The sequence below is a fragment of the uncultured Microscilla sp. genome, assembly GCF_947493425.1.
GTDB lineage: Bacteria > Bacteroidota > Bacteroidia > Cytophagales > Microscillaceae > Microscilla.
Map to the genome: position 1 here is coordinate 1 of NZ_CANLRP010000057.1, position 44255 is coordinate 44255.

Annotated in this window: 26 protein-coding genes; 16 read left to right on the forward strand and 10 right to left on the reverse strand. The window is 40.8% G+C overall.

Going from position 1 to position 44255, the window contains the following annotated elements; all coding sequences use genetic code 11:
- Positions 1-76: 76 nt before the first annotated feature.
- The 3 genes from Q0954_RS15845 to Q0954_RS15855 form a co-directional block, all read right to left on the reverse strand.
- Positions 77-637, reverse strand: coding sequence for a peroxiredoxin (locus Q0954_RS15845; protein WP_299458471.1), 561 nt, complete (start codon positions 635-637; stop codon positions 77-79).
- A gap of 1072 nt (positions 638-1709) precedes the next feature.
- Positions 1710-4313, reverse strand: a complete 2604-nt coding sequence (locus Q0954_RS15850; protein ID WP_299458472.1) for a PspC domain-containing protein — start codon at positions 4311-4313, stop codon at positions 1710-1712.
- Between the two features lie 62 nt (positions 4314-4375).
- Positions 4376-4756 carry a PadR family transcriptional regulator gene (locus Q0954_RS15855; protein WP_002700986.1) on the reverse strand — a complete coding sequence of 127 codons (381 nt, stop codon included), beginning with the start codon at positions 4754-4756 and terminating at the stop codon, positions 4376-4378.
- Positions 4757-5679: 923 nt separating this feature from the next.
- Here Q0954_RS15855 and dnaB point away from each other — a divergent pair.
- Positions 5680-7221, forward strand: a complete 1542-nt coding sequence (dnaB, locus tag Q0954_RS15860; protein WP_299458494.1) for a replicative DNA helicase — start codon at positions 5680-5682, stop codon at positions 7219-7221.
- A 236-nt stretch (positions 7222-7457) separates the two neighbouring features.
- Entirely contained in the window at positions 7458-8147 is a 690-nt protein-coding gene (locus tag Q0954_RS15865; protein WP_299458473.1) for an SDR family oxidoreductase, read from the forward strand.
- Between the two features lie 141 nt (positions 8148-8288).
- Here the strand turns inward: Q0954_RS15865 and Q0954_RS15870 are convergent, their stop codons facing one another.
- Both Q0954_RS15870 and tnpA read right to left on the reverse strand, forming a co-directional pair.
- Positions 8289-10370: an acylase gene (locus tag Q0954_RS15870; protein ID WP_299458474.1), complete on the reverse strand. Its 2082-nt coding sequence runs from the start codon at positions 10368-10370 to the stop codon at positions 8289-8291.
- Between the two features lie 127 nt (positions 10371-10497).
- A complete protein-coding gene (gene tnpA, locus Q0954_RS15875) occupies positions 10498-10896 on the reverse strand; it encodes an IS200/IS605 family transposase (protein WP_299458475.1) in 399 nt (132 codons plus the stop codon).
- Positions 10897-10965: 69 nt separating this feature from the next.
- Between tnpA and Q0954_RS15880 the strand changes: the two genes are divergently transcribed.
- On the forward strand, positions 10966-12090 hold the full coding sequence (locus Q0954_RS15880) for an RNA-guided endonuclease TnpB family protein (protein WP_299458477.1): 1125 nt from the start codon (positions 10966-10968) through the stop codon (positions 12088-12090).
- A 1448-nt stretch (positions 12091-13538) separates the two neighbouring features.
- Entirely contained in the window at positions 13539-16364 is a 2826-nt protein-coding gene (locus Q0954_RS15885; protein WP_299458478.1) for a hypothetical protein, read from the forward strand.
- A 350-nt stretch (positions 16365-16714) separates the two neighbouring features.
- On the opposite strand, the gene Q0954_RS15890 is transcribed toward Q0954_RS15885, so the two are convergent.
- The gene (locus tag Q0954_RS15890; protein WP_299458480.1) at positions 16715-16909 is read right to left on the reverse strand and encodes a hypothetical protein; all 195 of its coding nucleotides are present in this window, start codon (positions 16907-16909) and stop codon (positions 16715-16717) included.
- Positions 16910-17651: 742 nt separating this feature from the next.
- Here Q0954_RS15890 and Q0954_RS15895 point away from each other — a divergent pair.
- The 6 genes from Q0954_RS15895 to Q0954_RS15920 all read left to right on the forward strand — a co-directional run bounded on the left by Q0954_RS15895 (position 17652) and on the right by Q0954_RS15920 (position 27506).
- Positions 17652-18890: a peptidase U32 family protein gene (locus tag Q0954_RS15895; protein ID WP_299458481.1), complete on the forward strand. Its 1239-nt coding sequence runs from the start codon at positions 17652-17654 to the stop codon at positions 18888-18890.
- 16 nt (positions 18891-18906) lie between these two features.
- Entirely contained in the window at positions 18907-19134 is a 228-nt protein-coding gene (locus tag Q0954_RS15900) for a ferredoxin (RefSeq protein ID WP_002700996.1), read from the forward strand.
- Between the two features lie 612 nt (positions 19135-19746).
- Positions 19747-21981, forward strand: a complete 2235-nt coding sequence (locus Q0954_RS15905; RefSeq protein WP_299458482.1) for a GEVED domain-containing protein — start codon at positions 19747-19749, stop codon at positions 21979-21981.
- A gap of 360 nt (positions 21982-22341) precedes the next feature.
- Entirely contained in the window at positions 22342-24045 is a 1704-nt protein-coding gene (locus Q0954_RS15910; protein ID WP_299458483.1) for a hypothetical protein, read from the forward strand.
- 350 nt (positions 24046-24395) lie between these two features.
- A complete protein-coding gene (locus tag Q0954_RS15915) occupies positions 24396-25820 on the forward strand; it encodes a DUF1501 domain-containing protein (RefSeq protein WP_299458484.1) in 1425 nt (474 codons plus the stop codon).
- Between the two features lie 54 nt (positions 25821-25874).
- Positions 25875-27506: a DUF1800 family protein gene (locus Q0954_RS15920; RefSeq protein WP_299458485.1), complete on the forward strand. Its 1632-nt coding sequence runs from the start codon at positions 25875-25877 to the stop codon at positions 27504-27506.
- 119 nt (positions 27507-27625) lie between these two features.
- On the opposite strand, the gene Q0954_RS15925 is transcribed toward Q0954_RS15920, so the two are convergent.
- Both Q0954_RS15925 and Q0954_RS15930 read right to left on the reverse strand, forming a co-directional pair.
- Positions 27626-28294: a DUF4159 domain-containing protein gene (locus Q0954_RS15925; RefSeq protein WP_299458486.1), complete on the reverse strand. Its 669-nt coding sequence runs from the start codon at positions 28292-28294 to the stop codon at positions 27626-27628.
- A 77-nt stretch (positions 28295-28371) separates the two neighbouring features.
- Entirely contained in the window at positions 28372-29088 is a 717-nt protein-coding gene (locus Q0954_RS15930; protein ID WP_299458487.1) for a 16S rRNA (uracil(1498)-N(3))-methyltransferase, read from the reverse strand.
- A gap of 653 nt (positions 29089-29741) precedes the next feature.
- On the opposite strand from Q0954_RS15930, the gene Q0954_RS15935 reads away from it, so the two are divergent.
- The 3 genes from Q0954_RS15935 (at position 29742) to Q0954_RS15945 (ending at position 38006) form a co-directional block, all read left to right on the forward strand.
- Positions 29742-33410 (forward strand): PKD domain-containing protein, encoded by a 3669-nt coding sequence (locus Q0954_RS15935; RefSeq protein WP_299458488.1) that lies wholly within the window; start codon positions 29742-29744, stop codon positions 33408-33410.
- A 1097-nt stretch (positions 33411-34507) separates the two neighbouring features.
- Positions 34508-36139: a S41 family peptidase gene (locus tag Q0954_RS15940; RefSeq protein ID WP_366916747.1), complete on the forward strand. Its 1632-nt coding sequence runs from the start codon at positions 34508-34510 to the stop codon at positions 36137-36139.
- A gap of 706 nt (positions 36140-36845) precedes the next feature.
- A complete protein-coding gene (locus Q0954_RS15945) occupies positions 36846-38006 on the forward strand; it encodes a homogentisate 1,2-dioxygenase (RefSeq protein ID WP_299458489.1) in 1161 nt (386 codons plus the stop codon).
- A gap of 89 nt (positions 38007-38095) precedes the next feature.
- Here Q0954_RS15945 and Q0954_RS15950 read toward each other — a convergent pair whose 3' ends face one another.
- Together Q0954_RS15950 and Q0954_RS15955 are read right to left on the reverse strand one after the other, a co-directional pair.
- A complete protein-coding gene (locus tag Q0954_RS15950; protein WP_299458490.1) occupies positions 38096-38590 on the reverse strand; it encodes a thioesterase family protein in 495 nt (164 codons plus the stop codon).
- 110 nt (positions 38591-38700) lie between these two features.
- The gene (locus Q0954_RS15955) at positions 38701-39090 is read right to left on the reverse strand and encodes a DUF1987 domain-containing protein (protein ID WP_002701024.1); all 390 of its coding nucleotides are present in this window, start codon (positions 39088-39090) and stop codon (positions 38701-38703) included.
- A gap of 586 nt (positions 39091-39676) precedes the next feature.
- Here Q0954_RS15955 and Q0954_RS15960 point away from each other — a divergent pair.
- From Q0954_RS15960 to Q0954_RS15970, 3 genes are all read left to right on the forward strand, one after another.
- Positions 39677-40141 (forward strand): (2Fe-2S)-binding protein, encoded by a 465-nt coding sequence (locus Q0954_RS15960; RefSeq protein WP_299458491.1) that lies wholly within the window; start codon positions 39677-39679, stop codon positions 40139-40141.
- 79 nt (positions 40142-40220) lie between these two features.
- Entirely contained in the window at positions 40221-42419 is a 2199-nt protein-coding gene (locus Q0954_RS15965) for a molybdopterin cofactor-binding domain-containing protein (protein ID WP_299458492.1), read from the forward strand.
- A gap of 222 nt (positions 42420-42641) precedes the next feature.
- Positions 42642-43763 carry a serine hydrolase gene (locus tag Q0954_RS15970; protein ID WP_299458493.1) on the forward strand — a complete coding sequence of 374 codons (1122 nt, stop codon included), beginning with the start codon at positions 42642-42644 and terminating at the stop codon, positions 43761-43763.
- The last annotated feature ends 492 nt before the right edge of the window (positions 43764-44255 follow it).

The window sequence follows — 44255 nt, forward strand, 5'->3', positions numbered from 1 at the left end:
TTAAAAATGTTTGGTCACAATTTTAACTTGTTTTTACCGTAGTGGGTTTCTTTTTTGCAAATGGCTAAAGTCGAGCTTAGCTTTGGTCTATTGGTACGTTATTTAAAACAAACTCAAAGAAGGTGTTTCCATTGATTTTTTGTACCAACTCGTGGTGACGGTTATAGATAAACACACTGGGAGTCATGACATGACCAAAGTAATCAAATATTTTTTTCTCTTCAATTTGCATTACCCTATAGTTGTCATACTTATTCATCTCATAAGCCTCATCAAACGTTTTCAGCGCTTTGATTGGCTCGCTGGAAAACAGAATCACTTGAGTACCCTCTAACTGGTTGGCATGTTTGACCAAATTCTTGGCGTTGTCTTGACAATGATGACACAAAGAATTGAACAAGAAAAACAAAGTAGTTTTTTTATCAAGGTCTTTGCGTGTAAAGGGTTTCCCGTCAAGGGTAGTCAATTGTATATCGGGTATTTTTTGAGCTTGAGGGTTGGGCTTGTTATTGGTAATTATTTTTCTGGCGTTAGCCCCACTGTTTACTCCTCCTTTAGAGTTTTGGCAGCTCCACATGCTTAACAAAAGCACTAAAATGAGCAGCAACCCTCCTAATCCAACAATTCTTCCTTTCATTTTGTATGTACGTTTAAACTGTTTGTGTAATATATAATAATTGCTCATTACAGCCTGTTGCAGGCAAACTACTGAGAGCAGTTGCACAAAAATAATAATTTTACGCAAAATCGGGTGAGAAAATAATTGTTTGATAATATACTCATCGCCTTGGCTCGTGTCTCCATGAGCTGATCGGAACCTTCAAAAATAATGTTCCCAGGCGTTGTGATGAGGCGATCTACCTCGTGTCTTTGAAAAAAAAGAAAGGTATTTTAAAGCGGAAGAACGACACGGTGTATGATTCGAAATATGAAGAAAAACGGCAGTACACTAATAAAAAAGGGGCAACTCGTAGCCCCTTTTAATTTCTTAAAAAAATTATATCAAAATACTTGACCTTGTACCTCGCTGAGCAACGATATACATTGGTATCCAAGGAGACACAAACCGAGGTGAAGGATAAAAAAAACACCTGCCACTGACAGGTGTTTTTAAGTTAGGTTTTTATATGGAGTGCATAATAGTTATATGGTTTATAGATTTAATTCCCTTGACTAAGTATTAGTGCATTGGGTACTAAGTTACTCACATATTAGCTATGCTGAGCTCGGCACAGTAGAACTGTAGCCTCGGTTCTTTGGCGACTTTTGCCCCCTGACTTCCTCGTAAAAAAATTAGATAGCTAAGGTCCTGATATGCATCGCATGCGTCAAAGCTTAATTTTACGAACACTTAAAATACCGTCAAAATCATCAAAAACGACTCTTTTAGGCGCAACTCCTACGGAGCCGTGTCTCGTTTCGTTTATTTTTTCTACCAAGGTTTCGCCCCACTGGGGCTAATATTCGTAAAAAGTGGCATAAAAACGAGCAAAGAGTTTTGAACGATTCCATAAAAATTGTGATTCAACACAACTTGAAGCTGGTTTTTACAGGCGGAATTTTAAGCCCTGACCAATGTGATATGCATCGGAATTCAGAAAGCGAACTATCCACCATTTTCACGACTCGTCAGAAAACAAAATTCATCCAAATTAATAGGCAACTTATTTAATCCCCAATGCACTAGCATCAACTTTTGTCCACCTGGCTTAGTCCGCTTTTCTTACAGAGCTTACGCCAGAGCTATTGCTTTGCAAGGTAGGATTGCCTTTGTAACGTACTTTTGAAGCACCACTGGCTTCAACTGAAAGTTTGTTAGCTACCTGTACATATACCTTACTGGCACCCGAAAGCTCCAGTTCAGCATTTTTTACAGCAAAGTCATACGCCATAATTTTGGAAGCACCACTTATGTTTAGCTTTACATTGTCAGCGTTTCCGTCCTTTAGTTCAACTTTAGAGGCTCCCGATATGTCCAGATTCATTTGTCCTTCGCTAAAACCTCTGGCAGTAAGCTTGCAAGCTCCCGACAGGTTCAAAGCTTCAAGACTTGGGGTGCTTATTTCCAACACAATATTACGGTAACTGCCTCTTTTAAAGCTCAGTTTTACTTGCTCACCATTTTGGGTCAGCTTTAGCTTGTCCAAATCTGCTTCACGTCCCTTGGCTACTACCTTTGTTTCGTTGCTTTTTACCAGTTTTACCTTGAATACGCCACCAATGGTTAATTTTTTGAAATTATTTACCTTAAATGCCCTTGTTCCATCACCATGGTTTTGTTCTTCGTGGCTCACACGATTGTCATTATCATTGTAATATCCACGTCTGTTTTCATAACGGGCAATTTTTTCTTCATCGGGGCTATGCTTACAACTTATACATACCAAACGACCACTCTTTTTAAACTTCCACACGTTTTTTCCATCCATATCGCGGGCACTATACCCATTTTTGTTAATCGTGTTATAAATAATGTGACGCAGGCTATTGGTCATTATAAACTCCTTTTCGTAAGGAATGTATAGTCTCATTTTGTTACTTTGTGCCCTAAACTTGGCCTTGGGCTTAAAGGTGAAGTTTCTGTCGAAAAGTAATGTGTTATCTTCCTTGGCTACCCCATATTCAATCATTTGTGCATTATTGGCAGCGTCCTGGTAACTTTCTCCGGCAGCGCCAAAGCTATGCTCTAGTTTAAAAGCGGCTTCGCCATAACCCTGCAAAGTTAACCTGCTGCGTCGGTAGTCTTTCATTCCATTATTTTGGTTCAGGTCCAACATTACAGGAGCTTTTCCTTCAAAAGTATAATACTCTACTTTGCCCGATGTGTTGGTGTAGCCAAAGTTGTTAATGTTGGGAGGTAATGCCACACCTAAGCCAATCAGACTAACTACCCAAAGCCCAGCCATTGTCCAACCAAAACGAGCCCGAATGACCCAACGGCGTAACAATAACGAAATGCCTAAACCTATGATAAACAAACTTGGTATGAGCAGGGTAAAGTACATGCTAGTAGCAAGCAGGGCGGGTAGTTCCATACTATTATAGTAAAACCTTGCGGGTACTGGTCCTAAGTACATTCCTTCAAAGTGAAAATTACCCAAGGTAAAAATAACGGCAATGGTTAAGCCTACCGTCATACTCAAGCCCATAATAAAAGCCAAAAAACCCCCACCAATACGAATACTTTCGGAAGCAAGTACAAAAAACGGACGAATCAAAGGACTTAGGCTATTGATGAGCACACCAGCCATTTTGAAAGGAAACATCACAACTTGTCCGGCTTTGGTAGTACTATAGTTTCCTTGCTTGGGTACTCCCATTGTTTTACGTAGGGTAGAATCAATATTTTTGAGGGTAATGGGCTCACCTTCCATTTTCATACGGTCGGTAATGGTTTTTGCTTCAGGCGAAATGATCCAGAGAATAATGTATAGTAAAATACTGGCACCACCCAATGCAATACCCAATACAAATAATAAACGCAATAGGGCAAGCTCTATACCTACATAATGCGATAGTCCAGCAACTACTCCACCAATGGTAGAATGGTTGCGGTCCCGGTAAAATCTTTTGATTTGAGGGTTTTCTTCCAGCTCTTTGTTCAAAGGTACCACTGCCCAAAGGGTAATATAACTGATCAGCGTAAAAGCAGGAATTGCCGGGGCAAAGAATAGCCCAAAGGTAAGTACAATCAGAATAAGACGCACCCACATAGCATCCATGTTAAAGTAATGGGCAAGCCCTGAAGCCACCCCACCCAAAATCTTGTGGTTGCCATCACGGTACAAGCGCTTGCCACGGGTTCGGCGTGGTACCTGACTAGCCACAGCTTGTGGCACATGTTCGGCAGTATGGCGGTGGTTGTCTTCTACATCGAAGTTCAAGTCTTCTGTGTATGCTTTTTCGGTTTGGATGGTTTTTTTAACCGGAGGGTTCTTTGTCGGTTGTGCTTGAAGCGACGCCTGGTACTCGGCTTCGGTTTGTAGCTCAAGCCCACCATCGTTAAACACCGGATTAGAAGCAATGGGTTGGTAAGCAGGGTCGTCTTCCATTGCCTGAAAGTCAGCAACACTCCCCATGGTAGTGATCAGATGGTTTACATCCTCTTGGGTAATCACTTGCTTGCCACTATTGAGGGTTGACATAAAAATTTCAGCCATACGGTTTTCTATGTCTTCTATAATCTCCTTACTGTCTTCAAATGAGGCAAAATACTGCTCTACCGAAGAGAGGTAGGTTTTGAGTTGCTCGTAGGTATCTTCTTCTATGTAGAAGATGATCCCACTAATGTTGATGCTAATATTTTTTTTCATGGTTATATGTGCTGAGTTTATTAAGTGCTTGTCTAAAGTCGATTGATGGTTTTAATTAGGTATTATTTCTTTTTGAGTTTTATCTCTTCCAGTGTTGGTATCTCAATGCTTTCCCGCTTATTTTGAATAATCTTATTGGTGGACAATACCAGTTCGTTCCACGTAATATTTAGTTTTTGTAAAAACTCGTTGCCTTTTTCGGTCAATGTGTAGTGCTTTTGTGGAGGACCAAGTTTTGACTCTTTCCAGCTATAGGCCAGTAAGTCGGCTTTGCGTAAGCGAGTCAATAAGGGGTAAAGTGTGCCTTCTACCACAATGATTTTTGCATCTTTGAGCTCCTTAAGAATATCAGATGCGTAAATCTCGCCACGCGAAATGATATGAAGAATGCAAAATTCCAGAATGCCCTTACGCATCTGTACTTGTGTGTTTTCTATGTTCATAATATTATGATAAATGTTAACATTGAGTAAACTATTTACTTTGATTAAACATATACACGTCTATCAAAGGTTCTATGTAATACCAAGTATTGGAATAAAAAAATATTTTTTCTCTTAGTTACGACAAAAATAATAGAAAGTTCTATGTAATGCAAGGTATCTTATAAAAACCTGAACCCACAGGCTAAATTACATTTCATTTGCAGTGTACCCAAAACACTAACCAGAGGGAAAGGGGTGTTAAATACTTTTTGCATATTAAAGTATTGATAATGAGGTGAATATGAGCTGTGTGTAGATAAGCTTAGGAGCAGTAGCATCGAAAAAAATGAGCGAACAGGCAAGTAAACTTCCATAAAAATACTGCAATGATTTAATCAACTCATAGCCAAAACCTTAGGCTTTTTTAGTAAATATTTTTGATTTGACCCTTCTGTTATTAGTAAATTAATATGTATTTTTGTTTAGTAATCCCTATACAAATCATACTTAAGATGTATGCCTGAACTTAATCATACATCTATCCATTAATTAAAAAATAAGTTGCAAAAGATAATATATTAACTAAGTTATATGCCAAGCTTCATTGGCAGTAGGTAGGTGCAGGTCTTGAAAAACTTGTACACTCATCACCAAAAATCTGTAAGAGTTTGAGCGTTATTTTAGCTAATTCAGAATTAAAAAATCGCAACTACTTATCTACTGCAAAAAAAGGGTATACAAATGTTCCGTAGGGGAGAATTATTACAAGTGTTGGGCTGTGTTTGGTAAGCAATGGGTAAGTATCACCTGTTGATTATTATATTCAAACAAAGCGTTTTTTGAACAACCCTAAAAACTTTACAAAATTGACAGACAATAGCAAAAGTAATAATAAACCTGCCAAGAGTCGAAATTCCCAAAGTGCTTATTTAGCCAACCAATTGGGCAAAGTACCCCCTCAGGTGATAGAGATAGAAGAAGCTGTGTTGGGGGCGTTGATGATAGAAAAAGATGCGCTAACCGATATTATAGATGTATTAAAACCAAATAGTTTTTATAAACCTGCCCATCAGGAAATTTACCAGGCAATTTTTGAACTTTTTTCAGAGTCGCAGCCAGTAGACATGCTCACTGTGACCCAACAATTGCGTAAAATGGCCAAGCTCGAAATGGTTGGAGGACCTTCTTATATCATGAAGCTGACCTCTATGGTAAACTCAGCGGCCAACATTGAATACCACGCCCGTATTATTACCGAGCAAGCCATCAAACGTGATTTAATTGCCATATCTTCCGAAATTCAAAAAGAAGCTTTCGAAGACAGTTCCGACGTATTTACCCTGCTTGACAAAGCTGAACAAGCCTTGTTTGATATTTCTGAAAATAACATCAGAAAAAATTACGCAGACATGCGCTCTATTATGCAAGATGCCATCAAAGAGCTGGAAGAACGCCGTGACCAAAAAGATGGACTTACTGGTATACCTACTGGGCTTACCGCGCTCGACAGGGTAACGGCAGGTTGGCAAAAGTCCGATTTAGTAATATTGGCAGCAAGACCTGCGATGGGTAAAACAGCTTTCTCACTGACGGTTTTGCGTAATGCAGCGGTAGACTTTGGCAAACCTGTGGCCTTCTTTTCACTTGAGATGTCGGCAGTACAGCTCACCAACCGTCTTATATCGTCGGAAGCCCAAATAGAAAGTGAAAAAATTAAGAAAGGGCAGATGGAACCCCATGAGTGGGAAATCTTATATCAAAAAATTGCCACTATTTCTGAAGCCCCCATATTTATTGATGACACCCCTGCCTTGTCTATCCTGGAACTAAGGGCAAAGTGTCGTCGTTTGAAAGCCCAACACGATATTCAACTAGTAATTATTGATTACCTACAGTTAATGACTGGTAACACGGGTAAAGGGGGAGCGGGTAATCGTGAACAAGAAATTGCCTCTATTTCGAGGGCATTGAAACAACTCGCCAAAGAACTGGATGTGCCCGTCATAGCCCTGTCGCAGTTGAGTCGTGCGGTAGAAACCCGTGGAGGAGACAAAAGACCCCAACTGTCAGATTTGCGTGAATCGGGTTCGATAGAGCAAGACGCCGATATGGTAGCTTTCCTGTATCGTGCTGAGTATTATGGTATTACCGAAGATGCCACCGGAAACTCTACAGCTGGAGTAGGGGAGGTGATGATAGCCAAACACCGTAACGGTTCGCTGGCTGATATTCCTTTACGTTTTATTGGGAAATATACCAAATTTGAAGACCTCGAAACCGATACTTTTGGTATGGACATGGGAGGAGGGTTTCCTTCTGGAGGTTCGTCTGAGTTCGATATGTCCGGCGCCATTACGTTGGGTAGCAAGGTAAATGAATCCAAACCAAATACCCCACCACCTGCCGATGACTTGCCTCGCCCTGAGGAAAGCACGGGCAGTATCTTTCCTCCCAGCAATTTAGACGATGATCCACCTTTTTAATGGGCTTTATGGTTGCATTCCTCACGTGCTGGAATGTGAATTTACTTTGGGAGCATTGTTTGATGGTTTGCGAAACTACCTTGTTTTGTGGACGGTCAAACTCCAGATATAAGTTTGGAGTTTGAGTGTGTTTAAACATCTGGTACTAAATTATCGACCTCATTGGATTATGCAAGTTTTTGCCGTAGATTCGCCCTTCTTCAAAATTGTTTGTTTCAACTTTTAGGCTCAAATTTATGACACCTGGCAAAATTATACTAGTTACTGGTGGCAACCGGGGCATAGGCTTTGAAATATGCCGCCAGCTTGCTACAATGGGACACAAAGTCATATTGACCGCACGTACTCCAGAAAAGGTGCAAGAGGCAGTAGTTCGTCTTGCCAACACGGGATTAAAAGTGCAAGGTGAGGTGTTAGATGTAAGCAAAACCGACTCTTTTAAGGTGTTTGTGCAGCACATTGAAGCAAAGTATACCCACTTAGACGTGTTAATTAATAATGCAGGCATTTTTTTGAAACAAAACCTACAAGCACTTACCGAGCAGGTTTTGGATGAAACCCTCAAGACTAATTTGTATGGGGCTGTATTTTTAAGCCGTGAACTTATCTCATTGCTCCATAACAGCAAAGGAGGACGCATTGTGAATGTGTCTAGTTTTTTGGGAGCCATGAGCGACATGAACCGTAATTACACTGCCTATCGTTTGTCTAAAGCTGCCCTCAATGCCTTTACTTTACACCTTTCGGTAGAATACCCCTTGCTTAAAATAAATGCTTGCCACCCAGGGCATGTACAAACCGATATGGGAGGGGTAAACGCCCAACGTACCGTAGAAAAAGGTGCTGAGACCCCAGTATGGCTTGCTGTCCACACTGAAATACCCACTGGTAAGTTTTTCTTTGACAAGCAGGTGGTGGGGTGGTAGTTGCTACAGGAGCAAGCTTTAAGCGACAAGTGCTTAGTTGCTGATTCAAACCTTGGTTTTAAACTACAAGGTTTGCTTACGCAAAAAACATGTTGGATTAAAACAACATTTTTTGCGCAAGCAAAATACCTATATACAGTGTTAATCAAATACTTCCTCCCTCACCTTGTGTTTAAATACATCCTGAGGGTAAAACCAAGCATTGCGGAGCTTTTTCTTAGAAAACAAAGGTAGTTGATCGCCATAATGCTTAGATGTTTTTTGGGTAGAGTTGCCATAACTTAACAATACCTTGGCTTTGACAGTTTTGCCAAACTCAATCACCCCCACCCAAGAGTCACCACCACCCACATAATTGATTCCTTGTTTGTCGGTGTAGCCCTCCCAAGCCACTCTAAATACCCCAATGCCTCCCGCAGAACCATTGGCAGGTAAGTTATACTTGCCGTATTTCAAGCGGTGCATCTTACCCCAGGCAATGGTTAGCTTGCCGTGTTTTTTCTTAAGGTAAGTCGCTACTGCATTCAGCATTTTTACTGCTTTTTGGGGCTGAGCCAAGCCATCAGGCGTGGTACGGGGCTTGGCCGCATTCCAGGGGGTTTTGTACATTTTACTGCGCCAAAACCCCATTTTAGATGCCCAGGCATAGAACAAATAAGCACCTTTGCTATCATTGTCCAAGTGTCGATTCCAATTTTGTAATACCTTTTTGGCTTCTTGGCTCAACGCATTGCCGTATTGATCTACTGCAGCAAACAAATCGTCTAAGATTCGGTCAGCCAGTTCAGAGCGGGTAGAGTGTTTGTAGGCAACCAGTTCGTCAAAAGTAATCGAAGTATCTTCGGCCAGCATTCGGGCAGAGCGTTGTGGACGGAACCCCATTCTGATAGGTGCCATATAGGGTGGGTAGTTTTTGGGTATAAGTAATGGCGGAAAAGTAACCGACCAAGGCGGATCATTGGCATTTTGGAGCCAACCTTGTGGTGGGTTTTTTAATTGAGGCATCTCTTTGTAAGCATGTATTTTGTGCCACAGGGTAGCCGTTGTATTGCCTGGTACTACATTGTTCCAAAACCCCCAATCGCCTTTAGAACGCACTGGTACTCGTCCGTTAAACATATAAAAAATATTCCCTTTTTTGTCGGCATACATCACATTCCAAAACGGAATTTGCTGCATTTTAAGGGCTTTTTCAAACTGTCGAAGGTTTTTGGCGGTAGCCATTTTCCACCATTGTAAAGCCATATTAGGTGCATTGGTACCTGCCATTTTTATTGCCAAAGCCCTGTGTTTGCCCATTTTTACTACAGGACCGTGTTCTGACACAAGCAAGTCAATGGTTTTGTTCTGAAACTTGCCCTCTTTGGTTTTTACTTGGATGGTAGTGCGGGTTTTTACAAATGGTTTGACTGCTCCATCCATTACATATCCCTCATCTTTGAGTTCCAGCTCATAAGTATCAGCATTGTCTATGGTATTATCTGTATGGCTCCAGCCCAGGTGTTGATTAAAACCAATGGCTATGCCTGGCAAGCCTACCAGGTTTACCCCATAAGTATTGTGGCGGGGGCTTATAAGATGCATTTCATGAAACAAAAATTCGTTGCTCCATGGCAGGTGAGGGTTTTGCACCAACATGGCGTTTTTGCTTGCCGACCGAGAAGGGGCTATGGCATAAGCATTAGAGCCTTTGTCGGCCCATTTTTGCACCCTGCCTAGTTCACTGCCTCCTACAAACCGGGTAAATACTACATACATCAAATGTAGGTGAATGTCGTCAGTAGTCACCGGAAGGACTACTTTATATTTTTTGTCAAAATGATTGGGGTGTGCCTGAGCATATTTGTTCATTCCCTTGACAAAGGCCTCAATGTATTTTTTTTGGGTAGGATGTTGTTTTTTTTGCCATTTTTTTGCCAACTGCGGAAATTGCAGTGAGCGAATAAGCTTGTCGTTGTGCAGGTAACGCACCCCCCAATATTCGGCGGCCTTGCCTCGCGACTTGCCATACATCTTTAGTATGAGGTTGCCGTGGTTGTGCATGTGTGCCCAGCCCATCGCCATAAACAAGTCTTGGTCGTTTTTAGCGTAGATATGAGGCACCCCCCAGGTATCCCATACAATGCGGGTTTGTTTGAAGTTGACTGATTGATTGTTTTGTGCCTGGCACGACAAGCCCAGCCAACTGATAAAAAGCAGGGTAAATAAGTTTCGTATGGTCATATAGAATGATTTTGATGGTAATAATTGGGTAAATGGTTACAGAAAAAAGAATTACGATAAATATTATTTGAAAGCCCACTGTTTTTAGTAGTGGGATGAAAAATAGTTGCCGAATGGCAAATGATGTTCAAACCTTTTTTTGGTTTTCAATATATTTTTTGATGGTTTTTTCTGAAATATGCCCTACTGATTCAATATAGTATGACCTTGTCCAAAGTGTTGGAAGTCTACTTTTTAGTTGGGGAAATTCTTGCCTCAAATGGCGACTAGTGTAGCCCTTAAGTTGCCCAATGATGAAATGAGGAGCATCTATAGGCTTCGCTTTGATGACAAGATGTACATGGTCTTTCATAACCTCCATTGTTTCTATTTCAATGCCCAAATCTTTAGCCTTTGAAAGCAAAAGTTCTTTGAGCCTTGTTTGTATTTCCTGAGTCAGGACTTTCCTGCGGTATTTTGGACACCAAATGATATGATAGCCTAGGTTGTAGACACTATTTTTAGAGCTTTTCCAGCGTTTTTCCATAGCTTAAATATAGTATTTATTTGTCAGATAAATAATATTTCCTTCGTATATTGCATTATGCTCCAAGTAGTGAAGACATACAAATACAAGCTCCGAAATTTGTCGGCTACCCAAACTCAAAAACTGAGTAGTTGGGTAGGTGCTTGTCGGTTTGTGTACAACCTTGCTTTGGAGACAAAACAATACGCCTACAAAGCCTACGGGGTTAACTTGTCTCGCTTTGATTTGGATAAGGAGCTCAAAACCCTCAAGGATGTAGAGTGGATTAAAGATGTCCCTTCTCAAAGCCTCCAGGATGTGCTTCAAAGGCTTGAGAAAGCCTATCAATCTTTCTTTAAAGGTGGTGGCTTTCCCAAATGGGCGAAAAAAGGCAAATACAACTCCATCACTCTGAAGTCAGTCACCCGTGACAACTGTGAGGCTGGTCGTTTTGTTCTTCCAAAGCTGGGTGAGGTCAAAACCTTCTACTCACGAGAAATCCCTAAAAAAGCCAAACTTAAGCGAGCAACCATCATCAAAGAATCGGATGGTTTCTACATTTCTATTATGTTCTCAACGACCACCCAACCACTTCCCAGTAATAACCAAACTGTGGGATTGGATTGGGGGATAGAACATTTTCTAACCACTTCAGGTGGCGAACACATTGCCAATCCGCGTCTTTTTCAGCACTACCAAAACAAGCTTAGGATTGAACAACGAAGCCTTTCCCGCAAAAAGAAAGGCGGGAGCAACTTCAAGAAGCAAGCCCGAAAACTTGCCAAACTTCAGGCTAAAATTGCCCGTATTCGCAACGATTTTCAACACAAAGTCAGCACAGGCTTAATTCTCAAATATGGCTCTATTGCGGTTGAAAACCTCAAAGTTCGCAATATGACTGGTAGCGCCAAAGGAACCACCGAAGCACCTGGAAAGAATGTCAAATCCAAATCAGGTCTTAATCGCTCTATTCTGGACACGGCGCCTTCTATGTTTTTGGATAAGCTAGAATACAAATCGAAATGGCACGGACGAACTTTTGTCAAGGTAAACCCAAAGTATACTTCCCAGGTATGCTCTGAATGTGGGCACAAAGACAAAGAAAGCAGGAAAACACAAGCTAAATTTGTGTGTACATCTTGTGGCACAAAATTAAACGCAGATGTCAATGCTGCAAAAAATATTGAGGCAAGGGCTTTTGCCTCTATCCGTTAACGTGAACCATTAGGTTGTGCGTTGGGTGAGAATCCCCTCTGCTTTAGCTTGGGGAGCAGTCAATAATCAATTTAGAAAGTAAAGTTAAAAAGAGGATAGCATCAAGCTCTTTTTTTGTTTTTTAAACTGTTACTTGTTGTAAATGATTGATTAATAGGTTGTTAATGGTGCTGAGGGAGAGGTTTGAAAATTATTGTATTTTTTGACACAAGCATTTGTTTTTTGCTAACATTGTTTTATATTTGCCAAACAAATGAGCAAGAAAGCGTTTGTAAAAAGTTATAAACAGCTCAAAATATTGAAAATATTTGTTAGCATTTCGTGCGATGTTTCGTCGCAGTAGAAGTTAAGCTCTCCATACATCACCATACGGCAATGTCATTCAGCGTATTCTAATTTACTATACCCCATAGTAGAATCGAATTTAGCTGGACGGGCGAAGCCCTCAATGGTCAATTTTACTATGGGGTATAGTAAATCCCATACGCCTACAGTGATTTCCGCTGGTCTCAGGCAAGAAGTAACAAATAATCATCATTTTTTTATTACTTATTTATAGTATAGTCTCAAATCGAGTTAGCATTTCGTGCGATGTTTCGTCGCAGTAGAAGTCAAGCTTTCCATACATCACTATACGGCAATGTCATTCAGCGTATTTTTAGGCTAGGGGGTACACCTCTTAGTCAAGAACAGCTGAACGGGCAAAGCCCTATTCGGTCGACTAAGAGGTGTACCCCCTAGCCTCCCATACGCCTACAGTGATTTCCGCTAGTCCATAGCGAGTAGTAATGACATTTGAGTAGTAGTAGATAAAAAATATTCAAGCCAAATTGAGTGTGCGCTTTAATCTCAGATGTGATGTTTCGTCATTACTCAAAGTAAGGCTACCCCAAACATCATTTATAGTAATTTCATTTGGTGTGTTGAAGATTCAAAAAACAGCGTCGGTTCAATGCCTGCCTGTTTGTCTCTTGTTATGCTGGCAATGATTATTATAAATACCAGTGGGTAGTCGCAATATTTGGTAAAAGCACTTATTTTAAGTGAGTTATAAGTTGAGTTAGCATTTCGTGCGATGTTTCGTCGCAGCAGAAGTCAAGCTTTCCATACATCACTATACGGCAATGTCATTCAGCGTATTTTAGCGGGATACCGTCAATTCTTTCATTAAGAATAGCTGAATGAGCAAGCTCAATTCGATTAATAATAGAATTGACGGTATCCCGCACCATACGCCTACAGTGATTTCCGCTAGTCCATAGCGAGTAGTAACAAGACTTATCAATAAAATCAAAAAAGTGACATACCACACATAATGGTGGTTTTGTCTACCACATCAAACACCAATGCCAAGGTATTGATCAGATAAGCTGTCACTTTTTAGCAAAACCAGTAATATATAAAATTAAAAGCTTAAAAATCAATTATTTCTAAGAAGGAGGTGTCCCATGTTAAATGAATCATTATTGCAAAACTTTCCCCCTGCCAATGATAAAGATGTATTTGATATTATTCAATTCATCAAAAAATCTCCTTTGGAAAAAAACTATTGGCGCATACTCAAAACACTTTATAAAAAAACGGAGACTTATTTTTTGGGTTTGTCTTCGCAGGAAAGCCATACTATAGACGCTGAGGCGACCAATAACCAATTGTTGATGTTGACCCACTTGATTTTTAAGATTGACCGTGTCAACCCCCAAGATGTAAAGAGCCCTTACCCCACCCACGCCACTTTGCGTTATATGAAACGCCGTGCCCGTAGATTTTTGCGCACCCTGGCGGTTCAACAGCCTCAATACTATTTCCAAATAGCCTCTAAATTGCTTGTTTTTCAGGCCGATAAGCCTACATTCAACTTAAGTTATCAATGGGTAATCGCCGATATTTTGTTGGGTAACTCTCATCGTGCTCACCAAAAAGGACATGGACAAGGCAAGTTTGTTTTTGATGGCAATCGTTACCATTTACACCATCGAGAAGAAGGGCAACCTGAGGTTTGGGATGGTCAACTCAACTTTTTGCAAGAGTTATTGATGAAAAACCTACCTTGGGAAATTTATGAATTTGTGGTGAAGATATTAGATCATCACCAAGCCACTCCTACCCAAGTAAGCGAAGAAGTACTGGAGAAGTTTTTCAATACTCCTTCACATTGGCTTAAGCGTACTGCTGCTGTTATGGCATACCAAACATTTTTGTTTCAGGGGGTAAAGCCCGCATTGTTTGCCGGCATGTGGTTGTATAGCGGTGCTACTATTCGCAAAAAAATAGATGAAACCGATGCCAATCGCCCCAATAAAGGCGCCAAGTGGTACAAAGACTATGGCAAACACTTGTTTAAATACAGTTTTAACGAATTGCGTGTGGGTAACAATGGCAAACGTATTGTAAAAGCGCTGGAGTTGGTACAGCAAAAGTACGCTCAAGAGATTCAGCCCGATAGCATTTTGCCTATAGCCCCAGCTTTGCTTCAGTCTAACCACAAAGCACTGAATGATTTGGCATTGCAAGGAGCCGATTTTGCTCAGAGAAGCGATGCCCTCGAATGGCTGAAAGCTTTGGGTACCAATGCCAATGAACAGTTATATAAGCAGCTTGCCAAAAAACTGATTACCAAGTTTACCCAACGCTACATGTATGCCCGAGACATTGAACCTTATGTATACAATACGTCGCCTTACGTAGCAGACTTTGGCTGGCGATTGTCTGATAAATTGTCTTGGGGTATTTATTCAATATGGAATAAACTCACTAACTATCAGCACAATAACCGCATCAAACGCGAATACTTTATCCATGCCATTACTACTACAGCAGGAATCAATGCTTTTATGAATTATTATAGTGGCAATGGTTACTTAAACAATCTGCCTGAGTATATTCTGACCGACATTATCTCAGATGGAGATAAAAGAGTCTACGATTTTCTGGTAAATCGTTTAAAGCTTGACTTTACTAAACAACCTATGTATCATTTTCAAAGGTTGGCAGCTTTTCCGGGAGATGTAAAGGAAGACATTTTAGCTGAAGCTTTGCAAAAGCTTAAAAATAAAGACTTGTTTAAAGACTATTGGATGGTTACGCAGGGCTTTTCGCAAATTGCCCGTAATGATTGGGCAATGGATGCTTTCTTTCGGCTTTTAGATGTTGCCAAAGTGTCTGATGCTGGGGCAAGCAACCTTTGTGGGCACGTGTTTAATTATGATATTAAATTGGTGGATCGTTTGATGACATACATCAATGATTTACCCAAGAATAGCAATCGTAAAAGCTTGTTTGTAAAGCACTTGGCTGACAAGCTCAGCCGTGATGTAAACATTGGGGCACGTATACCTGCTGGGTTGATGGATGAAATCATGCAACAAATGGGTTTTGAGATGTTACTTACTCTAACTGCTACTGCCAACGATCAGGCTTGGAAAAGCCTTAGCAAAGCAGTATACCAGCAATTATTGTATAAGCAGAACGAAATAGGTTTTTGGAAAAATATTTTGGAGCGGGTGCTCGACGCTGAAAGCGAAACTTTGAGCAATCGCTTAATAGAGGATAAGGAGTTTTTTGAGCTTTTTCAACAACAAAAAGATGCCTCGGTACTCGAAATTAACCATCCTTCTTTTGAGCAAGCATTATTGGGTTGGGTAAAAAACAACAAAGACCTGTTTGCTGTAGGTACAGCGCCTTTGCGAAGCTTGTGTTACCACAAATTGCCTTCATTGCGTCAGTGGGGGCTTGCCAAAGCTGCTGAGCTGGGTATGAGCATTATGTTTGGATTGCAACTGTTAGAGTCGGGCATTCCTGATACAATGGCTGCCGGACGTGCTTATTTCAATGGATTGGCAGCTGGTTCTGACGATGAAAGAGAAGCAGCCTTGGCTTTATGCGATAGCCCCAGCAAAGAGGTGCGCACATTTGGAATGGAATTTCTTGCGCAGCGCAAAGATCAACTCAAAGACCAACCCCAGGTACTGGCGTTTTTGTCTGAACACGCTGATGCTTTTGTACAAGCGTTTGTATCGCGTGAAATAAGCCAACAAGCACTTAACGAACCTTTTGTGACACGTTTTGACAAAGAAATTTTGCGGATGAAAAATCGTAGCCGTGAAGCAAAAGAACATACTAAAAAGAGGGTAGAAGAAACCTTGGCTGTAGATGCTCAAGTATTGAAGGAAGTGGCACGTTCGGGAGGCAAAACAGATGCAGAGTGGGCTATTGTACAATTGACCAAAAAGGCATTGGCAGGCGAAGAAATAGATGGTTTTGTTCTGGATTAATTAAATGCTTGAAATTTAACTGCAATAGTCCATAGCTGATTCGAGTAAATATTCACCTTGTTAAATCCTGTAAACCAGTATCTTATATTAAGATTATTTACTCACTTTATTTTCAAAAGTGTGTCGGTTTTACGCCTAAATACCCAATTAAATAGCTTTTAAATTCATAAATAACTGATAACCAACTTTGACTAAAATCACTGCGGAGTATTGTTAACAGTTGCCCTAAATAAAAAATCCCCTCGTTTGAAAATATTCAAGTGAGGGGATTTGTATTATATTTAGATATGAGTTGTGTCGAATACAATGTGTTCTGTAGGTTATCAAAAATTAACTTTTGTAACACTGGCTTAATTTTCTACATCTACCCAAATGTTGGTAGTAAATTTGGCGGTTTGAGTTTTGCCACAGCGGGTACAGGTTCTTTTCAAACTATTTCCTTCCCAGTCATGTCCCCAAATTCGGCAGGCAAAATGCTTTGATTTTATCTTGTCTGCCTGAAACTCCTTTAAGTTCTCGTTCTCAGGTGTTTGATGCTCTGTCATAATTGTTTAATTAACGTGTTCGTGTGTCATTACTGCTTTTTTAAGAAGTACGGTTATTTTCTAAAAAAAGTTAGATGATTCACCCAATACACAAAATATTATTTTCGTCTATGTTTCCTCGTAAATCACTCATGTTAAATTTACTTTCGTGCGCTGGGTCAATCTTTAAATTTAATAAAAAAATCAAATACTTAAGCAGCGGGTGTAAGACATTTTTTAATAATGCATATTTTAATTTGCTGTTACTGACCACCAGTTACTTGTATTATTTCTGGTTTTGCTCATAAATATCCTGCCAGACAAATGTCAATGGATAAGCGGAAAATACTGCGGGTAAAGTAAAAACTTTGAGTTTGACGCGTATTTGCTATGGTGGCTAAGTAAGTTTTGGGCAGGTTTGTCACACAACACCCTAAGCTAAGGAACGATGCAAAAATAAAGTTCTATAGTTTAAGGAAATATTTTTTGGTCAGGCGAGGTCAAAAAACGCGGCATAGCCATGGCAAGTTTTTTTAACGAAGCATGTCCAAAAAAGATGAGGTTAAGAATGTAAATTTATTTTGACACCGTTCCTAAGCATAATTACAGACGAAGTGTGAATCCCTTTTTCAAACTTAAAGCCTCTGTTATATCAAAAAGTTCAAGTGAATTGTTTGAAAAAAAATGACTATGTGCTATGATAAAAATCATTTTACACCCCGATTTTTGACTTCATATTTGTGGCTTTCTAAATTTGTAATTGATGATAGAGCAGCAAATAGAACTCATGGCTCCGGCAGGGTCATTTGAAGCGTTGATGGCCGCCATTCAGGCAGGTGCCAATTCGGTATATTTTGGGGTAGATCAGCTCAATATGCGCGCCCGTGCCACTATGAATTTTACCTTGGATGATTTGGGTAAAATTGCTGAAATATGCCAACAATACAACGTCAAAACCTACCTTACCCTCAATACCATTATCTATGATCATGACTTGTCGTTGTTTAAACGCATTGTACAAGAGGTAAAAAAACATAATATTACAGCCATCATTGCCAGCGATCAGGCGGTAATTAGTTATGCCCACTCTCAGGGGGTAGAGGTACACATCTCTACCCAAACCAATATTACAAACATAGAGTCTGTAAAGTTTTTTGCCCACTTTGCCGATGTGATGGTGTTGGCACGTGAGCTAAGCCTCAAGCAAGTAAAAGCGATAGCAGACGCAGTGAAAAAAGAACAAATCACCGGACCTTCAGGTAAGTTGGTCGCGCTCGAAGTATTTGCACATGGAGCTTTGTGTATGGCGGTGTCGGGCAAGTGTTATTTGAGCTTGCATACCCACAACTCATCGGCAAACCGAGGGGCTTGTATTCAAAACTGTCGCCGTACTTATACTGTTATCGACAAAGAGGAAGGATTTGAATTTGATATTGACAATGAGTTTATTATGTCGCCCAAAGACTTGTGTACTATAGATTTTTTAGATCAATTATTGGGTACAGGGATCAATGTACTGAAAATAGAAGGCAGAGGGCGGGCACCCGAATATGTAAAAACCGTGATTGCTTGTTATCGCGAAGCCATAGACGCTTACCAGGCAGGTACTTATACTTCTGCCAGGATAGAAGGCTGGATGAAGCGTTTGCACAATGTGTACAACCGAGGCTTTTGGGGAGGGTATTACCTGGGGCAAAAATTAGGGGAGTGGACAGATACGAGTGGCTCGAAGGCACGCCAAAAAAAGGTGTACTTAGGTAAAGGCGTGCATTATTTTTCTAACCTACAAGTGGGAGAGTTTAAGATAGAGGCTCAATCATTGAAAAAAGGTGACCAAATACTCATTACCGGACAAACTACCGGAGTGATTGAGACAAGTGTATATGAAATAAGGGTAAACAATGCCATAGTAGACGAAGCCAAACGAGGTGAAGCTTGCTCGTTTAAGGTCGCAGCCAAAATTCGTCCATCAGATAAGTTATATAAGGTAGTAGAGGTGTAAACAAACTTGAAAGGTCATGGTTACAATTACCCAACAACGACACAAATGCATTGGTTGCCATTATTGCGTAGAGCTGGCCTATGACCGCTGGCGTATGTCGAAAAAAGATGGTAAGAGTGTGTTGTTAGGTGCGACCGAAAAAAAAGGGTTTTATACGGTGAGGGTAGGAGACGAAGAACTAGACGACAACCTAAAAGCAGCGGAGGCTTGCCCAGTAAAAATCATTCAGGTGCGGCAACGATAAATATGATTGCCGCACCTATAGTTAGATGTAATGCTCCGAGAATATTTATTAGTTTTGCTTTCGTTTTGTTATATGAATACTCAAAACTTACACCTTTTTTTATGAAAAATGCTTTTACCAGATAAATTTTCAAACAAAAAAATGAGTTATTTGTTTACTCCCTGTAAACAGTATATTATTTTGTAAAACAACTTTTATAGTATACTATATTTGGTTGTTCAAAGGCCGTCAAATCTGCTTTAACCCCATTAAAAACCTCTCTTTATTTTACTACTAACCAATTAGTTATACTTTTTGCAACTGATTGCCAGAGTGATACTTAGGCTTTGGCAAAGACTTGTTTTTTGTTCATTCTACCCTGTATGAGTTCACTCATGATATTGCCAGTACTAAGCGACACTCCATAAAACGCATTCCTTTTAAAATATTGGGATTTATTCGATTTTTTGCGTATAAATCAAAATAATATATGGATTTGTTATGTATGTACTTGTTTATGTTCTGGATAGGTGTATTAAAAAACAAGTGCATAAATTTGCTTCATCCCGATAAGTTACTACTTTCGCATCATTCAATTATATTACGCACAATACTTAAATACACTTATTTACGATGAAAGTTAATCAATTTTGGGCAAAATCGATCAGTTCGGTTTTGTCCACCATTTTGCTTGTCTTATTTGCAAATCTTCAAGCATGGTCGCAAACCCCCCTAAACGATTTGGTAGAAAAAGTAAACTTCAAGTTTGATAGTAAATCCCGTACTATGGGCAACTCATGGAAAGACGTGCAGTTGCCCACAAATGCGATTTATGGGCGTTTTATTATTTCTAAGGCTAACCTTGGGAAGTATAGCAAAGTTATTTTCACCTCTTACAAAGATGGACAACAGCAAGTTTTGACTGGTGGACAGCTAAGAGAGTGGGGCAACTCTAGTGCTTATTTTAATGGTAACCAATTAAGCGTACAGGTTATTCAAGACTCACGTGATAAAGGGCATGTTTTTCTTGAAATGGAGCAAATGATTGTGGGTTATCCTACCCGTGGCATCAAGTCGCAATGTGGTAGTACCGACGATCGCATACCTTCAAACGATGCTGCAGTTGGTCGTATTGTACCAGTAGGATGTACAGGGTGGTTAATTACCAATGGTAAAATGGTAACAGCGGGTCACTGTACAGGTTCAAGCGCCCAAATACTGGAGTTCAATGTGCCTGCGTCTAACTCTAACGGCTCTATTGTACACCCTCCAGTAAAAGATCAATACCCTCTTTTGGCTTCTTCACTGCAAACTGGTTATCCGTCTGAAGACTGGGCGGTATACAACTTAGGTACCAACTCTGAAACTGGTTTAACAGCATTGGCAGCTCAAAACAAGTCTTTCAACGTGGTACAAACTAATGCTGCAAACACGATCAGAATTACTGGTTTTGGAGTAGAAAAAAGCAGTAACAACCCTTATAACCCTACAAGAAACCAAACCCAACAAACCCATACCGGACCTTTTTCGAGCGCTACTGGTACTAAATTGTACTATGCCACGGATACTGAGGGTGGTAACTCTGGTTCGCCTGTAATTGATGAGGCTACTGGTAACGCGATTGGTGTACACACCCACGGAGGTTGCTCTACAGGTTCCAATAGCGGAACAAATGCGCAGTTACAAAGCTTTTGGAATGCAATGGGGCTTGGTGACGGCAACCCTGACCCTGGTACTTACTGTGTATCTAAAGGAAACAACGTAAGCGACGAATATATTAGTAAAGTAGTATTTGGCAGCATCAACAAAAGCTCAGATGGTGGCAATGGCTATTCTAATTTCACGACTACAAGTACCGATGTAGCGCTTAACTCTACCACTACGATTTCTATTACCCCTACCTGGACAGGTACAAAGTACAATGAAGCCTACAGTGTATGGATTGATTTTAACCAAGATGGCGATTTTGGTGATGCTGGTGAGCAAGTATTTACCAAGGCAGCAAGCCAAGTTACTCCTGTAACTGGTAATATTACTATTCCGGCGAATGCCAAAAAGGGAACTACCCGTATGCGTGTATCAATGAAATACAATGCAATACCCACTTCTTGCGAAACTTTTACTTATGGCGAAGTAGAAGACTACACCGTAAATATTACTACTGGGACTCCCCCTGCACCTACTTACTGTGCTTCTAAAGGTAATAATGTGAGCGACGAATATATTAGTAAGGTAGTATTTGGTAGTATCAACAATAGCTCTGATGGAAGCAATGGTTACACCGATTTTACTTCTACGTCTACCTCGATAGCTCCTGGCAGCAGTGCTACAATTACTATTACCCCTACCTGGACAGGTACTGTATACAGCGAAGGTTACAGCGTATGGATTGATTTTAACCGTGATGGTGACTTTACTGATGCTGGCGAGCAAGTATTTACCCAGTCGGCTACCCAAAGTACGTCTGTATCTGGCACAATTAGTATTCCTGCTTCGGCTACTACTGGCGCTACTCGTATGCGTGTATCAATGAAATACAATGCAGTGCCTACTTCTTGCGAAAACTTTACTTATGGCGAGGTAGAAGACTATACGGTAAACATTGGTGGAGCTTCGGTAGAAAGTGTGGCTAAAAATTTACCTGCCGAAACTGTAGTATTGTATCCAAGTCCTGCCAAATCGGGGCAAAACATCAATATGAGAAGCAACCAGGCTGGGCAAGTATATACTGTAATGTCTGCCTTGGGGCGTGTAGTGTTGAGCGGCAAAGTATCAGATAGCAACTTCCAGATCAATACTTCTAAACTGGGTAAAGGTTTGTACATCTTACGTGTGGGCAAGTCTACCAGAAAATTCTTGATTGACTAGTTTCAAGTCATTAGCTGCAAGCTACAAGTGGCTTAAAACACTTAAAGTACAAGGTTGCTTCTACAACAGAGGCAACCTTGTATTGCTTTAGGAGCAGGAAGTCGCACACTTTCTAACATCTAAGGACATAAGCTACACCGCGTTAAACTTGCGTTAGAGTGGACTTCGGAGTACCTCAGCAGGATTGAATATTTAAATAAACAGATGCGTGAGCCATCTGCGACAGGCTAAAGCTAATGGCTACAAGCTTTGTTAAGGAAACAGCATTGATATAACCACAAAGTAATAAAACTATCAAACCATTTTTTCCGCCTATTTTTATAAATTAGCCCCCTTTCTCAGGAATGAAAAAAACGATATATGAAACAGTTCACAAAGTTTTCATTGATTTATAGTGTTTGCTTGGGTTTGTTTTGGGGTATATTGCCTTCGTTGGCGCAAGCCCAAAGCGTGTATGCTCCCATTAACAACGACTACGCCCATCTCATTAAGCGGTATGAGATTAAAAATGGTAAATTTCTCAACAGTTTGCCTACCCAATTACAACCCTATTCACGCAAGGGCATTGCTCAACTTGCCGATAGTGTACAAAAAAACAGTACGAGGCTTTCGCCACAAGATGAGTTTAACCTTGCTTATTTGCGTAATGATAACTGGGAGTGGAGCAAAACCGCAAACAATGATACAAAGCGTCCTTTTCTGAAGTATTTTTTGGAAAAAAAATCTGATTTTTACCACTACCAAAGCGATGACTTTGAAGTACACGTAAACCCCGTGATTGGGGTAGGAGGTGGGCTAGAGCGGGGCGACATTAGCCAAACTCCCTACTTTAGCAGTAGAGGGGTAGAGCTACGGGGAATGATTAGTAAAAAAATAGGCTTTTATACCTTTTTTACTGATAATCAAGCGCTTTTTCCTACCTATGTCACCAACGAAATTACGCGACTCAATGCAGTGCCCAACGAGGGGTTTTATAAAAGGCCGTTGAACGAAGACAAGGTCGATTTTTTGACCGCATGTGGGTATATTACCTTTGATGTAGTCAAGAACATCAGCTTGCAGTTTGGGCATGACAAAAACATTGTAGGGCACGGTTATCGGTCATTGGCATTGTCCGACTACTCCAGCAATTATTTGTTTATGAAGCTCAATACCAACGTCTGGAAACTCAACTACCAAAATATTTTTGGGCAACTAACCGCCGAAGTGCTCAATGCCGATGGCTTACGACCCAAAAAATACTTTGCTATGCACCACTTGAGCGTAAACATTACCAAAAACTTTAACATTGGCTTGTTCGAGACTGTCATGTTTGCCCGTAATGATACCACTAACTTGAATGGGGGCAGTGGCACTTTTGACTTTAACTACCTCAACCCCATCATTTTTTATCGCTCGGCAGAGCAACAGTTGGGTAGCCCCGATAATGCCATGTTGGGAATGGACTTTAAATGGAACTTTTTGAAGCGGTTCTCTTTGTATGGACAGTTGGTCATTGATGAATTTGTGATTTCTGAAGTACGCAATGGCAATGGTTGGTGGGGCAACAAGCAAGCCGGGCAGTTGGGTTTATTGTACATAGATGCCTTGGGGGTAAATAACCTCGATCTGCGAGGCGAAGTAAACATTGTGCGCCCGTATATGTATCGCCACAATTTTAAGTACCGAAATTTCACCAATTACAACCAAGCCTTGGCGCATCCTATAGGAGCCAACTTTTATGAATTTATTGGTATAGCCCGTTACCAACCTGTCAAACGCCTCCAACTGGCCGCCAAAGTGTTGTATACCCGCTATGGAGCAGATAGCACAGGTACCAACTGGGGACGAGACATTTTTACGTCGCAAACTTTTCAGCAAGAGTATGGCAACCGAATTGCCCAAGGCATTGAAACTAACTTGGTATTTGCTGACTTTAACGCCAGCTACCAGTTGCTTCATAATATGTTCATCGACTTGCAGGCTACCCTAAGGCAGCAAACCAGTGTTTTGGGCACCCAACGCAACCTGATGGGTACGGTACGTTTTCGTTGGAACATTGCCCGGCGTTTGTATGAGTTTTAATTAACTCAGCGTAAAGTGATGTTGTCAGAAATGAGCCACTTAAGCTTATTTTTGACAACATTTCTCAAAAAGTAGTAAAAGCAAACATGAGAATGTGGGCACTCCATACGCAACGCTTTTTCTCTGAGCTCTGGCAGATTGTTATGAATGGCAGAATCTTTTCAACTGTTGTCCACGCACATCTATAGACATTAGATAACTTCAGCTCAAAAAAACTTAAGCCAAGTAAAAATAATTAAACACGAACGCTTTAAACCAGGTTCTAACATCTACTTTTTTCATTATACATACTTTTTTAAAAAAATGCCGTATAACAGGCAATACAATTATCAAAGTAAGAAAGATAAAATATGAAAAAGAGTAAGGCTGCTAGAGATCAGAGTAAAAATACCATGAATCGGCGCAAATTTTTAGGCACGGCAAGTTGTGCTGCTATAGGTACTACAACCTTCTTTTCCTCCCTTTTTAACTTAGGAATGACCAATGAAGCAGCGGCTCGCTCATTGGTGGCAAACAAAGATTACAAAGCACTGGTGTGTATACTGTTAGCCGGAGGCAATGACTCGTTTAATATGTTGATTCCTAACGACGTAGATACCTATGCCGAGTATGCCACTACCAGGGCTAACCTTGCCATTAAAAAAGACCGTATACTTGGGCTGCAACCCTTAGTAACCGGACAGCCTATGTTAGGGCTGCACCCGTCAATGCCCGAAGTCCAGGAGTTATTTAACAAAGGTGATATGGCTTTTTTGGCAAACGTAGGCACATTGGTACAGCCTACCACCAAAGCTCAATACATCAATCAATCAGTATCATTGCCTTTGGGATTGTTTTCGCACGCCGACCAAATACAGCAATGGCAAACCTCTGTCCCTCAAAGCCGTGCTGCCTATGGTTGGGGAGGGCGTATGGCGGATATTTTGCAGAGTATGAACACCAACCAAAACATCTCTATGAATATATCTTTATCAGGACGCAATGTGTTTCAGTCTGGCAATAAGATAGCAGAGTACTCAATAGAGCCACGGGGATTGGGCAGTGTAGGTATTAGAGATTATGGCGGTGATGATATGTTGGATCAAATTCGTACTACTGCAGTAAAAAGTTTGATGGAGCAGCAGTATGCTGATGTTTTTACCAAGACTTACGCGGATGTAGTGAGTGGTTCACAAGCCACTCATGAAATATTTAGCAAAGCCATTCAAAAAGTAAATGTCAAGACAGCGTTTTCTAAAAACGAAATTTCACAAAGTTTGCAAATGGTTGCCAAAACCATTGCAGCGCGTAAGTCGCTCAATGTAAATAGACAAACTTTCTTTATTACATTTGGTGGTTGGGATCACCACGATGGGGTATTGAAAAGCCAACGAAAAATGCTGGCGGTATTGAGCAAGGCGCTCAAAGAGTTTAACACAGCTATGCAGGAGCTACAAACCCATGACGAGGTGACTACTTTTACTATTTCAGATTTTGGGCGTACGCTTACCTCTAATGGCAATGGTACCGACCACGCCTGGGGAGGCAATGTAATGATGATGGGTGGGAAGGTAAAAGGAGGCAAAGTGTATGGAAAGTATCCTTCGTTGGTGTTAAAGAGCAACCTGGACGTAGATAATGGAGTATTGTTGCCTACTACATCTACTGATGAATATTTTGCAGAACTTGCTCGTTGGTTTGGGGTATCTAATACCGATTTAGTAGATATTTTTCCCAACCTGCCCCACTTTTATTCGCTCGGTAGTACGCCCCCCATTGGTTTTATGGCAGATTAAACACTTCTATTCAACCCAAACCTTTTTATTTTATTGATTAAATTATTTTGAAAAATGCCTTTAGTTCAAAATCAAAAAGATACCCTTTATCCTGCTGTACCCCTAAAAGATGCGTCAAGATTTTTGGCGCAAGCCACCCTTGGCTATCACTCAGAAAATATAAAAGAAGTAGCCCAACAAGGGTACAAAACCTGGTTAGACAAACAATTGGCTTTGCCCCGTAAAAGTGTACTTGAGGTAGGCGAGGAATTGAAAACCTATTTTTCAAAAAATGTAGATGACCCACCAGGAGTATTTCGTTTTAGGGCGGCGTGGTGGAACCTGGTGTTGGGGCAACCCGACTTGGTGCGCCAAAGGGTCACCTATGCTTTGAGCCAGATTTTTGTAGTGTCAGCGTTTGCCAACGATTTTTTTACGGATGAACCACTTGTTTCTAACGCTTATTATGAGCTATTGAGCAAGCATACGTATGGCAACTACCGCGATCTGTTGGCAGCCGTGAGCCGTAGTACTTCTATGGGCATGTATTTAAGTCATTTGTATAATCCCAAAGGAGATAAAACCAAAAATATTCACCCAGACGAAAACTATGCCCGTGAGGTAATGCAGCTCTTTTCTATTGGTTTGTATGAGCTCAACAATGATGGTACTCGAAAAAAAGATGCCAAAGGAGAGTTTATACCTACTTATGATAATGCGACCATTCGTGAGTTTGCCAAAATATTTACAGGTTTTGGTTGTGATTGTCCTACTGCCAAGTGGTTGTTTCCGGTAGACGACTTCGAAGGAGAAGAACGACACAAAGCCCTGTTAAGCCCAATGAAAATGTATGATGAATGGCACGAGCCAGGCCCAAAAAAATTACTGAGGGGCAAGGTAATACCTGCTGGACAAACTGGTATGAAAGATTTTAATGATGCCATTGATAACTTATTTTATCACCCCAATGTAGGCCCTTTTATTGGCAAAGCCCTTATACAGTTGCTCACCAGTGCCAACCCCAGCCCTGCCTATGTCAATAGAGTGGCAAACGCTTTTAATAACAATGGGCAAGGGGTAAGAGGAGATATGAAAGCAGTGATTAGGGCAATACTGCTTGACCCTGAAATAAGAAAGACTGGAGCAGAAAACAATCCTAAAGGGGGCAAGTTGAGAGAACCTCTTTTGCGTTATACCGGGTTTTTAAAGGCGTTTAAAGCCGAAGCTTCACGCGGGGTATTTATCAATCACTTGGTACGCTGGGAAGAAAGCATAGGACAAGCTCCTTTGTATGCCCAAAGTGTGTTTAATTTCTATTTGCCTAATTACCAACCCAATGGGGCAATTGCCGATCAGCAATTGGTGGCTCCTGTGTTTCAAATTCATAATTCATCTACTTCTATTGGGTACATCAATGAGGTAAGCGACTGGTGTTTTGAAAATAGCCCTTTTGGCGATGATGAGGACGACAGGCAAGGGGTACAGCGTCGTGTAAAGATGAAGCTTGACTTTGAAGAAGAAAACGAACTATTGGATAAGCCTAGAGAGTTGATAACGCATTTGGATATCTTACTTGCTTGTGGGCAATTGTCGACTCAGGCAAAAAAGGTGATGACTACAGCAGTTGCCAAAACACCTAAAGATCAACGCTTAAATATGGCACTTTTTCTGGTAATGATTGCCCCAGAGTATGCCGTACTGAAGTAAAGCGTATAAAAAAAGCCGCCTGTAGCGACAAGAATTGTTACAGGCGGTAAAAAACATGAGCCAACATAAGTAAGAACTTGTGAGGCATGGACTGTGCCTTATCGCTTACTGTTGTTTGTTTAAAAAGTAGTAAAAGCAAACATAATAATATTGGCGCCCATGCGCAGTGCCTTTTCTCTTAACTCTGGTGGGTCGTTATGAATGGCAGTATCTTCCCAGCCATCTCCCAGGTCACATTCATAAGTATAAAAACATACCAAACGTCCTTCGTAAATAATACCAAAACCTTGAGCAGGCTTGCCATCATGTTTATGAATTTTGGGCAAACCATTCGGAAACTTATATTTTTGATTATAAATAGGATGGTTAAAGGGCAACTCTACAAAATCGAGTTCAGGGAATACTTTCTTCATTTCTGAGCGGACAAATTTATCCAAACCGTAGTTGTCGTCTATGTGCAAAAAGCCCCCCGAAATCAGGTATTTTCGCAGGTTTTCTGCTTCCGAACTGCTAAACAGCACATTGCCGTGCCCCGTCATGTGTACCAAAGGATAAGCAAATAATTCGGGGCTACCTACTTCCACTACATCATCTTCGTAATGAATGTTCATTTGAAGGTTTCGGTTGCAATACTTGATAAGGTTAGGCAAGGCGGTTTTGTTTGAATACCAGTCGCCGCCTCCATTGTATTTTAGTTTGGCTATTTTATACGTGGCTTTTTGTGCCTTTACCAGACCCACGCTCAGGTATAAGCTCAGGCAGAGCAATACAATTTTTTTTGTGTTCATATGATTATTTATATGGTTTGATTATTCAATTATCTAAACCAGCCTTTAGAAATAAAGATGTAAGTTTCTACTTAAAGCTATTCATTGACAATATTCAGCAAATGACAAGCCGCTATGCCCGCAGTTTCGGTACGTAGCCGACTATTGCCCAAGCTCACCGCTTTAAACTCATTGTTGAGGGCAAGGGTTACTTCGCCAGGCGTAAAGTCTCCTTCTGGCCCAATCAAAATACAATATTTTTGGTGTTTTTGTGCTACATCCTTCAAAAAAACTCTTTCACCTTCGTTGAGGTGGGCTACATAGCGGGTTTCGCCTGGTGTTAGGTCAGCCATAAAATTTTTAAAATTCACCATTTCATTAATTTGAGGCATAAAAAATTTAAGTGATTGTTTCATAGCACTGAGGGCAATTTTTTGAATCCTGGGTAATTTTATCTGCTTACGTTCTGAGCGATCGCATTGCACAAAGCTTATTTGTTGGATGCCAAATTCTACCGACTTCTCTACAAACCACTCTATCCGGTCAATGTTTTTGGTAGGGGCTATAGCCACATGAATGTGGTACAGCGGGGCAGGAGTTTGCTCTATAGTATGTACAATGTCGAGCACACATTTTTTGTGGTGTGGTTCAGCAATTTTTGCCAAAAATAAATTTCCCTTGCCATCGGTTAGGTGTAGTTCATCGCTTTTTTTCATACGTAATACTTTCACGCAATGCCGTGATTCTTCTTCTGAAAGTGTGGCTTGTTGATGGGTGATTTGAGGACTATAAAAAAGTTGAGATAGTTTGAGCATAAAACAGATAAAATAAATTCTAAATCAATTTTGCAATCTACAAAACAAAATCCTATTTCAAAGCAGGGCAAATTGATAAATCCTTACCTGTTTCAAATCGGCTTTTTGCAAGGTGAAAAAGCAACAATTAATATGTTAAAAAGTGGCATATATTAGAGTAATTATCTTAATTCGCGAAAAAAAATGGCTAAAATAATACCACAGACCAAATCATAGTCAAGCCTACAAAAGGCAACAACATAATCTTTGGTATCAGTCGGACAGTGACCTGTTTCAATATTGTTTTTTTGCCAGAAGAATTGTATTCTACAAATAAATAATTACAACCCAAACCGCAGTTAACATGAATATTGCTACATCCTTTGCAACTTTAATTATTCTTATCCAATTTTTTATTACACCTCGTCTTTATCCTGCTTTTAAGGGATACATAGGCTTTTCATTTCTCTTTTGATTGTTTTATTATTCAAAAATACTGATTGTATAGACTCTTCTTTTATACAGTGGCTTGTTATGTCTTATAAGCTATTATTCAAACATTTAATTGTATTATACAAATGAATAATATGAATAATCAGTAAGTAGTAATGCCTGCAAAGAGGGTTTATCGAGAATTTACACATTATTGAGGTTATAATTTAAAATCACAACCAATGAAATTTACCGTAATCAACCAACCTGTAACTACTATTCTGAGCTGGCTACTGCTAGCATTTTTGCCCATTGCTTCGGCGCATGCGGGTCGCCCATACGTGACATCTTTTAAGATTACTAATCTGGCTGGTAATCATACTTTTGGAGATTATACAAACGATTTTTATGGGGTACCTATGAATGCCTTTAGCATAGAGATTGAGTTTGACGAAGACTTTAGGTCAGCGGTTACCACTGGGGCTATGATTACCTCGGTAGCCGACATAGTGGCAATGTTTGAGCTTTATCCTTATTATGATGGTACGCCCAACTCTTTGGTTGCAAGCAACATGGTTATGAGCAATGTAGATATTACACATAGCGGAAAAAAAGTAACTGTTTTGTTAAAATTAAAGAATGGTTTAAGGTCCAATACTTGGTATAGACTTAAGCTAAAAACAGGAGGAGTACAAGGAAAAAACTCGATTACTGGAAATTGGAGTAGAGATTGTCATTCTGAAGAGCTTGACTTTAAAACTACTAAAGAAATTTCCATCACTACTGGTACTTCTGAGCTTTTATGCCCCAACGATAACGAAACTACTATTTCGCCTATCATTATTGCCGAACAAGACCAATACAGTTTTACCCCAGGCGAAAGCCATACACTTACGCTGGAAATGAGTGATCCCGATTTTGTCATTAGCAACCTTTCCTCTGGTGAAATCAAGGCTGAAATGTATGGTTTGGGGGCAACTCAAGGTTTACCGGTGAGCTTGGTGGGCAACGAAATAAACATTGATATAAGTGTTGATGGTTCGGCGCATACCAGTGGCTCACTTATAATTTCGGGCATTAGGGTGAAATACCAAGGAACTACCAACAAGAGTGGTATATTAAGAGCAAAGCAAGAAACCGCATACTTTATCAGTGGCTTGTATATAGAAGGTAACCCTATGACACTGGCAAACCTTGAGGGTAGGGCAGTGATTTATGAAAATAGCTTTAACCTTGATACTGTAGACGTGGTGGGACCTCAGGCTATATGTGTGGGTTCTTTTGATTCACAAAACTATTTTGTGCCTCCAGTAAGTGGGGCTACACATTATATTTGGAGTGTACCTGCTATATTTAAAGATCCTGTGGGTAGTTTTTTGGTAAACTTGGGAGCAGGACGTTGGCAAACTCCTAACAATGCCATTAGCTTATTCTTAAAAGAAGGCACCGTTCTCGACTCTGGTATTATTTCGGTGCAGGCAATTAGGCAGTGCAAACAAGGCACCCCTTCCAAAGAGTTTACAATTACGATTAACCAACCCGATGCATTGGTGTTTGACAAACCCGTAGAACTATTAAGCAACGAGCACCCTCAAGTACTATCGGTAGTGTCACCTGCCAATGGCGAAATACGTTTTTCAGGCAGTGGCATTGTCAAAAACACCTTTGTACCCAACTTGATCTTAGGGCCCTATCCACGGACTGTTACAATAGATTATGTGTTTACCAGTGGTAGTACTGGTTGTGTAACCAAAGGACAGTTTGATATTAAGGTGTTAGATGGCAGGGTACCCAAAGACATGAAAATGTGGGTGTCACGCGATTTGGACAGCCCTTTTGTATATTTTAAAACACATGTGCCAACCGCAACCCCTGCTTGGGGCTGGAAGTGGACATTTGAGAATCAACGAAGTAATGATATTAACCCAACGATGGCGCTTCAAAGTCCACAACCTCAAAATGTTTCTTATAACCTGGAAATTAAGGATGAAAAAAGCAGAGAGTATTCAATTAATAAGTCGTTTCAGGTAACTATAGATTTTAATGGGCAACAATTGGGGAAGCCTACCCAGTTTCTGAAATCGGTAGATTTAGGAGCAAGCAACGACAAAATTAACAGTCAAAAATGGGATTTTGGTGATGGTACTACCTCAACAGACAATAGCCCAGCGCACACCTACAGCCAAGCAGGTAGTTATGTGGTAAAGCTTACCATTGTGGCAGAAGATTTCATTACCTATGAATTGACCAAACGCATTGATATTTTTCCTATAGTTGAGGTAAAGAAGAACTTGTTATATTCAGAGCAATTTGGCAACCTTACACACTATTGGGCTACCAGCGGTAAGGTAGACTCGGCAGGTATATTGATTCAACGCTGTAGTTGGCAACTCAAGACTCCTGCTGGTTTTGGGCATATTTCTGCCGATAAGGGCAAAGCTTGGGTTACTGATAATCAAAATCTGCCTCATGCCACCAGCAACCAAGCCCGCTATTATGCCAGAGAACATTCGTATGTAGAAAGCCCTTCTTTTGACATTACTGACTTGCAACGCCCTACAGTATCGTTTGATTATTGGGTAGATACAGATGCTGGGTCTGATGGTGTGGTGCTACTGTATACAGTTGACGATGGCAAAACCTGGTGGAGAGTAGGGCAGATAAACCAAGGCTTGCAATGGTACAACTCACGCCCTATACTGGGTAGCCCTGGTAAATATATGACCAACGACAATATAGACAATCAGGGCTGGTCGGGCAACCGCCAATACGAGCAAAAAGAAGGGTGGCAAACCGCAAGGTTTACCTTGGATGCAGCACTGGAAAAAATGCTGAAGTTGTCACGCAAAATTATTCGATTCAGAGTTGCTTTTGGTAGCAATGCTGATGATCCTCCCAATAAAAAGTTTGATGGCTTTGCCTTTGATAACTTCCAGATCAACAATCGAAACCGACTGGTGTTGATGGAGTATTTTACCAATCAGGGAGCGGCGGGAGCAGCAGGCAAAGACCAGCAGGCACATAACTTTGTAGTGACCAAAAACGAAATGATTAATTTGCACTACCATGTGGGGTTTCCGGGGCCTGACGAGGCCAACCAGCTCAACCACAAAGACCCTAGTGGACGATCTTTTCATTATGGTATTCGTCAGGCACCTCAAGTAGTAATAGATGGCAGTACGCTCGAATCTAAAAGTCTTGACATTGAGTGGGCAGAGCGCCTATTTTATTATCACACCCTTGTTATGTCTCCTTTTGAAATTAACATTGGCCAGGCTGAAATAACCAAAGGGCAGTTGAATTTCTCGGCTACGCTTACTGCGTTACAGGCATTTGACAAAAAATTGGTAGTGCATGCGGTGGTAGTAGACACTGCAGTAAAAATGGGGGGAGAAATATACCATCAGGTAGTACGCAAAATGTTGCCCGACGCCTCTGGAACTTTTTTGGCAAAAAACTGGGCACAAGGCGCTGCTCATACCCTCAGTTTTAGTTGGAATACAGGCAACATACCCATCGAAAGGTTAAAAGTAGTGGTGTTTGTCGAAAACTATGAAACAAGAAAAGTGTACCAGGCAGCATTATGTAAGGTAAACTTTATTCGCAATGAAAAAAATGAAGACCATCACATGGTTACTGGAGTTCAAAATGTTGAAAGTCAGGCGCAAACCATCATATATCCTAATCCGGCAACCCATACCGTAAGCGTTACTCTGGGCAAATCAAAGGGCTTGCCTGCTTTTGCTCAATGGTCTGTCACCAATGCCGAAGGCAAAATAATGAAGAAGGGAATCTTGCTAAAGCCAAGTAAGCAGTTAGTAGTAGATGTTCATCATTTGCCCGCAGGCATCTACCTTGTGAGGGTGCAAAAAGGGCAATGGGTGGTACAGCAAAAGTTCCGTAAACGTTGAGGTGGTAAGCTCTTTATGCCGTTGTTTGTGTCTCCCCTGTTGTGTCAAGTCTTCCGTAGGGCGGACTTGGCATGATTGATTATCAAAATACTCCGCCGTTGTTTGTGTCTCCACAAGCAATCTGGGTGTAAAAGCTTTGAGACAATGAAAGAAGGCGTCATACTAAGTAGGTGACACGTATTAAGCCGGAAGACTTAAACAACCCAGAATACTACGCCGTTGCTTGTGTCTCCACCATAGCCGTTAGGCTAATATTTTTTAGTGATTTAATCTGTCTTTCATTGCCAGATATTGATGTTTTAATCAGTGCTTGAAGATGGCGCGCTGCGTCCTCGCGCGTGCCCAGCCAATTCTACGATGGCACACGCGAGGATGACGTGCGCCAGCAGCAAGCTGTTTTTTTAGTTCTAAATATTTCTGTGTAAAAGAGAAGAAACACTTAGTTTTTATGGTTTTCTGCTTAGCCGTCAGGCTACACCCCTGAAATATCTTTCAGTGCCCAAGTTTTGGCGATTCGATCAGCGCGTGGGGACACTCGCTGAGGCGGTGACGGTATTTTTTAAGTGATTTTTTTACTATGCTCCTCTTAGCCTGACGGCTATGGTGTCTCCAGAAGCAATCTGGGTGTAAAAGCTTTGAGACAATGAAAGAAGGCGTCATACTAAGTAGGTGACACGTATTAAGCCGGAAGACTTAAACAACCCAGAATACTACGCCGTTGCTTGTGTCTCCACAAGCAACCTGGGTTGTTGCTGTGACCTTATCTGTATATAAAGCTTTTCTTTCGTTTTGGGCAGGTATATAGGTTGTTTGCATAAAAAAATGTTATTTAATAAACAATTGATGGATAAAATAAGTATTTCTTATTAACTTACTTTGTAAGTAGGTGTAGTGCAGCATTACTATGCAATAAACCTGAAAAACATCGGTTGGGAGGAATATTCATTGCTCTTCAATCAATACCCTGAACGAGGCAATACAACTTGACTAAACGATCGTCTTTTAGCTTATATCAACGGTAAGAGACCGTCAGTTTTTTAGGTTAACCACGTCGTTCAGCATATATACTTTTTGTATTACTAAAATTCTTTATTGTAGTGAGTGAAAGAATAAAAAATTCTAATTTCCAGATTCGTTTACCCTTACTTTTGGGCTTGGCTCTTGCCGGAGGTATGTTGCTTGGTGCCAATATGTTTGGAGGAGGCACCGCCAATGTCAAGGGAATCAAGGACGGATACTTAAAAATTAAAGAGATTCTTACCCATATCGACAACCGATATGTAGATACAGTCAATACCGATGATTTGGTAGACTATTCCATTGAAAAAATGCTGGAAAAACTCGACCCACACTCGTCTTACATTCCCAAAAAGAACATCAGAGAAGCCAAAGCTCAGCTTGAGGGAAGTTATGATGGCATAGGCATAGAGTTTAACATCTTTAAAGATACTATTTATGTAGTGGCTCCCTTATCGGGTGGTCCCTCTGAAAAAGCAGGGCTGCAGTCGGGCGACAAAATTATTAAGGTAAACGGTGAAAATGTTGCTGGAATTAAGATAAAAAACCAAGGAGTACGCAAGCGTTTGTTGGGTAAAAAAGGAAGCAAAGTAAAAATTGCTATCAAGCGTTCAGGTGTCAATGAGTTGATGGAGTTTACCATTACCCGCGACAAGATTCCACAAAATTCGGTGGAGGTAAGCTATATGATAGACGAGAAAACCGGATTTATAAAAGTAAGCCGTTTTGCCCGCCGTACTTATATCGAGTTTCGCGAAGCATTGGAAGGCTTGCGCAAAAAAGGAATGAAACGTATGGTGCTTGACCTGCGCGATAACCCCGGAGGCTATATGGATCGTGCCATTAAAATGGCGGATGAGTTTTTGCCAGGCAACCCCAAAATTGTATATACCAATGGCAAAGGCTCACGCTACGACTCGGAAGCCCGTGCCCGTTTTACTGGTTTGTTTGAGCAAGGTCCTCTCATTGTATTGATCAATGAAGGAAGTGCTTCGGCATCTGAAATTGTATCGGGTGCTTTGCAAGACAACGACCGCGCATTGATTGTAGGTCGCCGCTCGTTTGGCAAAGGTTTGGTACAGTTACCCATTGACTTACAGGATGGCTCAGAGTTGCGCCTGACTATTTCACGTTATTATACGCCTAGCGGACGCTCTATCCAAAAGCCTTATGGTAAAAACCCTAAGGAATACCGTTCTGACCTGCTGAAACGCTATAAAAGTGGAGAATTGTTTAGCGCCGATAGCATCAAGTTCAACGATTCGCTTAAATATACCACCGTTCGCAAAAAACGCACAGTATACGGTGGAGGTGGCATTATGCCTGATTACTTTATACCGATAGATACGAGCAGAAACAGTAAGTATTACCGCAATCTTTCGGTAAAAAATGTATTCCAGGAGTACTCGTTCAAATACTATAAAAACAACCAGAAAAAACTGGAAGCTTATAAACTGGATGATTACATTAAAAACTTTAAAGTAAGCCCAGTAATGGTAAAAGATATGATAGCGATGGGCAAAAAAGCGGGTGTAAAATACAACGCGAAGGAATTTAAACGTTCCGAAAAACTCATCAAAACCTTGGTCAAAGCGTTGGTTGGGCGTAGAGTATGGAAAGAACAAGGGTTTTACCCAATTTGGTACAGCATTGACCGAACTTATGTAAAAGCTTTGAAGTTGTTTGACAAAGCTGCGGCTATACAAGAGTAACTTTTCATAGTTGAGAGCGATACGCTATTTTTCTGAACTGCAAAAAATGCAAGCCTTTGTGTTTTTTGCAGTTTTTTTATGCCTTTTATTACAGTTTTTTTGGGGAGTAAAAATAGACGAGGTGTATAATGGTTGTTTGGCTTTTTGTCTCGTTATAACCGAAAAGTGTTGATTAGTATGATAATGGCTGTTTGGCTTGTTGTCAATACCGGTTTTGGGAGAGATGGACTAGCTTGATGCTATTTGGAAAAACCTCAAACAAACTTTATATTTAGCCCCATTCAAAACTCAGGTTGGGCATTACTTGCTTTTAGGGAGCAACCAACAAATAGTATACGCATTTGCTGGGTGATACTTTACCCTGATGCTTTGTTAAATTTTTTGACCATAGCTATGGCTATGCTCGCAAAATTTGCCGCGCCTCAGGGCGAAAAATCACCCCTCAGGGTGTAAATTTATTTTGGTACCATTCCTTAGTGATGTGTAAAAAATAAAGTGAGCTGATTCAAGAAAATATTTTGTTTTCTGATGATCTTAAAAAAATGAACATAGCTTTGGCTATGAGATGTTTTTTAAGAGAAATCAGGAGGCAAAAGATACACTTTAATGGCTCAACTTATTTTTGCAGGATCACTTAATAAACACTTTGGGTTTGAGGTGGGTTACATTAGACAAAAAGGTAAAAATCACTTCGATAATATTAATTATGGCTTATTACTATAGATTAGGGAACATACCCCCAAAACGACATACACAATTTAGACAACCCGATGGCAGCCTGTACCACGAAGAACTGGTAAGCTCTAAAGGGTTCAGCGGCATTTATTCTAACTTATACCACATTTATCCACCCACTCGTATTCAAGAGGTGCTTAAACCTGAGCCTTGCGCACACAAAATAGTGCCCGACTTGCCATTGCAACAAGTACACCTCAAAACCTCAGTACAGGGAATTACCGGAAAAGACTACCTAGATGCACGCCGCACCTTAATGGTAAACAACGACGTACGCCTGGCAATTTGTAATCCATCGGAAAAGAAAATGGATTATTATTACAAAAACGGCGAAGCTGACGAGGTGATTTATGTACACGATGGTAGTGGCTATGTATATTCTCAGTTTGGTAAGTTGCGCATCAAAAAAGGTGACTACGTGGTGATTCCAAGAACCACTATTTTCCGCATAGAGTTTGACGAAGACCCCGTGCGTTTGCTTATCATAGAGTCGATGAGCCCCGTAGAAACCGTGAAGCGTTACCGCAACGAGTTGGGACAGCTAGAAGAGCACTCGCCTTATTGTGAGCGCGATATTCACCCACCGCAAGAGTTGGTAACCGAAGAAGACAAAGGTGAGTATCTTGTAAAGATAAAAAAACAGGGCTATTTGCATCAATACCGTTATGAGCACAGTCCACTGGACATTGTAGGTTGGGATGGCTTTTTGTACCCTTATACTATTTCTATTTATGACTTTGAACCTATCACGGGGCGTATTCACCAACCACCACCAGTGCATCAAATGTTTCAGGCACACAATTATGTGATTTGTTCTTTTGTACCTCGCTTGTTCGACTATCATCCGTTGGCTATTCCAGCGCCTTACAATCACAGTAACATTGACTCTGATGAGGTATTGTTTTATGCCGAAGGGGACTTTATGAGTCGTAAAGGGATAGACAGAGGTTCGTTTACCTTGCACGTAGGTAGTTTGCCCCATGGACCACACCCTGGCACAGTAGAGAAAAGCATTGGAGCCAAAGAAACCCACGAGTATGCAGTAATGGTAGATACTTTCAAGCCTTTGTTTTTGACCGAAGAAGCTATGGAGTTTGTAGATAAAAACTACCCTATGAGCTGGACTGAGTAAGACTTTGCCTAATATGATATAAAAAAAACTAACCCCACTTCATTTGTTATTGAAGTGGGGTGGTTGCTTTAAAGAGGTAATGAAAATATTTAAACCACAAATTTCTCTTTTTGTGGTTGTACCTGCCCTTCACGCAAATCTTCTTTAGTCAATATCTTAAACCCTTCGGCACGTGGCATTTTGTCAATGGTTTGCAGCAATGTTTCGGGGGGTACAGCAAGCTTGCGTGCCTTAAGGTTGAGCCAACCACCCGATAGTTGGGTTTGGGCAGCATGGGTACCATCTTGCTTGTAAAAGTTGTGCAAAAATCGGAAAAACAGCTTATTTTCTGACAAGCCCTTGAGCTCCATTGTGAGGTAAATGATTTCGTTGGGGAGAATTTCTTTAAAAAAATGAGTGGTTTCCGAAAACACAATAGGTCCTATGTTGTGTGCTTGAAACGCCGCCTGCGAAAAGCCGTTTTCGGCTAAAAACTTAGTGCGAATATGCGCCCCATAGTTTACATAAGCCGAATTTGCCAAATGATTGTTGGGGTCAAGGTCTGACCACCGCACTTCTACACTAATATAATACTTGTTGTTCATGGGGCAAAGGTAAAATAATTGGAGGTTTTTGCCTAACAGGTACTTCCACAAAAAAAGCCCATCACTTAAGTGACAGGCTCCAATTCCTTTTTGCGGGATATATTTTTGGCTCAATTAATTTCTTCCTGGGCATAAAACTCAAAAGGCAACTCGGTAATAATTTTGAAGTGGTTGCCCAACTCTTTCATATCTTCATCTTCTTCTTCGTAGTACCATTCTACAGTTACTGGATGCTGCTTATTTTGCAGCTTTTTTAGTTTTTTCAAAATTCCCATCAAATAATCAGAGGTACTGGTGTTGAAGTATACCAGCTTAAAAATAATGATGGTTCCTTTGTTTTGTGGGTTTACTATATACTCGTCGATCAGGTCTAACAAGGGAGTATAAAAACTGTCGGCATCTTCGGGAATAGAAATGCCTGTAAGTTCCAAAATTCCTCTTTTTACGTCGAAATGAACCTTTGGAGTTTTATTGGTTTGTTCTATGCTAATGCTTTGCATAAAGGAATTATTAAGTTGATTATAGGTATCAAGTAGTCAGGCAAAATTAAAATCTATTGTTTTACTGTCAAATGGTTTACAAACATCAAGCAATATTTGTTTATGCCCAAGTACTTATATCAGTTTAAATATAGCCTAAACTTCGTCAAAAATATAAAATATTTGTTAGAACTAATTAAATAAATCAAGGGATTTGTTTTAATAATACAAATTCTGCGCGCTTGTTTGTATACAAGCAAAATACCTTGCCAAAAAAACGGGATAGTTTGACAAAAACAAAGTGGTGACTGATAACCTGTCGCTTTAGGCATTGGTAACAAGAAAGTGGCTATACAAACCCTGAATGCCTCCGTTTAGCGAAAAAATTAGTGAATGCCTGTAGAAATCGCTAATTTAACAATTAATACAACCAATGTATCTCAAAAGGAAGGTTATAAGAAACCCTTTCACACACAAAGTGTTTTGATAACCTGCCGAATAATATACAAAATAACAATCATATATCACATAGTAATCTGTAAAAAATAAAGTGCTCTTTGAGAACAAACTATTTTTGTAGGATTGCATAAACCTTAAAACAAATTTTATGGCAGCTTACACACTTCACGTGAACAACAAAAAATTAAAGGTAGAGGCAGAAGCCGATACTCCTTTGTTGTGGGTATTACGCGACGAACTGAATCTTACCGGAACTAAGTTTGGCTGTGGCAAGGCTTTGTGCGGAGCCTGTACTGTGCACCTCAATGGCAACCCCGTACGTTCTTGTTCTATGCCTATAGCCGCTGTACGCAATGCCAAAATCACTACTATAGAAGGAGTAGCCCAAGGCAATACCTTGCATGCGGTACAGCAAGCCTGGATAGACGAAGATGTACCGCAATGTGGCTATTGTCAGTCAGGGCAGATTATGTCGGCGGTAGCCTTATTGTCGAAAAACTCCAAGCCTACCGATGCTGATATCGATGCGGCCATGTCGGGCAATATTTGTCGTTGTGGTACTTATGTGCGCATTCGCAAGGCCATACATCGTGCGGCCAAAGCAATGAATTAGTGTTTAAATTACCTGAGTAATCTACACCAGTATGCCTAAGTATACAAGGACTTATGGCTACCCAAATTTTAGCTAACAATTGCCCGAAACAGAACCCAACCCAATGATGGAAAAGAAATTAAACCGAAGAAACTTTATCAAAAGCTCGGCGGTAGCCGGAGGCGCTTTTGTGCTGAGCTTTAGCATGCCTTGGGGCAACAAATTGATGGCAGAGCCCGCCAAAGTGCATGAAATGAATGCCTTTTTAAAGATAGCCAAAGACGGTACCATTACCATTATGGCTAAAAACCCTGAAATAGGGCAGGGGGTAAAAACTTCGCTCCCTATGATTATAGCCGAAGAGTTGTGCGCCGACTGGCGTAAGATAAATGTAGTACAGGCAGACCTCGACAGTAAATATGGACCTCAGGGTGCTGGAGGTAGTACAGCTATCAACCGTCATTGGAAACCCCTGCGCAAAGTGGGTGCCACCGCCCGTGAAATGTTGTTGGAGGCTGCCGCCAAAAAATGGGGCATAGACAAGAAACTGTGCTATGCTGAAAATGGTACCATTAAAAATAAAAAGAACCGCAAAAAATTATCTTTTGGTGAGCTTGCCGAAACCGCAGCTCAGGTGCCAGTGCCTAAAGACCCCGCCCTTAAGCCAGACAAAGACTTCAACCTCGTAGGATCGTTTAAAACTGGAGTAGACAACCAAAACCTGGTACAGGGCAAAGTAACCTACGGGCTAGACGCCCAACCCAAAAATATGGTCTATGCCATGATTGAGCGTTCGCCTGTTTTTGGAGGCACTGTGGCGAGCTACAACGAGGCCGAAGCCAAAAAAGTAAAGGGAGTATTAAATGTAATAGCTATTAAAGAAGGCTCTACCACCCAAAGCGTAGCCATTATAGCCAAAAACACTTGGGCGGCTATCAAAGCCCGGAAAGTACTCAAGGTAAAATGGGATACCAAGGGCAATGAAAAACACAGTTCAGACAGTTATGACAAGGCTTTTAAAGCGGCTGTGGCAAAAGACAATAAAAACCTGCGCAATGACGGCGATGTAGACAAGGCCTTTAAAGAAGCTAACAAAGTACTAGAGGCTACTTATGAAGTGCCTTTTGCTACCCATGCACCAATGGAACCTATGAACTGTACCGTGTTGGTAACTAAAGACAGGTGTGAAATTTGGGCGCCTACCCAATCTCCCGGAAGGGCAGCAAGCATTGCTAAAAAAATAACCGGACTTAAAGCAGCTCAAATTCAAGTACACATGTTGAGGTCGGGTGGTGGCTTTGGACGCAGGTCAAACGGTGATTTTGTAAAAGAAACGGTATACCTTGCCAATGAACTCAAACAACCAGTAAAGCTGGTGTGGACGCGTGAAGATGACAATCGCTTTGGATTTTATCGCCCCGCGAGTATGCACAAAGTGAAGGCAGCCCTCGACAAAGAAGGTAGACTATCTGCCTGGAAGATTCAATGTGCGGGAGCGTCAGTGGCTAAGTTTTTTTCGCCTAAACTTGCCCCACATCGTTTTGATATTTACCCCGACAATTTTCCTGCGCAGTTTATCCCTAACTTTCAGATGCAATACACAGCAGTAGATACCTACATGCCATTGTGGTTTTGGCGGGCTCCCGGGCACAATACTACCGCCTTTGTTGACCAAAGTTTTTTGGATGAACTGGCGCATGCTGCCAAAAAAGATCCACTTAAATTTCGTTTAGAGCTATTGGGGAGCAACAACAAAGACTACCAATACAAAGGACACGGAGGGCCTACTTTTAACAATGCCCGCATACGTGGAGTACTGGAGCTTGCTGCTAAAAAGGCAGGCTGGGGCAAAAAAATGCCCAAAGGCAGTGCTCAGGGCATAGCAGTTCATTTTACTTTTGGTACTTACACCGCATTGGTGGCCGATGTATCGGTAGATAAAGAGGGTTATGTAAAAGTGCATAAGGTAGTGGCAGCCGTAGACTGTGGCAAAGTAGTGAATATGAGTGGTGCCAAAGCGCAGATTGAAGGGGGGATCATTGATGGCTTAAGTACCATGATGAATGCCGAAATTACCCTAAAAAATGGAGCAGTGCAACAGAGCAACTTCCACGACTACAAGTTGTTACGTATCAAAGATGCTCCAGATGTAGAAGTACATTTTGTAAAAAGCGACAAAGATCCGCAAGGCTTGGGTGAGATGAGCTTGCCTCCGTTGGCTCCGGCAGTAGGCAATGCTATTTTTTCAGCTACCGGCAAACGGGTGCGTAAACTGCCTCTTAAAGATATGAAAGTATAAAACTGAGTCCAAAAGAGAAATAAAAAACCGGGTTTGAACAACTGTTCAAATCCGGTTTTTTATTGGTGGACATTTGCTGTCCACTTGTGGGCACTTTGAAATTGAATACAGGATGTTTTTTGTTTGTAAGTATTTGATAATGAGTTTTTTGTAAAAGTGGTCTTACTCTTGTAAAGCGATTTGACCAGTACAAATAATAAAAAACAAAAACCTGTTACCCAAATGAAAAATCAGACAAAACATTCACTCTTGTGTTTACTACTTTTTATATATGTTTGGTTACCTGTTCGTGCCCAAGATGGCACGCCTAAACACCAATCTAAAACCGAAATAATAAAGGCAGTGGTAGAAAAATATTGCCAAGACCACCCTTTTTCGGGTGCGGTGCTGGTGGCTCAAAACCGAGAGTTGGTGTGGAAAGGTGCCAAAGGTTTTGCGAACAAAGCAACTGAGCAAAAGAACCTAATCAATACCAAGTTTTTGGTAGGGTCGGTGTCCAAACAGTTTACCGCAATGATTGTATTACAGTTGGTGCAAGAAGGCAAACTTAAGTTAGACGATTTGGCAATTAAATACTTCCCCTTTTTGCCTAAAGAAAAATCAACAATTACCATCCACCAACTACTTTCGCATACCTCAGGCTTGGGGCATTACTCTAAACTAAACGTAAACGCTAAAAAATTTATGTACAAGCCTGTTACTCCAATAGAATATGCCAAAGTAATAGCTAAAATGGGGATGGTGGCAAAGCCAGGCAAAAAAATGTCTTACAGCAGCATGGGCTATATATTGTTGGCTGCTATAGCCGAACAAATTACCGGAAAAACATTTAGTACTTTGCTTGAAGAGCGCATTGCACGTCCTTTGGGGCTCAAAAATACCGGATTTACTTTAAACACCAACGAGTTGCAAAACTTTGCCTTGAGCTATGATCTTAAGAACCAAAAAGCTGCTACAGACAACGACTTTAGATTTAAACTCAACAAACCACGCCATCAATCCAACACTTACTCTACCGGAGGCATTCACTCTACTGTAGAAGATATGTTGGTTTGGTTCAAAGCCCTCGCCACAAACAAATTGCTGAATAAGGAGCTAACTAAAAAAATGTTTACGCCCAATTTGGGTAACTATGCCTATGGTTGGTTTATCAACGACGTACGACTTACCAAAGCATACAAACTTACCAACATCATTAGCCACGGAGGATCAGTCAATGGTTTTCGTGCCGCAGTAAGCATGTTCAACAATCAGCAAGACTTTGTAATTATTCTTGCCAATCATCCATCGCGTATCTGGTTGCTGACTGCCGAAATCAAGAAGGCCCTGGATCGAAAAGAGTAATTACGGTTTTTTAAAATTACGAATGGTTTAATTACGAATTACGAATGGTCGCAAGCAAGGCTAAAAGCTTCATACAAACAGTTAAACAAAGGCTAAAGCTAATCAAAGCTCAAAAAAAGGCTAAAAGCTAATGACTTCATACAAAAACAGTTAAACAATTACGAATTACGAATGGATCAATTACGAATTGGCGCGAAGCGCAGCTAAAACTACAGGTTACCGATTCCTAACTAATTTGCAAATATGATAATTAAAAGCTAAAGGCTAAAAGCCAATCAAAGCTCAAGAAAAAGCTAAAGTTCGTCGTAGTTCAAAAAAAGGCTAAAAGCTAATGGCTTCATACAAAAACAGTTAAACAATTACGAATTACGAATGGATCAATTACGAATTGGCGCGAAGCGCAGCTAAAACTACGGGTTACCGATTCCTAACTAATTTGCAAATATGATAATTAAAAGCTAAAGGCTAAAAGCCAATCAAAGCTCAAGAAAA

Bases quoted from the DNA above. Each gene is read 5' to 3' on its own strand.
- Q0954_RS15845 (WP_299458471.1), bottom strand. From the start codon at position 637: ATGAAAGGAAGAATTGTTGGATTAGGAGGGTTGCTGCTCATTTTAGTG.
- Q0954_RS15850 (WP_299458472.1), bottom strand. From the start codon at position 4,313: ATGAAAAAAAATATTAGCATCAACATTAGTGGGATCATCTTCTACATA.
- Q0954_RS15855 (WP_002700986.1), bottom strand. From the start codon at position 4,756: ATGAACATAGAAAACACACAAGTACAGATGCGTAAGGGCATTCTGGAA.
- Q0954_RS15865 (WP_299458473.1), top strand. From the start codon at position 7,458: ATGACACCTGGCAAAATTATACTAGTTACTGGTGGCAACCGGGGCATA.
- Q0954_RS15870 (WP_299458474.1), bottom strand. From the start codon at position 10,370: ATGACCATACGAAACTTATTTACCCTGCTTTTTATCAGTTGGCTGGGC.
- tnpA (WP_299458475.1), bottom strand. From the start codon at position 10,896: ATGGAAAAACGCTGGAAAAGCTCTAAAAATAGTGTCTACAACCTAGGC.
- Q0954_RS15885 (WP_299458478.1), top strand. From the start codon at position 13,539: ATGTTAAATGAATCATTATTGCAAAACTTTCCCCCTGCCAATGATAAA.
- Q0954_RS15890 (WP_299458480.1), bottom strand. From the start codon at position 16,909: ATGACAGAGCATCAAACACCTGAGAACGAGAACTTAAAGGAGTTTCAG.
- Q0954_RS15895 (WP_299458481.1), top strand. From the start codon at position 17,652: ATGATAGAGCAGCAAATAGAACTCATGGCTCCGGCAGGGTCATTTGAA.
- Q0954_RS15900 (WP_002700996.1), top strand. From the start codon at position 18,907: ATGGTTACAATTACCCAACAACGACACAAATGCATTGGTTGCCATTAT.
- Q0954_RS15905 (WP_299458482.1), top strand. From the start codon at position 19,747: ATGAAAGTTAATCAATTTTGGGCAAAATCGATCAGTTCGGTTTTGTCC.
- Q0954_RS15910 (WP_299458483.1), top strand. From the start codon at position 22,342: ATGAAACAGTTCACAAAGTTTTCATTGATTTATAGTGTTTGCTTGGGT.
- Q0954_RS15915 (WP_299458484.1), top strand. From the start codon at position 24,396: ATGAAAAAGAGTAAGGCTGCTAGAGATCAGAGTAAAAATACCATGAAT.
- Q0954_RS15920 (WP_299458485.1), top strand. From the start codon at position 25,875: ATGCCTTTAGTTCAAAATCAAAAAGATACCCTTTATCCTGCTGTACCC.
- Q0954_RS15925 (WP_299458486.1), bottom strand. From the start codon at position 28,294: ATGAACACAAAAAAAATTGTATTGCTCTGCCTGAGCTTATACCTGAGC.
- Q0954_RS15930 (WP_299458487.1), bottom strand. From the start codon at position 29,088: ATGCTCAAACTATCTCAACTTTTTTATAGTCCTCAAATCACCCATCAA.
- Q0954_RS15935 (WP_299458488.1), top strand. From the start codon at position 29,742: ATGAAATTTACCGTAATCAACCAACCTGTAACTACTATTCTGAGCTGG.
- Q0954_RS15945 (WP_299458489.1), top strand. From the start codon at position 36,846: ATGGCTTATTACTATAGATTAGGGAACATACCCCCAAAACGACATACA.
- Q0954_RS15950 (WP_299458490.1), bottom strand. From the start codon at position 38,590: ATGAACAACAAGTATTATATTAGTGTAGAAGTGCGGTGGTCAGACCTT.
- Q0954_RS15955 (WP_002701024.1), bottom strand. From the start codon at position 39,090: ATGCAAAGCATTAGCATAGAACAAACCAATAAAACTCCAAAGGTTCAT.
- Q0954_RS15960 (WP_299458491.1), top strand. From the start codon at position 39,677: ATGGCAGCTTACACACTTCACGTGAACAACAAAAAATTAAAGGTAGAG.
- Q0954_RS15970 (WP_299458493.1), top strand. From the start codon at position 42,642: ATGAAAAATCAGACAAAACATTCACTCTTGTGTTTACTACTTTTTATA.